Consider the following 57,671-nt stretch of genomic DNA (forward strand, 5'->3'; position numbering starts at 1 on the left):
ACTGCTTTTTATTAGCGGCGATGAAGGAATTAGTCTCGGCGACTTGAGTAGTATTACGGGCTTTATGAAACCGGCAGTTTTGGGAATGCTTGAGAAACTACAAAAACATTACGCAGAGGATGGCACTTGTGCGCTCACGCTTCTCCAAAGTGGGGAAACCTATCGATTAGCCACTAAGGCTGCATTAGCGCCGGTCATGAAAGCATACTTTGAAAAACCATTGACTTCGCCACTAACCCAGGCACTATTAGAAGTACTAGCAATTATTGCTTATCGGCAACCAATTACGCGGATTGAGATCGATGATTTGCGTGGTGTGCAAAGCTCAGGATCGATTCAAAAACTAGTTGCCCGTGGTTTAATCGAGACTCATGGTCGGTTAGATGTTCCGGGTCGGCCCTTTAAATATGTTACGACGGATGCCTTTTTGGATTATTTTGGTTTGCAAACGATCAAAGATTTACCGCCGTTAACCGAGCAAATGTCTTTAGAAGATATGGATAGCGATATTTTTCTGCGTGCTCTTCAATCACGACAGAAAAAAGCAGAAAAGAAAGGAAAGTAAATTTATGGAACGTCTGCAAAAAGTTATGGCCGAGGCGGGAGTGGCATCCCGTCGTGCCTCAGAAAAATTAATTGCAGCTGGTCACGTGGCGGTGAATGGCCAAGTAGTTACTGAACTGGGGACGAAAGTTACCAAGGGCGACCAAGTCACAGTTGATGGCGTACCAATTAAGCGCGAACCACTTAAATACTATTTATTAAATAAACCGCGTGGTGTGGTTTCAACTGCCCATGATGATAAAGGACGACGAACGGTAGTTGATATTTTAAAGGATGACGATGTTGAAGAACGGGTTTATCCAGTTGGACGACTTGATTACGATACGACTGGAATCTTGTTGCTGACGAATGATGGAGCGTTAGCAAATAAATTAATGCATCCTAAATTCGAAGTGGAGAAGACCTATATTGCAAAGGTGAAGGGGGTCCTTAGCAACCATGATTTACAGAAGCTGCGGCAGGGTGTGATCGTAGACGGACGTAAGACACGGGAAGCAAAAAGCAAGCTATTAGAAGTTGCTGATAACCGGCAGTCTTCGCGGGTTCGTTTAACGATTCATGAAGGCCATTATCATCAAGTTAAACGAATGCTGAAAGCCGTTGGTCACCCTGTCATTAAATTGCATCGGGAAAGTTATGGCCCACTGAATTTATATGGTTTAGCTAGTGGCGGTCAATGGCGTGAATTAAAACCGAATGAAGTAAAGCAATTGAAAAATCTGAACTAACCCTATACGTCAGTCAAAAGATTGGTTATAATGTGGTTGGTACAAAATTTAATAGTGGTTTGTCTTCAAGGCAGGGTGCAATTCCCGACCGGCGGTATAGCCCGCAACCCGTGAAAACGGTGGAATCCAGTGTAATTCTGGGTGCCGACAGTAAAGTCTGGTAGATAGAAGATTCGCCTCATCATTTTGATGGGGTAAGTGGGGACAAATAATCTTTGTTCCCATTTTTTATCACAATTACTCGAAGATGACCTCAAATAATGGAGGTTGATTTTTATGTACAAAACATATTCACGTACCAAGCGCTTCACTATGACTGCTTGTTTGGCAGCAGTTGCTTTTTTACTCATGTTTATTGAGTTTCCAATTATCCCAGTGGTTTCGTATCTTAAATTGGATTTTTCGGATGTTCCGGTATTGTTAGGGGCCTTTATTTATGGACCATGGACGGGAATTTTAATCGCATTATTAAAATGCTTACTACACGGTTTAACTCGGGGCTTTTCACCTGTTGAAATGCTGGGGTTGTTTGCTAATTTATGCACGTCGATTGCATTAATTATCCCATTTAATATTATCTGGCACCGGTCTAAGTGGTCCTTGAAAAATCTGTTATTGGCTGGGACTGGATTAGCGACAATTGTGATGACCATTGTAATGACCATTTTTAATTATTATGTTTTGACCCCAGCATATATGAAGATGTTTAACTGGCATCCAACGCTGCCAATTGATAAGATGATGTTAATTGGAGTATTACCATTTAACTTAATTAAAGGGATTGCGGTTGGGATTATCTTTAGCCTTGTCTTAATTCATTTACGGACCTGGCTTCAATCACAAACCCAGTGATGAAATTTACGAAAGAAGAGGCCCAATTTTAGCGGCCTCTTTTTTTGTTGAGGACGGTGAAAGAATGGATCAATATTTGTTGACAATGTTTACGGACCAGCCGCGACGGTTTCGCGTAATTGAAAATATCGTGCGGAATAAAAGGACCCAGGCTAACTTGTTTTGGGGTTTAAACTATCAGCTGCTGAACTGGTCGGGAAGTAATACGCATCTTTCACGCCAGGAATTTGACCAGTGGTTGAGTAGCCAACAACGAGCTGGCTCACTCATGATTGAAGGCAATTATGCATGGTTGACCGATGCTGGAATGCAGCTGAAACAGTCCTATTTGCAGTCAATGTATCAACCACATAATAGTCAATGGTCATGGCTAATTAACCAGCAGAAATTTGCTGACCGCTTTTTACTTGGGGTTCAAGCAGTCTCTGAGCTAGTTCATCGACATCGTCATTATGTGCCGTTAAATATTTCGCCCACTGAAATGGTCATGGTGCGGAGATGGCTAGCCAATCCTCAGATAACAAATAAGCTGGAAATAGAACTCCAAATGATCGGTCAAAAGTTAGCACGGCAGGATATTCGTCTAGCAGAATTTTTTGCTGATCGTCTAATCGGCTACCGGACAACAGGATGGACTAATCAGCAGGCACAGTTGACGTTGAAACTTTCTGCAGATGAAATTCAAATTCTAAATTGGGATGTTTGGCTGGGGGTTGCCAGCTATCTTAAGATGCATTCCCAATGTAATCTTTACCGATTGATGGAAAGTTTAATCTCACAAGTTCCAATTAGTAATAGTGCTTGGCAAACTTTGCAGGATTTTCAAGAAGGAGTAACAATTCAAACAATTGCGCGACGTCGTCATCTGAAAGTTAGTACTGTTCGGGAGCATTTATTAGAGGCGGCGATAATTGTTCCCCAAGCGATTGACTGGAACCGCTTATTACCGTGGCCTGTTGAGCAGCAGTTACGTGATCATTATTTAGGACCGGTAGCAGAATGGCATTTTAAATCCGTTACTACGGATTCGGCAGCAGACTTTTTTTCTTTTCGTCTGTATCAAATTAAGGAGTTACAGCAAAGTCATGGAGCAATCTGAAATAACTTTACATAACATTTTACTATCAAAGTACCATTTCAAAGCGTTCCGTCCTGGACAAGAAGAAGCTTTAGTAAGTACTCTAAAGGGCGTTCCCACATTGGCAATTCTTCCGACTGGTGCAGGAAAGAGTTTGCTTTACCAGTTACCAGCTTACGTTACCAAAGGGCTGATTGTCGTAATTTCGCCGTTAATTTCATTAATGCAGGATCAAGTTGACCGGATTCGCCAACAGGGTGATTTTAAAGTTGCAATGTTAAATTCTCGTTTGGATTATCAAGAACAACGGGCAATTCTACAATCGTTAAATGATTACCGGTTTCTTTTTACTTCGCCAGAAACATTAGTGAAGCCGGCTGTTTTATCTCGTTTGCGTCAGGTAGCGTTAAGCATGATGGTAGTTGATGAGGCACACTGTATTTCACAGTGGGGCCCTAACTTTCGGCCAGAATATCTTCTTTTAAAGAATGTGATCGCGGATGTTCAACCGCCACGACTGCTACTATTGACTGCCACGGCTCCTGCTACCGTTGCAAACGATATTATTGAAAAACTCGGTCTTAATCGAAACGGGGTTAAAATAATTCGTCAGTCTGTTGACCGGCCCAATATTTTTTTAGCGGTCAAGCAACTAACGGATGACCAAGATAAGCAGCGGTATTTGATTAGAATCATTCATCAACTCGGGTCGAGCGGGGTGGTCTATTTTTCTAGCAAGAAAGTTGCTAATCAAGTTAGTCAATTAATTAGTAAACAGTGTGGATTACGTGTTGGTGTTTATCATGCAGGCCTAGATAATTTAGAACGCTTTCAGATTCAACAGCAATTTATGAATAATCAGTTAGATCTTATCTGTGCCACTAGTGCTTTTGGTATGGGAATCAACAAGAATGATTTACGCTATGTAATTCACTATCACTTACCGGGGAGTTTAGAAAGTTATGTTCAAGAATTTGGTCGGGCTGGCCGTGACGGGCAACCAGCGTTAGCCCTGTTACTGTATTGCCCAGGAGACGAGTATCTGCAGCAAGTGTTGGGACAAATTGAACTACCAGGTAACAGTGTTTTACAGCGAATTCATGATGGTAAATTATCTTCAAATTCATTAGGTGATCAAAAAGAGCTGTTTGAATTTTATTTTAATCATCATTATTCCGTTCATGATGTTCAAACGATTATGAGAGAACAAAACCGATTAAGTAAACAACGATTAAAGATAATGATGAATTACATTAATGCTGGCAAATGTTTGCGGCAAATAATTACTGAATATTTTGGTGAGCAAATGGTTAAGAAACCTCAGATGTGTTGTTCTATTGACAAGCCAGATTGGCAAGTCCAGAATTTGGGATTACCCGCTGTTGAATTATTAAAGGAAGAAGCTAGCCAGCAGGATTGGCAACAGGTAATTAAACAGTTATTCCATTAACTAGACTAATATGTAGACAGTTAATATAGAAATGCGCTACAATTTTATGTATGTAATTTAAGGAGGGTTAGTACATGAGTGAAAGACGTGAAGACCAACGGCCAGAAAATGAAAAATTGTGGGATAAAACCTTTGAAGATAATGAAGAAACGGATTCAAAGGGTAATCTTTCCCGTGTTAAACGCCGGAAGAAGGATTCACAAAATTCGCGAATTACGACAATTCTCGTCGTGTTAATTATTATTTTAGCGGCTGCACCAATTTTCTTCTGGGTGCGGCACGAACAGTCTTTTGATCATCCAGTCCGTGAGCAACGGGTCGCCCAATCACATACCAAAAAAGTGGCGAGTAAGAGTAAAGGAAAAACACATTCAAAAGACCATCACGCCAAAACAGCTCGTCGACAATCAAGTTCTATCAGCGATAAAACTGTAGATCGTCAATCAATGACAGCCAGTTCGGTAACTAGTAGTGATTCTTCATCTGCTTCTAGTATGAGCAGCAGTGATAATAAGTACGCTACGGTTCAAGCTGGTCAGGGAATTTACCGGGTAGCAGCTAACAATGGATTAACGGTTAGTGAATTGGCGCGGTTAAATAATATTTCACCTAATACGGCCTTACAGCCAGGACAACGACTGCGGGTTAGGTAATTAAAAGGAGCGAAAAAAGAATGACAAAGGCACTTCAAGTGGCAATTGATGGACCGGCTTCCGCTGGTAAAAGTACCGTAGCCAAGCTCGTTGCAAAACGGTTTGGCTATATCTATTGTGATACTGGAGCAATGTATCGGTCAGTGACGTGGGCCACATTAGATAGGAATATTGCACTAGATAACGTTGCGGCAATTATTAAATTGGCCCAAGAAATCACGATTAGTTTTGAACCAGGTGCTGAAGAACAACGGGTGTTTGTCGATGGTCATGAAGTTACCAAGGCAATACGTTCAAACGAGGTCGCGGAAAATGTTTCCGCGGTCGCAGCGATTCCTGAAGTACGAAGTGAAATGGTGAAAGAACAACGAAAAATTGCCACTCAAGGTGGAATCGTGATGGATGGTCGTGATATTGGAACAACCGTTTTGCCAAATGCACCGGTAAAAATTTTTCTAGTGGCCAGTGCGCATGAAAGAGCACGTCGTCGTTTTGAAGAGAACCAGGCCAAGGGGATTGCAACTAGTACTTTAGAAGAGTTACAAAAAGCAATTGAACTGCGCGACCAAAAAGACTCGACTAGAAAGGTATCACCGCTTACCAAAGCTCAGGATGCCATTGAAATTGACAGTACTCATCTGACTATCGATCAAGTGGTTTCGAAAATTTCAAAAATAATTGAAAAAAAGTGCAACAATTAAAGTTAATGCTGGTAAATTCGGTTGAAATCTAGTAGAATAGTAGCCAGAGTTGATTGTTGCAAGGAGGATTTTTTTAGATGGCTGAAAATGAAAACAATAACGCTATGTTAGAAGCGCTCGACAGCATCAAGACAGTTAACGTTGGAGATGTTGTTAAGGGTAAAGTACTGCAAATCGACGACGATCGTCAAGCAATCGTTGGAATCGAAGACGCTGGTGTAGAAGGGGTGGTTCCAGCAAACCAACTTACTACTAAGCCAGTTGAAGACATCAATGACGTTGTTAAGGTTGGAGATGTTCTTGATTTAGTAGTTATTTCAAAGATCGGATCTGACAAGGAAAACGGCAGTTACTTACTTTCACATCGGCGTTTAGAAGCCATGAAGGTATGGGACGATATTCAAAAGAAGTTCGATGCCGGTGAAACAATTACTGCTAAGGTTACCCAATCTGTTAAGGGTGGTTTAGTAGTAGATGCTGGTGTTCGTGGATTCGTTCCAGCATCAATGATTACTGATCATTATGTTGAAGATTTGAACCAATTCAAGGGTCAAGAACTTGAATTTAAGATTATCGAAATTGAACCAAGTGAAAATCGTTTGATCCTTTCTCACAAGGAAATTGTGAAGAAGGAACACGAAGAAGCTGCCAAGAAGATCTTCTCTGAATTGGCTGCTGGTGATGTTGTTGAAGGTAAGGTAGCACGGATGACAAACTTCGGTGCCTTCATCGACCTTGGTGGTGTAGATGGTCTTGTTCACGTTTCTGAAATTTCATACGATCACGTTGACAAGCCTTCTGATGTTTTGGAAGTTGGTCAAGACGTGAAGGTTAAGGTTCTTAACGTAGATCCTGAACGTGAACGGATTTCATTATCCATTAAGCAAACCTTACCTGGACCATGGGATGATATTGAAGAAAAGGCTGCTGTTGACACTGTCTTAACTGGTACAGTTAAGCGTTTAACTAGCTTCGGTGCTTTTGCTGAAGTCTTCCCAGGTGTTGAAGGTTTAGTTCACATTTCACAAATCTCTCACAAGCACATTGCTACGCCAGCTGACGTTTTGAAGCCTGGTCAAGAGGTTAAGGTTAAGGTCATCAATGTTGACCCAGAACGTCAACGGTTAGGTCTTTCAATCAAAGCATTGGAAGAAAAGCCAGCTGATAGTGATGACAACCACAAGCGTAATAACCGTAACAACCGTCGCTCTCGGCGGAACAACTTCGCTGCAGATGCGCCAGAAGAAGAAAACGGCTTTACCCTTGGTGATTTAATCGGTGATGAACTGAAGAACGCTGGTAAATAAGCTTTTCATTTAGATTAATAAGGCTGAGAAGAGGTAGGTTCTTCGCAGCCTTATTTTTTTCAAATCAATAAAGGAGGGATTATGATGGCAAACCCGATTGTTGCAATTGTGGGCCGACCGAATGTGGGGAAATCAACGCTGTTTAACCGAATTGCAGGTGAACGAATCTCAATTGTTGAGGATACTCCAGGGGTTACCCGTGATCGGATTTATACCCATGCCGAATGGCTCGGAAAAAACTTTAATTTGATTGACACCGGAGGGATTGATATGTCTGATCAACCCCTTACGACTCAGATTCGTGAGCAGGCAGAGATTGCAATTGATGAGGCGGACGTAATTGTCTTAGTAGTTGACGTGCAAAACGGGATTACTGACGCAGATGAAAAAGTTGCCCAATTATTATACCGGTCAAATAAACCAGTAGTGCTAGCCGTTAATAAAGTGGATAACCCTGAACGGCGGAGTGACATTTACGACTTTTACTCATTGGGTCTTGGCGAACCTTATCCAGTTTCTAGTGTTCATGGAATTGGACTTGGTGATTTGCTGGATGCAGTTATCAAAAATTTCCCTGATACTGCGGATAATCAAAAAGATGATAGTATTCGGTTTAGTTTGATTGGTCGGCCAAATGTTGGAAAATCTTCCCTCGTAAATGCAATTTTAGGACAGCAGCGAGTAATTGTTTCAGATATCGCTGGGACTACTCGTGATGCCATTAATACCCAGTTTGTGGCGGATCATCGAAAGTTTACGATGGTGGACACTGCAGGAATCAAAAAGAAGGGGAAACTATACGAAAATACGGAGCGCTATGCATTAATGCGCTCAATGAAAGCTATTGATGACAGTGATGTTGTATTAGTGGTATTAAATGCTGATGAGGGTATTCGTGATTTAGATAAACACATTGCAGGATATGCTCATGAAGCTGGTAAGGGTGTAATTATTGTCGTTAATAAGTGGGATTTAATTAAGAATCGTGATCATCGGACGATGACTGATTTCACCACTTTGATTCGAAATGAATTCCAGTACTTGAGCTACGCCCCAATTATCTTTGTTTCAGCTGTTACAAAGCAACGGTTGATTAAGATTCCTCAACTTATTGAAGAAGTTTACGATCATGCCCGGCGGCGAATTAAATCATCAACCTTAAATGATGTCTTAATGGATGCGATTGCTGCCAATCCAACCCCAAGTACCAATGGAAAACGGTTGCGGGTTTATTATGGGACTCAAGTAGCGGTGGAACCACCAACGTTTGTTATTTTTGTTAATGATCCAGATTTGATGCATTTTTCATATGAACGCTATTTAGAAAACCGGATTCGGGAGGCATTTGATTTTTCTGGAACCCCAATTCACTTGATAAAGCGAGCGCGGAAGTAAAATCTGGAAGGAAATCACCGAATTTATTAAATAATCGCAACATAATCGGATTTTATCGTCAAAACGCCTTGCCAATGCGGTTTCTCTATGCTAATCTTAATTTTGAAATGATACGTTGTTGCGTTATTATTTCGTTAATTTTGGACCACTCAAAATTAACAACGCTTGGTGTGACGTGATGGTCTCACTAATGTGGGAGGTGAAAATACATGGCAAACAAAGCTGAATTAGTAAGCAATGTTGCTAGCGCAACTGGCTTAACCAAGAAAGACGCTACTGCTGCTGTTGATGCAGTATTTAGTTCAATCCAAGCATCTTTAGCTAAGGGTGAAAAGGTTCAATTGATTGGTTTTGGTAACTTCGAAGTACGTCAACGTGCTGCCCGGAAGGGTCGTAACCCACAAACTGGTCAAGAAATCCAAATTCCTGCAAGCAAAGTACCTGCATTCAAACCAGGTAAGGCTTTAAAGGACGCTGTTAAGTAATTAATAATTACTTTAATGACGCAAGAAGAGGCTTGAGTATTACTCAGCCTTTTTTTATTACTTTGTTTTTCATGTAACGCAACAATTATCGGGAGGCAACGAATGAGCTATTCAGAAAGAATGCTAGATCAGTTAAATAGTGGTCAGCTGGAGGAAGCAAAAAAATCTTTTGCGTGGGCACTACGAAAAGATGACGATGATACTTTGTTTAATTTGGCAGAGCAATTATATGGTTTAGGCTTTTTACACCAGGCCCAACGGATCTATCTCAAGCTCCTTGATAAATATCCAGATGAAGATGAAATCAAAGCTTCCTTAGCTGAAATTGCAATCGATGGTGGTCATAATGATGAAGCACTAGCATACTTATCACAGATTGCACCATCGTCACCAGCTTATGTTCAATCATTGCTTGTGGCAGCGGATCTATATCAAACTGAGGAACAATTTGAAGTCACTGAAGAGAAACTCCGCGAAGCTTTTCGCTTGGCTCCTCAAGAACCTGCAGTTTTGTTTGCTTTGAGCGAATATTATTATCTGGTTCGTAAGTTTGATCAGGCAATTCCTTTGTATATTTCACTAATTAAACAAGGGTACCTAGAATTTGCTAAGGTCGACATTGCTGGGCGTTTGGGAATGTCATACGCACAAAGTGGCAAGTTTGATCAAGCCTTGGGTTATTTAAACCAGGTCGATCCCCATTACCAAACTTCAGATATTCGTTTTCAAACTGGGATGACTCAGTTACATTTGGGGAAGGTCAAAGAAGCGATTAGTACTCTGCAAGAATTAATTGATTACGATAATCAGTATGCATCCGCCTATCCGGCGCTGGCGAGTGCCTATTTAAAAGAGAATCAGTATCAAAAGGCCTTAAAGGCAGCTCAAGAAGGGCTTGGAGTTGACCAGTATAATGAACAACTTTATACACTGGCCGCGGAAATTGCTAGTCATCTCGGTGACTATCCATTGATGGGAAAGTATCTATCGACAGCGCATCAATTGGCACCTGATAATTTAACGATTGCTTTACAGTACAGTAATTATTTGCTGCAGCAGCATCGTTATCAGGATAATATTGACTTATTAAAGCCAATTGAAGAAGAACATGAAGTTGACCCCCAAGTGGAATGGAATTTAGCACAATCATATTTAGCACTAGAAAAATTTGATCAAGCTGGACAGGCATTTGAAACCGCATTGCCAGCCTATCAAGATAACCCGACCTTTTTGCGGCAGCTAATTGATTACTACCAACAAAGTGGCCAACGGGATCAATTAATTGATGAATTAGAACGGTATGTTGAATTAGTACCAACGGATACAGAAATGGTTGATTTACTAGATTCATACCGCGATTTCTAAAATTTGATTAGGTTTCATATCTATAATGTGAGATTCAGGACAGATTTTGACGTTCTGAGTCTCATTTTTTGTTCCTAATTATAAAAAGTCACCAGTAAGCAAGAAAATTTGTTAAAATTAGTGCAGTAATTCTAAAATGAAGAGTGATAATATGCAGATTAAAAAGTTACCATCATTATTTGAGCCCGCCCGGCCAGTTTTGCAAAAAATTGAGCAGGCTGGCTTTGAAGCATACTTTGTGGGCGGTAGTGTGCGTGATACTATCCTTGGTGATGCGATTCATGATATTGACATTGCCACATCTGCCTATCCCAGTGAGATTAAAGCAATTTTTAAAAAGACAGTTGATACGGGGATTCAGCATGGAACAGTGATGATTTTGGATCACGGAACTGGTTATGAGACCACCACGTTTCGGACCGAAAGTGGCTATCAGGACTACCGCCGTCCTGATCAGGTAACGTTTGTTCGGTCTTTAAAAGATGACTTGAAACGGCGTGATTTTACAATTAACGCCTTAGCAATGAAGGAGGATGGCACAATTATTGACCTTTTTGACGGTCTCGGCGACCTTCAGAGGCATTTAATTCGGGCCGTTGGTGATCCTGAGGAGCGTTTTCATGAAGATGCCTTGCGAATGATGCGGGCAGTCCGGTTTGCGGCTAAACTGGATTTTGTGATCGACCCAGCAACGCAACGGGGAATTGAAGATCATGGTGAACTGTTAACCAAAATTGCGGTAGAAAGAATTGAAGTAGAATTTTCCAAGCTGTTGCTGGGAACCAATCCCAAACGAGGGTTAGACTATTTTTTGACGACCGATTTGTATCGTTATTGTCCTCGTTTACAGCCCCATTATCAGGAGTTGGTTAAATTGAGTCAGCACCAAGATTGGTCGTCAATTACGAATGAAGCTGAAGCGTGGTTAGCATTACTATATTCACTACAGATTACTGGTCAAACGGCAATCGGTAATTTTATGAAAGATTGGAAATTATCAAACGCGATGATTAGTCATGTCCGTCATGCGATGACAGTTTTGTTGGCAATTCAAGAAGATCAAATCAAGCCGATGATACTTTTTAATGCAGGTCGTAAAGCAATCTTGACGGCTAGTCGGGTTGCTGAATTTGAACAATTACAGCATCCTGACTTATTAGCAATGAATGATCAACTACCAATTCATGATCGACATGATTTAGCAATTGATGGTGGCGCATTGATTCGTCATACTTCAATCCAACCGGGACCGCTATTGGGTAATGTAATCAATCAATTATTAGTTTTAGTTGTTGAAGGAAAAGTCGCTAATGAAGGACCAGCACTTCTCCAGGAAGCCAAAAATTTAATTGAGAAAGGGTAATTAACGAATGCAGACATTACGGGCAGATGATTTAACAAGCACTTACGGTGAAAAAACGTTATTTGACCACGTTTCACTAATGATTAATGAAGGTGACCGAATTGGTCTGATTGGGACTAACGGTAGCGGTAAGACCAGTTTGCTAAATGTGCTCGCCGGATTGACGAGCGCCGATGCTGGTGAAATTACTAAACCCCATAACTATACTATTGGTTATTTACGCCAAAAACCAGCATTAGATCCCGATAAAACGGTGATGGATGCCATTTTTGCTGGGAATCAGCGCATTTTCGATACCATTCGTCAATACGAAGAAGCGCTGAATAATTACAGTCAACACCCGGATAACCCGCAATTGGTAGATCGATTCACTAAAATGCAGGGAAAGATGGATCAAGAGGATCTTTGGGAAGCCGAAAGTCAAGTTAAAACGATTTTGACTCAGTTAAAAATTACCGAATTAAGTCAACCCATTAAGGAGCTATCTGGTGGTCAGCAAAAACGGGTTGGTTTGGCACAAATATTAATCCAACATCCAGACCTTTTGATGCTGGATGAACCTACGAACCAGTTAGATATTCCGTCAATTATTTGGTTGCAAGATTTCCTAGCAACTTATAAGGGAGCAGTTTTAGTTGTCACTCACGATCGTTACTTTTTAGATCAAGTTACCAACCACATTTGGGAATTATCATTTGGCAAACTCTATCATTATGATGGTAATTATCAAGCTTTTGTACAGCAGAAAGCAGAACGGGTAGAATTGGCTGCCGAAGGGGAGCGTAAACGACAGTCCTTATATAAAAAAGAGTTAGCTTGGATGCGTCATGGGGCAAAGGCACGGAGCACTAAACAAAAAGGACGGATTAACCGTTTCAATCAGTTAAAAGATTCGATCGGTAAACTACAAGAGGATCAGGATGTGCAGATTAGTCTTGGTTCCCAGAGACTGGGTAAGGATGTCATTAAAGTTGAGCATGCGAACCTACAATTTGATAAGCGAACGATTCTTAAAGACTTCAATTGGCTTGTCCAACCTGGAGCCCGAATCGGAATCTCTGGAGCAAATGGAGCTGGTAAATCAACGTTGTTAAACTTTATTGCTGGTCAACAATCATTAGACAGTGGTGTAATTAAAATTGGTGAGACCGTTAAATTAGGGTACTACACTCAACAAACAGAGCCAATCGATAAGGATAAGCGAGTAATTAACTATTTATCTGAAGTTGCTGAGTCTGTGCAAAACGCCAATGGTGAACGAATTAGTGTTACCAACCTATTGGAAGAATTTCTCTTTCCACGGTTTATGCATGGTACTTTGATTCGAAAATTATCTGGTGGTGAACAACGTCGCCTGTATCTTTTAAAGATTTTAATGCAGCAGCCCAACGTCTTGCTTCTAGATGAACCTACGAATGACTTGGACATTTCAACTTTAACGGTCTTAGAGAATTATTTAGATGAATTTGCAGGCACGGTGATTACTGTCTCCCACGACCGTTATTTCCTTGATCGGGTCGCTGACCAATTATTAATTTTTAAAGGAAATGGTGTTATTCAAGACTATACGGGACGTTTTACCGACTACCTAGCACAACAAGGAACGGCAACTCAAAAGCCGACACCGAAAAAATCACCTTCCAAAGCGTCCTCTGCAAAACCAGTAACAAATGAACCTAAAAAGAAAACCAAGTTAACCTACGCGGAAAAACTAGAGTGGGATCGGATTGATGGCGAATTAGATGATTTGGATCAACAGCAGCAATCGATCGAAAAACAAATGAATGATAGTGACAATAATTACGAAAAACTAGCCAAGTTGCAAAAAGAACTTAATGCTGTTCAGAAGCAGATAGATGATAAAACGGCTCGTTGGGAATACTTGAGTAACTACGTTGAGTAAGGAGAGATAGCATGGTAATTAACGAGAATGAACAACAATACTTAGATTTAGCGCGTTACGTGCTAGAGAATGGCCATTTAAAGGGGGATCGCACGGGGACTGGAACACATTCAATCTTCGGCTATCAAATGCGTTTTGATTTGCAAAAAGGATTCCCGATTTTGACGACCAAAAAAGTGGCGTTTGGTTTAATTAAGAGTGAATTATTGTGGTTTTTACGTGGGGACACTAATATTCGTTTCCTATTACAACACAATAACCATATCTGGGATGAATGGGCCTTTAAAAAGTGGGTCACTAGTGATGAATATCATGGACCGGATATGACGGATTTTGGGCATCGCTGGTTATCTGATCCAGAATTTAAAGAACAGTACTTAGCAGAAAAAAAGCAGTTTTGTCAACGGATATTGAATGATGATGAGTTTGCTAAGAAATATGGTGATTTAGGGTTAGTTTATGGGAGTCAATGGCGCAGCTGGCGTACTTCACGTGGCGATACGATTGACCAGATTCAGAATGTAATCAATGAAATTAAAAAGAATCCTAATTCTCGACGATTAATTGTGTCCGCTTGGAACCCAGAGGATGTGCCATCAATGGCGTTACCACCTTGCCATACAATGTTTCAATTTTACGTTAACGATGGGAGATTAAGCTGTCAGCTTTACCAACGATCAGCAGATATTTTCTTAGGAGTACCATTTAATATTGCCAGTTATGCTTTACTAACTCATTTGATTGCTCGCGAGTGTCAGTTGGAAGTGGGCGACTTTGTGCATACATTAGGGGATGCGCACATTTATAACAATCATATTAAACAGGTTAAAGAACAACTGATGCGTCAGGTCCATTCCGCACCAAAACTGGTCTTTCCAAACGGGACCAAGAGTTTGGATGAGTACACGGTTGATGATATTAAGTTAGATGGCTATCAGCATGAACCGGCAATTAAGGCACCGGTAGCAGTTTAGCGAGGTTAAATATGAAAATTTCATTTGTCTGGGCAGAAGATGAAGCTGGCTGGATTGGCAAAAATGGTCAGTTACCATGGCACTTGCCCGCTGATCTTAAACACTTTAAAACGGTTACTGATCATCACCCTATTGTGATGGGAGCACGGACTTTTGCGTCGATTGGGCGGCCATTACCAAATCGCCCCAATATTGTTGTTTCTCATCATCCAGTCGCCGCAGATCAAGTGATTACGGTTACAAATATTGAAGACTTAATGAACTTGATTTTTGAACGGTATGCTGATCAGGAAGAAGTTTGTATTATTGGAGGGGCAAGATTATTTACCCAAATGGTTACTCATGTGAATTGCCTTCATCGAACAGTCGTTATGGGCAACCACCATGGTGATGTCAAAATGATTCCAATTGATTATCAGCAGTGGCAACTAACTAAAAAGACACCAGTCTATAACTCCAAGACTGGTGTGCTTAGTTGCTATTTTGAAGAATGGGTGTTAGACAAAAAATAGAACGGCAAAGTAAATGAACGCGGAACCAGCTAACACAAAGAAATGCCATACTAAATGAGCTGTTTTCCGGGGAAAACTATAAATAATGGCTCCGATGGTGTAAGTAAGACCACCAGCCACAAGAAGTGAGAAGCCAACCGTTCCTAAATGGTGCCAAAGTGGCCAGAAAGCAATGACACACAGCCATCCCATGACGACATAAATTAACGTGGACCAATTACTTTTGTGTTTAAGCCAAATGCTTTTATAGATGATTCCTAAAACGGCCATTCCCCACTCGATGCCAAAGAGTGTCCAGCCAAGCCAGCCTTTAATTGCCACAAGACAAAATGGGGTATAGCTAGCAGCAATTAGCACGTAGATAAAGCAGTGGTCAAGTCGTTGAAAAACAGCTTTAGCTTTTGTGTAGATCAGGCTGTGGAACAGGGTTGAGCTTAAATAAAACAATACCATTACGCTTCCCATAATGGTAAAGGTAACGATTCGTAAAGCACCACCACGGTGAACCGCCATAATAATTAAGAGGACCAATCCGGCAATTGATAGAAGAGTGCCGATACCATGTGAAATGGCATTCATGATCTCAATCGTTAAATCACTGTGGATTGTATGTTCTTTTTTCATTAATCATCGGACTCCTTTAAGCAAAAATTACGAAGTTATGCATTGTCATGGAACTTTTGGTATACTAATTAAGTACGTAGCAAGTGTAGTTCATGTGATTATTACTTGAACAAGCAACCAAATAGTATTAATATGGCAACATCTAGTTTTAATAACTAGATATATTATAGCAAATTATTTAGAAAGTGTGGCAAAACCATGTCAAAAATCAAAATTGTTTGTGATTCTTCGGCGGGGCTAACTGAAGAAGAAATTAAAAAGTATGATATTACGATTGTGCCATTAACGGTAATGATTGATGGAACTGTCTATACAGAAGGCGAAACCATTACTAATGATCAGTTTCCGGAACTGATGAAGAATGCCCAAAGTTTGCCAAAGACTTCTCAACCACCAATCGGCAAATTTGTTGAAGCTTTTGATCAATTGGGAGCGGATGGGAGCGAAGTTCTTTGTGTATGCATGATGGAATCCATCAGTGGGACGGTTCATGCTGCAGAACAGGCTGCCAAAATGACTAAAACGGCCGTTACTGTAGTTGATTGTCATACGACGGACCGTTGCATGGCTTTTCAAATTATCGAAGCTGCTAAAGTAATCGGGCGTGGGGGCACGATGGACGAAGCTGTAGCTAAAATGCGCGATGTTTTTGCTAAATCCAAGCTATTTTTAGCAATTGATAAATTAGATAATTTAGTTGCTGGTGGACGGGTGAACCGGTTTTCTGGAACGCTTTCTAAGTTATTAAATATTAAAGTAATGTTAGAAATTAAAAATGGTGAAATCACGATTGACAGTAAAGGTCGTGGAACCAAATACTTACATAAGACGTGGGAACGCATTTTACAACAGATGGTTGAAGGACCCAAAGTTAAAGCAATTGGAATTTCTGATGTGCAAGCAACCAAGGAAGTTAATTGGTTATTAGAACGCTTGAAAGAACATTTCCCTGATATTAACATTGTAGTGCGTGAAACTGTTCCAATTATCGCCACACATACTGGAATTGGGGCTAATAGTCTACATTATTACACTGAATAGATTGGGGAGGGCTACTAGCTTAAAAGGTAGCTAACTAAATCTCGATTGAATGTGTATCAACGAGGCCTGTAGCTCGGTCGTACCGAACTTTGGGCCTTTCTTTATACCTAGTTGATGATTAAGGATGGGAGGTTACAACTTGGGAAAGGCAAAACGAAATGTCATTATTACCAGTTTAGTCATTGTTTGCTTATTGGTTGGGGGCTGGTTTGGTTGGCGATCATATTACCATCAACATCAATCCAGTTCTGGAACTCGAGCGACACGGGTAATTAAAAAGAACGTTCATCTGGTTGCAATTGGTGATTCACTGACGTATGGTCAGGGAGATGAAGATAAAAATGGCGGTTATGTAGGAATCATTAAGTCACGATTACAGAAAAAATTTCATAATCAAGTTACAACTGTCAACTATGGGGTAAGTGGGGATCGTTCTGACCAAATTTTAGACCGTATCAACCAGCAAGCGACCATTCGTCAACATTTGCATCAAGCAGATGTAATTGTGATGACGGTTGGCGGCAATGACCTTATGCAATCGTTGCAAAAAAATCTCACCACCAATTCGACAAAGTCACTTAATCGGGATATTAACAACGCTGGTAACACCTATCAAAAAAAGCTACAGCGGTTGTTTAGTACAGTGCGTAAGCAGAACAAGACTGCGCCAATTTTTGTGATGAGTATTTATAATCCGGTTTACACATATTTTCCGCAGGTGGATAGTATTAATAATTCTATCAGTAAATGGAACCATATTACTAAATCGACCCTTCAAGGATATGGACCGGCCTACTTTGTAGATATTAATCATCTAATGTCATATGGACAGTACAAAACAAAGCGTCAACGACAACAGTTGATAAAGTCTTCTGAGCAAGCTAATAGCGGACAGACATCCCAAAAGCAATTGGTGTCAATTATGAACAAACGTGATCAGAACCTCAATAAATACATTTCAACGGATGATAACTTTCATCCAAACCATTTAGGGTATCGTCAAATGACACAACGACTGTTTAAAACGATGGTTAAACATGACGGTTTTGAATATCAGAAACGATAGGAAGGATAGTTATGAAGAAATTAGGTCAAAAACGCAATTATTGGAAGTGGGCCTTCTGGGGAATTGTAATTATATTAGTGCTTACTGGTGGTTTTATTTACAGTCGTGTGACTGCACCAGTTACTGTTCCCACTGAGGTTAGTGCGCCAGCTAAGACGGCCAATTCCTTTGAAGTAACCTTAAATCGCAAGCAAGTAAATGCGCTTTCTAGTAACTACCTTGATCGGTTACTAAAGGGCAATAACATTAAGTATCGCTTTATTGTTGGTAAGGAATATGCGACAGTAATTGGAACTACTAAATTTCTGGGTTCCAAGGTTCAGTTTGCAATTAATTTTATTCCAGAGCGGCAAACTAATGGGAATGTTTTACTGCGGGCAAAAGGATTATCAGTTGGTCGGTTAAATCTGCCAATTAAGTACGTGATGGGATACATTAAGAAGCAATATAAGCTCCCAAATTGGGTTTATGTAAACCAAAAGAAGCAAACTATTTTGCTGGATCTGAATAAATATAGCAAGAACCACGCTCTTCACTATTCTGCTGAACAAATTGATATTAAAAATGGTCAATTTAGGTTCTTAATCTCAATTCCGAAGAACGGAGGCTTTTAAAATGTATCGTACTAGTTTTTATCATTTCCTGATGACTCTTCGTCAACCGGATTCGCCAACATCTGTGGAACAATTTGCTAACAACGCTTTTTTGGATTCAACCTTCCCAAAGCAGTCCCAAAATTTTGCTGAGATTTCAAAATATTTAGAAGAAAATGCTAATTATTTGCCATCAATGACCATCTTTGATGATGCTTGGCAATTATATTTGAATAAAATGGAGTAGGAGATAATTATGGCAACAATTCAATGGTTTCCAGGTCATATGGCCAAAGCACTGCGTCAAATTCGTGAACAAATGTCGCTTGTAGATATTGTTTTTGAATTAGTTGACGCACGTATCCCATATTCAAGTCAAAATCCCGAAGTTGCACGAGCGGCTGGAGATAAACCCCGGTTATTAATTCTAACCAAGACCGATTTAGCAGACCCGCAAGTCACGCAAGAATGGCTAGATTTCTTTGCACAGCATAATCAACCAGTGCTGGCTTTAGATTCGCGTGGGCGAAACGTTGCTAAAGTGGTAACCCAAAAGGCACAGTCCATTTTGGCAGATAAACTGGCGGCTGAGCAGGCAAAGGGAATGAAAAAGCGCGCAATTCGAGCAATGTGTGTAGGGGTACCAAATGTTGGAAAATCCACCCTCCTAAACCACCTGGTTAAGAAAAATGTTGCTGCCACTGGAAATCGTCCTGGCGTGACGACAGGGCAGCAATGGCTGCGTTCATCCGCTCAGCTGGAGTTGTTGGATACCCCCGGGGTATTGTGGCCTAAGTTTGCAACGGAACGGCAAGGAACCTTATTAGCCTTAACGGGAGCAATCAAGGACAGCCTCTTTGCTAAGGATGATGTCGCATTATTTGCCTTACATTATTTACGAAAATATCGTTTGGCAGAGCTTATGTCGCGCTACCGATTATCTAAAGCGGATGTCGATGAAACAGTGAGTGATCCAGACCTGTTATTAACAATTACGCAAAAAATGGGTTTTCGAGATGACTATGATCGGGCTAGTGAACGGCTAATCTTTGAATTACGAAAAGGAAAGTTGGGTAAAATTTCTTTAGAAACGCCAGCGGATCTGGAAACGGAGCACGAAAATGACTGATCGATTAAGTGTCCAGCAGGTCAAAGAACAGTTAAAAGCTGTTACTAGTTTTAGCGACCCACTTGTTCAAAATTTACGAGAAGATTCACGGAAGGGAGTCCAGACGGCACTTCAGCAATTGAAAAAGCGGATTGCAAAGCGGCAAGCAGCTCAATCAGCCTTTGAAAAACGATTTAAGTACGAGCGGGCATTGTGGCAGGCTGGCAATCGATATGTGGTCGGGATGGATGAAGTCGGTCGTGGTCCCTTGGCCGGTCCCGTGGTGACCTGTGCAGTAATTTTAGATAATCGCTTTGACTTAGTTGAAGTTACAGATTCCAAAATGTTATCACGGCGTGAACGGGAACGCTTATATTTGCGGATTGTTGATGAGGCAGTAGAAGTAAGTATTGCGGTTAATTCACCAGCAGTAATTGATCAATTAAATATCTATCGTGCTACGCAGGATGCAATGATTAGAGCGGTTCACAAATTACACCATCAACCGAGCCATTTAATTGTTGATGCTGTCCCATTATCTTTATCAATTCCGCAGACAACCTTAATTAAAGGTGATCAAAAAAGTATTAGTGTGGCTGCTGCTAGTATTGTTGCTAAGGAATATCGGGACCATTTGATGGCAGACTATGCTCGTTTGTATCCGGGTTATGACTTTGAAAACAATATGGGTTATGGTACAAAGCAGCATCTAGCTGGTTTGGAAAAGCATGGTGTAACCCCGATTCACCGACGAACTTTTGCTCCCGTTCCCCGATTTTTATCAAAAAATTAAATTAAAAAAATACAAATTAAACTCCTTTTCGTCTTTAAGTAGTGAAAGGAGTTTTTTACATGCAACCGAAAGAATTTTTAATTAAACTGAACGTTTGTCGAGGTTTAGGAATTATCTCTAAATATCGCCTCTGGGAAATTGCTGCTGAACGCTACGAATTTGATGATATGATGACCCTCACAAGGATTGCGAATATTAACGGTAAGGTCCGAGACCGCTTTTTAAGTGCCTGGTCATCGCAGGAGACCGAAACAGCTTATCAACGTAATCGTCAAATGCCGTTAATTACAATAGTTGATGCGCTTTATCCAGAATTACTGAAGCGGATTTATTGTCCGCCACTAGTTTTGTACTTTATGGGGAATTGTCATTTGTTAAAATCTTCATGTTTAGCGGTGGTAGGAGCACGGCAAATGACCAGTTATGCTCAACAAAGTCTGCAGCAGTTACTGCCGCCCGTTATTCAACGTCATATTACGGTTGTGAGTGGTTTAGCACGTGGTGTCGATGGCTTAAGCCATGAAATTACCCTTCAGCATGGCGGCCAAACCATTGCGGTGGTGGGGAATGGTTTAAATCGGGTCTATCCACCGGAACACGATCGACTGCAACGACAGATTAAGCGGCATGGATTATTGATCTCTGAATATCCATTAGATACACCATCGCTGCCCCACCACTTTGTCGAGCGGAACCGCATTATTGCAGGATTAGCGGATGCTTGTTTAATAGTGGAAGCACGAAAACGGAGTGGCAGTTTGATCACGGCTAACTTAGCTTTAAAAGAAAATCGGAATGTTTTAGCAGTTCCTGGGCCAATTAATAGTGAACAATCACTTGGCTGCAATGAATTAATTGCGAGTGGAGCACGACCAATTTTAAATGCAAATGATATTCTGGAAGAACTTGGTAACCGGTTCTACAAATTACAAAATAATTGAATTTTTTCTTCATTTAATAATTTTTAATTTGACAGCCAGGCGGTTATGCCTTAATAATGAATGTTGAATTAAAATTATCAAAGATAGGAGCCACTATTTTGGCAACTAAAACAACACAAACTAAAAAAACAACTACTAAACGCCGCAAGCGCGTTGCAAATCGTAATAAAAAGAAATTAGTGATCGTTGAATCACCATCAAAAGCGAAAACAATTGGAAAGTATCTTGGGCGGACTTACAAGGTCGTTGCTAGTCTTGGCCACGTTCGTGATCTGCCTAAGAGTCGGATGGGAGTCGAAATTGATAATAATTACCAACCTGACTACATTTCGATTCGTGGTAAGGGTGACGTAATTAAGGAACTTCGGCGTGATGCGCGGAATGCGAAGGCGGTTTACTTGGCTTCTGACCCCGATCGTGAAGGGGAAGCCATTGCTTGGCACGTCTCCAATTTGTTAAAAATGGATGATACTGCCAAAAATCGGGTCACATTCAATGAAATCACGAAGGACGCTGTTAAAGAAGCCTTTAAAGAACCACGGGCAATTAATATGGATCTGGTCGATGCCCAACAAGCACGGCGGGTTTTAGACCGGTTAGTTGGGTATTCTATCAGCCCGATTTTGTGGAAAAAGGTGAAAAAAGGCTTGAGTGCTGGACGAGTTCAGTCAGTCGCATTGAATTTGATTATTCAACGAGAAAAGGAAATTCGTAACTTCAAGCCTGAGGAATACTGGACAATTGATGCCGAATTTGCTAAGGGGCGTGAACAGTTTAAAGCATCATTTTATGGCGAAAATGGTAAGAAGATGGCTTTAAGCAATAATGATGCCGTTCAAGCTGTCTTGCGCAAGCTAGATCGCCAAAAGATGTTTAACATTGATAATGTGGAACGTAAGGAACGACGACGCCAACCACAACCACCATTTACGACTTCGACGATGCAACAAGATGCTAACCGGCGGTTGAAGTTCCGAACTCGTAAAACAATGATGGCGGCCCAGCAGTTATATGAAGGGATTAACATTGGTGAAGGAGCAGCCGTTGGTCTAATTACTTATATGCGGACGGATTCAACACGAATTGCGGGAATCGCTAAGCACGAAGCCTCACAGTTTATCCATGAAGAATATGGTGCCGAATACGCAGCTACTAAGCCAATCAAAGGGAAGCTCCCTGAAGGCGCTCAGGATGCTCACGAAGCGATTCGTCCAACTTCTGTTTTCCGAACACCAGCTAAGATGAAGAAGTATCTGACTCCTGATCAATATAAACTTTATAACTTAATTTGGTGTCGGTTTGTGGCTAGTCAAATGACTGCAGAAGTTATCGATACGATGACCGTTACGATCTCCCAAAATAATGTTAACTTCCGTGCTAATGGGTCGAAAGTTAAGTTTAAGGGCTTTACCAAGGTCTACAAGCGGGGGACCGAAAAGGATAACTTACTACCAAATCTTGAAGTTGGCGACCAAGTTAAAATGGTCAATGATGATCCAGCTCAGCATTTTACGCAACCACCAGCAAGATTTACCGAAGCGGCCTTAGTCAAAACGCTGGAAGAAAATGGTGTTGGCCGACCATCAACTTATGCACCAACCCTTGATACTATCCAACGTCGTTACTATGTCCGGTTGGTTTCACGTCACTTTGAACCAACGGAACTAGGCGAAATTGTCAATGATCTGATTGAAAAAAACTTCCCAGAAATCGTTAATGTTAAGTTTACAGCGGATGTGGAAGGCGATTTAGACAAGATTGAAGAAGGTAAAAAGGAATGGGTTAAGGTCGTTGATGACTTCTATCGGCCATTTGCAAAAGAAGTTACGACTGCAGAAGAAAAAGTTGAAAAAATCCCGATGAAGGATGAACTGGCGGATATTAATTGTGATATCTGTGGTGCTCCAATGGTCATTCGAATGGGTCACTATGGGAAGTTTATTGCTTGTTCACGTTTCCCAGAGTGTCGAAATACTAAGGCAATTGTCAAGGACACTGGTATTACTTGTCCTAAATGTGGTCAAGGGACCGTGGTCGAACGAAAGTCCAAACGAAACCGCACTTTCTATGGTTGTTCTCGGTACCCAGATTGTGACTTTGTTTCATGGGATAAGCCAGTGGGACGGAATTGTCCAAAGGATGGTCACTTCTTAGTTGAAAAGAAAGTTAAGGGTGGCAAGCAGGTTATTTGTCCGAATGGTGACTACGAAGAAGAAGTACAGAAATAGTTAAGGAACGGTGAGTTGATGGATCAGAGTTTAAAAAATAAATTAGATCAACAGTACCAACTTAACCATTTATCCATGCCATTAGAGAAGCTTCTTCATAGCGGCCAAGAATTTGAAGACTTCTTACTGACTGCGGGCGGCTTCCCAGGGTGGTCAAAAGTCACGGCTAATGATTATGCGGCTTATTTAAGCGTGCTTAATCAACAACGCACTCCCAATCCACAATTGGAACAACAAGTTTTTTCGCTAGATCAACTAGGGCTGCTACTTCAGGACAGTCAAGTGGTGGTTAAAAACCCATTTGATTTAGCAAACGTTTTTGCTATTTATCTAACTGGCGAACGCCAATTAGCTGCAACCACGGTTCTGGGATATGAAAATGACCTCCGGATGTTTCGAAAGTTTTTGACCGCTAAAAAGCATTGGCAGGGATGGCTAAAGATTAATCGTCAAGATATTCAGGCGTATTTAACCCACTTAAATGATCTCCGTCGTCAATGGACGACAATTAATCGTGAATTAGCGAGTCTTAGAACCTTTTATAACTTTCTATTAACGAATGGTTTAGTGGTTACTAATCTATTCGATGAAGTCAGAATGAAACATCATTCTCGTTCGCTACCGCGTTATTTTTATGAACCAGAAATGAACGCACTGTTTAAAGCAGCTGATGGAAACGGTCAACCACTTGACTTTCGGAACCGAGCTATCATTGAACTTCTTTACGCCACGGGAATGCGGGTTAGCGAATGTGCTAATCTCTCACTAGAACAGATTAATTGGGATGTTCAAATGATTCTGGTTCATGGAAAGGGAGACAAAGAGCGTTATGTTCCCTTTGGTCACTATGCTAAAGTGACCTTAGAAAGGTACCTTCATGAATGTCGAGAGCCGTTAATGGACAAGTATCATGAAGAACATCACCGGGTTTTTATCAATCATTATGGTAAACCCATCACCAGCGAGGGGATTGAATACGTTCTGAACCAGGTGGTTAAAAAAAGCTCACTCAATGTCCATATCCATCCACACATGCTACGGCATAGTTTCGCTACAGCGATGTTGAATAATGGTGCTGATATTCGTTCAGTACAAGAATTATTGGGGCACTCTAGTCTTTCAACTACCCAAATTTATACGCACGTTACAAGGGAAAATCTACAGAAAACCTATATGAAACTGTTTCCGCGTGCCAAAATGACAAAGGAAGATCAATCATGATTACAATTCGAGATACCAATTTAACAGTTAAAATCGATCCACTAGGCGCTCAGCTTCACAGCTTAGTTCATGCCGGGCAAGAATATTTATGGCAGGGCGATCCCAATTCATGGAAACGGCAAGCTCCCATTCTGTTTCCGTTTGTGGGTCGCTTAAAGGATGACCAGTATGAGTATCGCAGTATTACTTATCATCAAACTCAACATGGTTTTGCACGAGATGAAATGTTTGAAGTTTTAAACCAGCGTGCGGACCAAGTCACGTTTACTTTAAAGGATAACAATCGTACTCGAGCAGCATACCCATTTGCGTTCAAATTAGCAGTAACTTACCAAGTTACAAATGGCAAACTATCAGTAACCTATCAAGTTACAAACCCGAGCGATGATCAGCAGCTAATTTATGCCATTGGTGCTCATCCGGGATTTAACGTTCCATTAACTGATCAAGAGCGGTTTGAGGAGATGAGAGTAACAGTTAATCCAGCTAAAGTCTATTCTCAAATTAAACTAATAGCACCAGGTCCATTGAACGAATTAGAACATCCACAAACAATCGATTTTCGTTCACCGCTTCAATTACGTCATGACTTGTTTAACCAGGATGCCTTAATTTTGGATGCAAAAGAACAACCAGTGACGGTAACAATCGGTGATGCTGATGGTCAGCATGGTGTACACGTTATTACGGATAATAATAAATTGATTGGTATTTGGTCGCCGTTCCCGGCAAAAGCTAATTTACTTTGCATTGAATCGTGGTGGGGAATTGCGGATGGAATTAACAGTGATGACCAACTAACCCATAAACAGCTGATGGATCGTTTACAACCTGGTCAGCAACGACAATATCATTTTGCAATTCAACCATTCTAATCACATAAAAAAAGACCGCCTTTTGAGGCGGCCTTTTTAGCTACTGATGACGGTGACGCAGATAATTTCCAAGTCCAAAGTGAACCATTGACTCGTTGCCATGCAGAATTCGTTGGATGTTACTACGATGCCGCCAAATAATTAAAACAGTAATGATTCCAGCAATTATTGCTAGAATATGGTCATGAATTACCAAAGCGATGATAAAAATAGTCGTTACTGTGATAATACTTGCACAGCTGACCATGCTAGTTAACAGAATAATGCTTACGAAAAGGACACAGGCAATTAAAAAGAGGATGGGGTTATATGCTAAGAGAATCCCTGCACTGGTTGCTACAGCTTTACCACCATGAAAATGATCAAAAATCGAACATGTGTGGCCAACCGAAGCTACCAATCCAATCAGTAGCGGGTTAACTGGAGAATGGAACAGATATGGTTGGCTGGCTGCCAACGTTCCTTTTAAAATATCCATTAATAACACAACCACTCCGGCTTTTGGACCGAGTACGCGAAATGTATTGGTGGTTCCAATATTGCCGCTGCCTTCTTTGCGGATGTCCTGGTGATAAAAATAGCGGCCAATCCATAATCCCGATGGAATGGAGCCTAATAAATAGGCAATTATGATCATTATAATGGTAGTCATTTCAAAACTCCTTTATGCATTAACTTTGTTATCATAGCATGGTTTACCAATCAGTGGCTACCATAAATTATCGTTTGCACCGATGAATTAATTCGAGTAGACTAGTAATGTTACATTTTTCAAAAGTGAGGAGGCCCAACAGTGGCAAAAAAAGAATATCAATATGATTCATCCTCGATCAAAATTTTAAAGGGGTTAGAAGCCGTTAGAAAACGGCCTGGGATGTATATCGGGTCAACGGATACCTATGGACTTCACCACCTCGTATATGAAATTGTTGATAATTCCGTGGATGAAGCACTATCCGGGTATGGTGATGAGATTAACGTAACCATTGGTGCTGATAATTCAATCACTGTTCAAGATCACGGTCGGGGAATGCCCGTTGGGATGCACGCTAGTGGGAAACCGACGCCGGAAGTAATTATGACGGTCTTACATGCTGGTGGGAAGTTTGGTCAAGCCGATGGTTACAAAACTTCCGGTGGATTGCACGGTGTTGGGGCATCGGTAGTCAACGCCTTATCAACTAACTTAACGCTAACGATTGTTCGTGATCATGTGCGCTATCAAGAAAAATTTAAAGATGGCGGTCAGCCAGTTGGTACTCTGAAGAAACTAGGTAAAACTAAGGATTCCAGCGGGACCACCGTTTCTTTTAAACCTGATCCTGCCATTTTTTCCACGACGGTCTATGATTACAATACTTTAGCACGACGTTTACGGGAGTCAGCCTTTTTGCTAAAGGGGTTGAGGATCACCTTAACTGATCAACGACCAGGACAAGAACAAAGTCAGACGTTCCAGTATGAAAATGGAATTAAGGACTTTGTCGAATATTTGAATGAAGACAAGGATACGTTAGGCAAAATATTGACCTTTACTGGTAAGCAAGATGGTGTGGAAGTCGATGTTGCTGCTCAGTACAATGATGGCTACTCCGAAAATGTCCTCTCCTTTGTAAATAATGTGCGAACACCAGATGGTGGGACCCATGAGGCTGGTTTTCGCAGCGCTTGGACCAAGAGCTTTAATGATTATGCACGAAAGACAAATCTTCTCAAAGACCGTGATAAGAATTTAGAGGGGAGCGACGTTCGTGAAGGATTGACGGCTGTCGTTTCGGTTCGAATCCCAGAACGAATTTTGCAATTTGAAGGACAAACTAAAGATAAACTGGGGACACCAGAAGCACGAAAAATTGTTGATAACATTGTTAGTGAACAATTGAATTATGCACTTCTCGAGAATGGTGACTTTGCTCAAATGCTTATTCGCAAGGCAGTTAAAGCACGTCAAGCGCGTGAAGCTGCGAGAAAGGCCCGGGACTTATCGCGGAACGGCAAAAAGCGGAGTCGCAAAGAACGAAATCTATCTGGTAAATTAACTCCTGCGCAATCTAAGAATGCCCAAAAGAACGAATTATTCCTGGTCGAAGGGGATTCTGCCGGTGGCTCAGCTAAGCAGGGGCGGGACCGAAAATTCCAAGCCATCCTGCCATTACGAGGAAAAGTATTAAATACTGAAAAGGCGAAGTTAGATGACGTTTTAAAGAATGAAGAATTAAATACGATTATTTACACCGTTGGAGCCGGCGTTGGTTCTGAATTTAACGTGGCAGACTCTAATTATGATAAAATCATTATTATGACGGATGCTGATGATGATGGCGCCCACATTCAAATTTTGTTGTTGACATTCTTCTACAAGTATATGCGACCGATGATTGAGGCTGGTAAAGTCTACATTGCATTGCCGCCATTGTACCGATTGCAACAAGGACGGGGGGCCAAGAATAAAATCACCTATGCATGGACTAATGAAGAATTAACTAAATTAACCAAGAAGATGGGTAAAACGGCTTCTCTACAACGGTTTAAGGGGCTTGGTGAAATGAATGCCGAGCAACTTTGGGAAACAACGATGAATCCGGAAACGCGGACGTTAATTCGGGTACAAATCAATGATGCCCAGTTAGCAGAAAAGCGGGTTACAACGTTAATGGGAAATAAGGTCGAACCACGTCGTGAATGGATTGAAAAAAACGTCCAGTTTACAATGACTGATGATAAAGAATCCGATGAATTAGTTGAGCATAAGGGTCAAGCGACTGCAACTCCCGATCCGCACATTAAAACATGGAATAACCAATAGTAAAATGAGAAAGGACTGTGCCAAGTGAGTGATAACAAAATTGAAGAGTTAACGCTGGAACAGTTAATGGGTGAACGGTTTGGCCGTTATTCAAAGTCCATTATTCAAGAGCGGGCGCTTCCTGACATTCGTGATGGATTAAAACCAGTTCAGCGCCGGATCTTGTTCGCGATGAATAAGGATGGCAACACTTATGATAAGGGCTTCCGAAAGTCCGCTAAGTCGGTCGGTAATGTTATGGGTAACTTTCACCCACATGGGGATAGTTCCATTTATGAAGCGTTAGTTCGGCTGAGTCAGGACTGGAAATTACGTGAACCGTTAATTGAAATGCACGGTAATAATGGTTCAATGGACGGAGACCCAGCCGCAGCGATGCGGTATACCGAAGCACGGTTAAGTAAGATTGCCGGTTTAATGCTTCGGGATATTGACAAAGATACTGTTGAAATGACGTTAAACTTCGATGATACCGAAAAAGAACCGACCGTCCTCCCCGCTAGAATTCCCAACCTTTTTGTGAATGGGGCGACCGGGATTTCTGCTGGTTACGCAACCGAAATTCCACCACATAATCTGCGGGAATTGATTCAAGCGTTGATTTACCTACTCAAACATCCGGATGCATCTTTAGATGATTTAATGACTTACGTACCAGGACCAGATTTCCCAACCGGAGGAATTATTCAAGGCGTTGGTGGTATTCGTAAAGCATACGAAACCGGTCGAGGGCGGGTTATTTTACGTGCTAAGACCACCATTGAAGAATTACGTGGCGGGCGCCAACAAATCATTGTGACAGAAATTCCTTATGAAGTGAATAAAGCTCAGCTGGTTAAGCGGATCAATGATTTACGTTTAAATAAAAAAGTTGAAGGAATTTCAGAGGCCCGTGATGAAACTGACCGGAGCGGCTTGCGGATTGCCATCGAACTGAAACGGAATGCGGATGCCAATGGAATCTTGAACTACTTACTGAAAAATACGGATCTGCAAATCAACTATAACTTCAACATGGTGGCGATTGATAACCAACGGCCAATGCGGGTTGGTTTAAAACACTATCTGAAATCTTATCTTGCCTTCCAGCAAGAAATCATCACGCGCCGAACGCAATTTGATCTCCATAAGGCTCAAACTCGACTGCACATTGTAGAAGGGTTGATTAAAGCGCTTTCCATTCTGGATCAAGTTATTAAGACGATTCGAGCAAGTAAGAATCGAAAAGATGCAACCCAAAATTTAGTTAATGAATATCAATTCACCCAACCACAAGCAGAAGCAATTGTGGCTTTGCAACTATACCGTTTAACGAATACAGATGTGACTGATCTTCGTGACGAACAGCAACGGTTGAATGATTCAATTGCAGAATATAACAAGATCTTAAATGACCAAAACGAGTTAAATCGAGTGCTGGTTAAGGAATTTAAGGCCATTGATAAGCAATTTGGCTCTGATCGGAAAACTCAAATTGAAAAACACATCCAAAAACTGACGGTCGATACTAAGGTGACGGTACCGGATGAAGAAGTTGTTGTCTTAGTTTCTCACGCTGGCTATATCAAACGCACCAGTTTACGGAGCTTTAAGGCTTCAGTGTTAGAAGAGAATGGGCTCCGTGAAGACGACTACCCACTGTTGATTCAACGGGCTTCGACGCTTAACCATTTGTTTATGTTTACAAACCAGGGGCACGTTATTTATCGGCCGGTGCATGAACTGACGGATGCTAAATGGAAAGAAACTGGTGAGCATATATCACAGTCGATTGGGTTAGCGGACGATGAGGAAATTATCAAAGCACTGATTTTTGAAAATCTGGAATTACCAGGAACAATGATCTTCTCCACTAGTGATGGTCAAGTCAAGCAGACTACTATTCAGGATCTGAAACCTGGGTCTAGATATAAGAGCCGGGCCAGTGTTGTTATGAAGCTTAAGGATGCTAGTGCACGAATGATTAATGCTGAATACTATGAACCACAGGCCAAAAATGTTAGTCTGACGGCAATTAGTAAACACGGCTATGGATTACGGTTTGACGTTGCTGAAGTGCCAACTCAAGGTACGCGGACTGCTGGAGTGCGGGCAATTAATTTGAAAGATGATGATGAACTGGTTAATCTAGTCCAGACGACTGATGACGACCGCCTTGCAATTATGACCCAGCGGGGAGCCTTTAAAGAAATGCGTGCCAACGAACTAGAAGTTGGTAGTCGAGCACGACGCGGTGTGCTGGTATTGCATAAATTGAAGAAACATCCGCACGAAATTGTTGATTTCTTAGCATATCCTGCTGATTATCATGGTGCGTTGGAAGTTATTACCAATCGTCCTGAATTCCAAGATATCTTAGTTGATGATCATCATTTGGGAACGGCTAAGTCTAATGGAACCTTTGTGATTGATACTGATACACAGGGAACACCAGTGACTCTCCGCCGTAAAATTACAGTAATGGCAAATCCAGCTAAGGAAGGCTCTGACAATAATAATACTCAAACTAATCCCCAAAGCCATGGGGCACAGCAAGAAAGCCTGGATATTAAGTAATTGATCGTTTTTGAAATTCTGTCAAAAAAAGTTATGGAGAATTGCCAAAGTCGTGATATGATTAAAGATGTGAGATGGATTAACATCACTATTTTGAGGAGGAATCCAATATTATGAGTAAAGAATTAGTCTTTGGACACCAAAATCCGGATACAGATGCCATTACAGCGGCAATGGCATTTTCATACTTACAAAATCAATTAGGTTACGAAACAGAAGCCGTTGCACTTGGTGAACCAAACGATGAAACTAAGTACGCCCTCAAGCATTTTGATATGGAAGCACCACGGTTGGTTAAGACCGTTGCTAACGAAGTTGACCAAGTTATGTTAGTTGACCATAACGAACCACAACAAAGTGTTTCAGATATTGATAAAGTTCAAGTAACCCACTTGGTTGACCACCACCGGATTGCCAACTTCAACACTGCACAACCATTATGGGCAACAGTTCGTCCATACGGCTGTGTAAGTACCGTTATTTATGAACTTTTTGAAAGCAAGCACATTGCTATTCCTGCTGACTTAGCCGGAATGATGCTTTCAGCAATTATTTCAGATACTTTGCTTTTGAAGTCCCCAACCACGACTGATCATGATCGGGAAGCAGTTAAGGCCTTAGCTAAGATTGCTGATGTGGACTACGAAGACTATGGCATTAAGATGTTGAAGGCCGGCACTAATCTGGATGCTAAGTCAGATAACGATATTGTTGATGGCGATGCTAAGTCATTTGAATTAAATGGTTCGACAGTGCGGATTGGTCAAGTTAACACAGTAGACTTGGATGATGTCTTTGCTCGTCAAGCCGACTTAGAAAAAGAAATGCAATCATTGATGGACCAAAATGGTTATGATACCTTCATTTTGATTGCTACCAACATTTTAAATAGTGATTCTGACTTGTTAGTTGTTGGTGACAACACTGATAAGGTAGAAAAGGCCTTTGGTAAGAAGCTAAATGATGCTCACCGAATGAATCTTCCTGGCGTTGTTTCCCGGAAGAAGCAAGTGGTTCCTCCATTGACGGACGCTTTTGAAGGCTAATTACATGTTAAACTTTAAAACCTCAGCTTTAGTCTGAGGTTTTTTTATAGAGTGACGCTTACTTATTGTAAGTTGAAACAAAATGAGATATAATTAAATCAACAATAACGAGGAGGGGATTACGATGTATTTAACGTTTACTGATGACGCAAAACAACGGCTTAGCCGCTACTTGGGAACTTCTAAAAAGATGCTTTTAGATTACGATGATGGTGTCGGCCCATTTTCAGCACTTGGCAATTGTTCTCTTGATGATAACTTTAAATTAATTTTTGTTAATCAGAATCAGTCATTTAAGGACTTTGATGCAAGCTTCGATTCGAACCTCGGAAAGATTTACTATAAGGGTTACACTAAACCGCAATTGGCTGATCAAATGACGGTTAGCTTTAACGCCCACGTTTTTACGATGCCGTTAAAGTCTCCTCAGGGAATTTTAACTGATGATTTAGAAATCTTGGACGTTAGTGATAAACAACCTCAACAGATCCAAATGACGAAGGCCCATGATTGCTAGTTGGGAGTGAATTCAATGAATAATGATGATTTAAAGCAGCGATTAACCCCTTTACAATATGAAGTCACCCAGCATGCGGCCACTGAACCACCATTCAGTGGGAAGTATGATCATTTTGACCAGCCTGGTATTTATGTTGATATTGTAAGTGGGGAACCCCTCTTTTCTTCTCTGGATAAGTATGATTCAGGATGTGGTTGGCCGGCCTTTAGCAAACCACTAAATAAGTTAAAAATGAAACGTGACCAATCTTTTGGCATGGAACGGACTGAAGTTAGAAGTCCACAAGCTAATTCTCATTTAGGACACGTCTTTTCCGATGGTCCAGTGGATCGTGGCGGTTTGCGCTATTGTATCAATTCTGCCGCGCTCAAGTTTATTCCGGTAACTGAGCTGGCAGCAAAAGGTTATGGCGAATATGCACAGCTCTTTAAAGATTAACTTGTTGCAAGTTTAATAAGTGTAGTAGAATAAGAACCCGTAATAACGTTTTAATAAGGGAGGGCTTGAGTCTTGGTTACACAAGCAGCCATTTTATTATTAATTGGCGTTTTTGCGGGTTCTTTAGGTGCTTTGCTTGGAATTGGTGGTGGAATGATTATTATCCCAATTTTGAGCATTCTAATGGGCTTGCCAATGCGCTATGCAATTGGCGCCAGTGTGATTGCAGTAATTGCAACAAGTTCTGGGGCCACAATTGCGTACTTGAAAGATGATTTGTTGAATTTACGGGTGGCAATGTTTTTAGAAATTGCTACCACTATTGGGGCAATTACCGGTGCCATTTTGACTGGAGTAATTGACGGTAAATGGCTCGAAGTAATTTTCGGTATTTTCTTGGTCTATTCCACCTATAATATGATTCAAAAGCTGCGCGGGAAAGTTAGAGTAGATGCAACAAACGTCAGTGACGACAAGTGGGCACGAAAATTAAAGCTACAAGGTTCCTATTATGATCAGTTATCTATGCAAGAGAAATACTACCAAGTAACACGGGTTCCGGGTGGTTTTGCAATGATGTACGCTGCCGGATTAGCCAGTGGTTTACTCGGAATTGGTAGTGGCGTTTTTAAAGTGATTGCGATGGATACTATCATGAAAATGCCCCTTAAGCCATCAAGTGCGACCAGTAATCTGATGATGGGGGTAACGGCGGCAGCGAGCGCAACCGTTTACTTCTTTAACGGTTCTATTCATCCGCATATTGCCGCACCGCTCGCAATCGGAATCTTGATTGGAGCGGCAATTGGGACGCGTTTGATGCAGCGAATTCAACCACGTTTGTTGCGTATGATTTTTGTGCCAATTCTTTTAATTATGGGTATTCAAATGATCCTCAAAGGCTGTGGGGTGATTAACTAATGGCAAGTAAAGAAAGTTCAGCAACGCGTTCCGAAATGGCTAAGGTTGAAAATGTGATTGGCATTATCATGCAGATTGGTGTTTTAGTTTCCGCATTAGTAATTGTGATTGGCTTATTGATGTTCTTCATTACAGGACAATCTGGCTATGCTGGAACAACCTTCCCCCATTCGTTTAGTACGATCGGGCAGGGGATTATTGCTTTAAAGCCGTACGCAATTATTATGTTGGGGCTATTTATGTTAATATTAACCCCTGCACTCCGGGTTTTAGTATCGATCTATGCCTTTGCAGTGATGAAGGATCACCTGTACGTATGGATTACCACTATCGTAATGATTATTTTAATTATTGCCATGGTAATTGGGATGTATGGAATTTAGTTTAAACATAAATGAAGGATTGTCGGGGAGATTCCCGGCTTTTTTATTGAAGTCGTGGGGAAGTTGCTGTATACTAAGAATTGTGTTAATAGACGAATGAGGGTGGTTATCATTAAAGAAGCAGCATTAGTAATCGAAGATTTTTCGGCGCTTGGTCAGATTTCAATGGTTGCTGCGTTAACCATTTTGCAGTCAATGGATTACACAACCGCTTCTCTTCCCACGACGATATTATCCACCCAAACAGAGTGTTTTGGTGATCTCCAACGCCTGTCAACTAACCAATGGATTAAAAACTCAGTTGACCATTGGCAGTTAATTCCAGATCTTGATTTTAAAGGGGCATTGATTGGTTATATTGGTCACCAAAGCTTAATTCCGCTAATTCAAGAGATTTTACTAGCCAAGCTCGGCAATCGACCAGTGATTATTGATCCAGTGATGGGGGATGAGGGGAAGTTGTACCCTGGATTGAATAATAATTATCTGAAAGCAATGCAGCAACTTTGTCAACACGCTACTGTGCTGACCCCAAATTGGACTGAGCTTTGTTTATTAGCAAACCAACCAGTTAGTCTTAAACCAACTGAAAAAAATGTCCAGCGTCTGCTTAGTATTTTGCAATCTAATAAAATCGATGCTCAAGTTGTGATTACCGGAATAACAAAGGGATCTGAAATCGGCTGCCTCTTTCGGTCACGCGAAGAAGGATTAGAATTTATTGGTAATCGTCGCTTGCATGGACATTTTTATGGGACTGGTGATACTTTTGCAGCGCTATTGCTAGGTTTGTTATTAACGGATTGCTCATTAACGACGGCCGTCAGAACTGCTACGCAGCTGCTAGCTGTTGCAGTCAATGAGACTGCTCAAGAAGAGCCGTTTACTAATCGAAAATATGGACTGCGGTTGGGACAATTGGTGAAACAATTAGCCATAACTGATGATAAATAAGGAGTAGGTATAATTAGGATGAACAACTCAAGTCGTCAACTGAAGAGATTAATTTTAGCTGGATTATTGTTAGCCATCACAATCGTATTTGGCCGACTTTTTATTATCCCAATTCCATGGACACACGGAAACGTTAATTTATGTGATGCCGGCATCTTTATTGCTGCAATGTTATTAGGACCAGCCTATGGTACGATTGTTGGCGGTCTTGGCGGAATGATGTTAGATTTAATTTCTGGTTTTACCCAGTATTCGATTTTTTCTTTGATTGCCCATGGTTTGGAAGGGCTGGTTACAGGAATTATTTATAAACACGTTGGCAATCGAAAAATTGGTCAGTGGTGTGCACTCCTTAGTGGAGCCATTGTGATGGTGATTATATATTTGGTTGCTGACTCAGTCCTCTATAATTTTGTTGCGGGATTACTGGGCATTGGCACGAACCTATTACAAGGCATCGTTGGTGCCGTGGTTGCAATGCTCGTAGTCCCAAGTATTAAAAAACGACTTTAATATCAAATAATTCAATGCATTTCATGACCATGTTTGGCCGAAATGCATTTTTTAGCATAACAAATTTTAATTTTATTGTAATCGCTTACTAAAATGATAAAATAAAATATAAGTAGACGCAATTATCAAGAAAAAAAGGAGGATCCTTCTTATGAGAAAGGATATTATTACAGACCATGCTAAAATTTCTTGGATTCTTGAACATTGTCAAATTCTTCGATTAGGTTTAACCAATGACCATGGGAGCTACGTTGTCCCAGTTCACTTCGGCTATGTTGAAGATACAAAAGGTAATTACACCATTTATATTCATGGAACCAGTGATGGTGAAAAAGCGGCTGCTCTAGATCAAGGCCATTTGATTGGTTTTGAAACCGATCATGGTCATGAAAACCTAATTTACACACCACCGCGCAAAAGCGCCTTTGGGCCATCATTTCATCATTTATTAGTGTGATTGGAGAAATGCCGTACCAGAACGAATCACAAGCTCTTCAGTAAAATTAACGGCAATTCGGACGATTCTCCATCACTATATTAATCAAATCCCGGTAACGCTGGACCAAAACGCAGTACAGAATGTTGCTATGTGGGCGCTAAGAGTTAAAAATATCACTGGACGAGTTCATAATCCAACACCAGCTTGGTCGGAAGCGTTAGGACTGCCGATCAAAGAACGGCATGGTCTCCATTATCAAGATGGCGCAATGGTCCTCAATGATCTTACTGAAAAGCAAGGTCAGGGTGATGTTGATACGACCGCGACTGCGTCAATCCATCAGCAGTCGTCAAACAAAGGGTAAGTTATTATGAATAGAGCAGTGACATCGACTAAGGGAGTTTCCTTAGTTTTTTCTTTCTTGTTATTACTTTGTTTAATATATATTATGTAAAGCAAAAAACATAATTTTGACAGGGACTACCACCAGCACTTATATTTATAGTTAATGATTAATTTAATTTGGAGGCATTTTAGAATGGCAATTAATGACGTTAATGATCCCCATCTACAACTCGTGACAACGGATCCCCAAGACTTGGATCGGTTGCAAGCAATTTGTCGCGCTACCTTTACTGAAACTTTTGGGGATGATAATGATCCAACAGATCTGAAACAATTCTTAGCAGACGCTTACTCAATTCAGCAACTTACTCATGAATTGGAATCAGTAACTAGCCGCACTTACTTCTATAATGTTAATGGTCAAACTGCTGGTTATCTGAAAGTTAACTGGGCTGATGCACAAACTGAAAATAATTATCCAGCAGCGATGGAAATTCAGCGAATTTATGTTTTAAAACGTTTCCAGAAGCTCCATATTGGTGGTCGTTTAATGAAAAAAGCCCTTAGTGTTGCTAAGGACTTAGGAAAAGATGAAGTTTGGCTGGGTGTTTGGGAACATAATGATAATGCCCAAGGTTTTTATCATCATTATGGATTTGAACGAGTTGGTCAACACACCTTCACGGTTGGCGAGGATCAGCAAACGGATTACCTATTGCTCAAAAAACTTTAATACGGAAATGCTTGGTGATTGCTAACAAAGTAGATTTGATCAAGATCGTGACCTAATTGGCGACATTGCTTCAAAGTAATGTTATTGCTGAATAAGATCAGGATTTTTTTGTTTTATAATCCGCAAATAGTGTACATGCATATCCAGCATAGGAGCCATTTGCGTGGATGGCATTTTGATGGATATAGATTCCTCCATAATATGGATTATCAGTTGGTTGGAAGCGAATGTGCTGATATTGATGGCCAATTCCGTGATGATTAAGGAATGTTTTTTGCATCAATTGCCAATAACCTTGGGGAGTCGCAAGGAGGACTTGACCAGCACCATATTCAGCGGACATCTCGCGTTGTAAATAACGCCAGTTGTTCTTTTCGCTTGGGTCCAAACGGGGTGGTGTTGAGCAGCGGTCAGCGATGGGACTACCCTAGATGAGGAGGCTTGCGTGAAGAACTTTAAGTTAGGTAGGTTGTAGTAGTTAAAAATATGTTTTTGAACATATCGTTGATATGATTGATGACTAGCTTTAGCAACCACCATCGCTAGGAGTCCGTAATTAACGTTAGCGTAATGCCATTGTCCCGGTTGACTACGAACCTGATAATTGTGCATGGTGAATTGCCAATTTGCTTTTTCACTTGTTATAGGTTGCGGAGCAATTCGGTTAACATCTGCCAAACCACTCGTGTGCATCATTAATTGCCGAATCGTGATTTGTTCACTATTGGCGACTTCTGGTAAATACCGGTTTAATTTTGTGTCAAGGCTTAATTGATGGCGATTAAGGCGATTAATTAGTTGCTGAGCTGAATCGCACCGGTTTGCTGTTTAGAAATTGACTTGGCTAAGCTGGTGGTGGGTGTAAGGATGATCACTACTGATAAAATTAAAGTAACCTTAATTATGAACCCCTGCCAGTGTTTAATCATTCCTTTGTCAACTCCCCTCTTTTTACTTGAATATTTAATATCATAACGAAAACCCAGTCCCGATGCAATTTTGGTGACTGGGTTTGATAATTGATTAATCATGCTGATTTAACCATGATTGTAATAAATGTTCGTAATCACTTGTTCGTTCAACAAATGACATGTGCCGGGTTCCGTTAAATAAGTGCCAACTAGCGTGAGGTAAATTATCAGCCATTGTTTTCGCCACTAGCGGTGTACAAAGATCATTAGTTCCACTAGTGATTAACGTTGGCGTGGTAACCCTTTGCAATTTTTGAGTATAATCGTAGTCTTTAAGATTACCGTTTGGAGTATATTCGTTTGGGCCCCAAGCGACTTCATAAGACACCGTACCAACCTGCTTAGGCCGTCGTAAGCATTCTGGACTGTTTAGATTAGCTTCATCATCCGCAGAATGTAATTGCATATAATGACGATTGGCTTGTAAATAATCAGCAGCTTGGTAATTACCAGTGCGTTCTGCCTTGGCAATCGCTGCCTGTTCTTCTGGCGGCAAAAACTTAATTAACCGGTGCTGTTCTGCACCCCATAACTTAGATGATGATAACGTGCTTGCTAGTATCACACTGTGAATTCCATTTGGTTGATAGTCGCATAGGTAAATAATGGCTAACATGCCACCCCACGATTGACCTAATAAATGGATTTGCTGTAAACCCAGTTGTTGTCGAAGACTGACTAGTTGCTGCACCCACGTTTCAGGACGGTAAACCTCTGGAGTATTATCTGGAATTGAAGACTGTCCGCAGCCAAGCTGATCGTACATAATTAGCTGACGATGGTCTTGGTTGGCGAATTCATCTAAGACTTCAAAATAGTTATGGGTCGAGCCAGGGCCACCATGTAGAAGAACTAATGGTGGCTTCTTAGAAGGCTCCCCAACAATGCGGTAATAAGTCCGGTAGTCGCCAAAAGGTAAATAACCCGTTTTAATTTGCAAAATTCCATTTCCTTCCATTAATAATAAATGGTCTTCAACCACCACGCGCGATTGAAGACCATTTAATTACGTAGAAATTATTCATTTCCATAGTTCAAATGTAGCTTTAAAGCACCATTTTCAACCATGCCGCCAAGGCACTTCATTGCCAAATCATAAGCGCGCTTTGCCGTTTCGTTATTAGCTTCCTGTAATTGCTTTTGAAGCTCCTTACCAGACAACTTAGCAACTTTTTGGTCTGTCTTAATCATAACGTTGCGACCAGCGGCCATCGTATTTTGCCGTAAGTTTTCAAGGCTCATTTGATAACGCTTTGGATGATCATCCGCAATTGTTGCAATTAATTGAGTCATCCAGTACATATTATGAATATCAAAGTGTTCTTTGGTGTTCTTGTATGTTGCAGGAGTATCTAACACGTTAGTATAGAATGGAACAACTGAGTTAAAGGCATTCGGACCAAACGATAACCAGCAAATCCCTGCTTCTTCCTTTGGTACATCATTCCGGAGTTGAATAATATGACTTTCAGCATTCCGCTGGAAACCAATTGGCCGAAAGGCCGTCCGCGTTGCAGAGGTTCCTTCACTATCATATGGATCATATGGTGTGTGTTGATAGCGTGAGCTTAAGAGCATACTTAACATCTTCAACCGTAATCAGGCGTTCTGGCTTACGAATAAATGGCAGATCTGGGTTATCCGGCGTTTCAGCAATGCTTGGATTAAAGAGCTTTTGAACATACCATTGCCGTGGAATATTGTAGCGATAATCAGAGTCTTTATGGCTACCGAAAATGTGCCGGAGGTTATATTTACCATCGGGATCGACATTTAAGTGATAATCATCAATCATCTTTTGTAAGTCGGCAGATGCCATTGTATCAGCAGAAGCAAAGTCGAAGTCTGTAATGCTAAACCAGTTTGGTGCAACTACATAACTGTCGTCAGGAATTCGTTGGGCAGCCCAGTGGTGACCACCGATGGTTTCCATGTACCAAACTTCGTCGTGATCTGCAAACGCAATTCCGTTGGATTCGTAAGTCCCATATTTTTCGAGATAGTCACCCAGTAATTTAACTCCTTCACGTGCAGAATGAATGTATGGCAGGACAATGGTAACAATATCTTCTTCACCAATCCCCTTTTCTACTAATGGATCAATTCCTAAGATACGAGAATTAGTGGTACTAGTTTCAGTGGCGGACATTGCTGTATTGGCGTCATTGATCCCTGCTTCACCCCAGATACCCATTTTCCGTTGCTGAGCCGTAATTCCGGGAATGGAAGTATAGCGCATGGGGTTGCTTGGTAAATCAATCTTAATCTTGAAGTAACCGACTTATAATTCTTTGGTTGCTTATCCGGTGTTACAACGACAAAATGCTTTTGGTTAAACGTATAGCCACAGTCTTCATTCCGTGAAATCAGTGTTGAACCATCTGCGGTCGCGTTTTTACCAGCTAGAATTGTTGTACAAGGCATATCTATGATCCCCTTTTTTGTTTAAAATACCTATTCAACATCTAACCCTATTTTAATGCAAACCATTTAATTTCTCAAACTAACCTGTCAAAAACGTCTTATTATTAAATACTATTGATCAAGTAACCGTTTGGACTCCAAGCTACCTTTTTAAAGAACCATCATGATTGAATAATGGTAACCGTGCTAAATAATAAGTAATATCGGATCGATTGGCGGCAGCCCCTTCTGCTAAGATAGCAACCTTGGCCATTACCTTGGCACTAACTTGGTTCAATAGTGATTCCGCAGCCTGCATAGAACTACCAGTGCTAATGACATCATCAACGATAATTACTTGTTTATTCTGCAATAATTTTTCATCATTTCCATTTAGGACTAGTTCTTGGGGGCGTTGAGTTGTAATGGAATTAACAACCGTCTTGATTGGATGAGCCATGTATCCTTTAACTGACTTTCTTAGGACGATTGAACGCGGATGTTGTGTTAACAGACCTAGATCATGGGCCAAGGGGATCCCTTTGCTTTCCATCGTGACAATATAATCAAATTTTGTCGGTAATTTGGGTTGGAGTAATTTAGCAGCCGCATACGATAATTCGTCATCACCAAGTAATACAAATGAGGCAATTGTTGTTTTAGAATCGATTGGGATAATGGGCAACTGTCGTGTTAAATCAGCGACCTGTAATTGATATTCCATAATTATTTCTCCTTAGATGAAAGCTAATAAGACTTTTAAAATGCCGCCAGATAACAGACCAGTAAATGGATCAACTAATCCAGTGATGACCATTGTTAATGCAGCAACGATTGGCTGACCACCATGAAGCGCAGTTGTGACATTTTCCGGAAATGTCACAAAGACCCCGAGGACAAATAGAAATCCAGCGATGGATGAACTCGGCACGTACTTACCTAATTTAGGGAGCCAGCCAAGAACCAAAATCAGCGCCATAATTAACATCATCAAACAACCAGCAATTACTGGCTCGGGCGCACTAGCGGTTGCAGAAATAATTGTTTCAACTGGTGCGCCTCCTAGCAAAGAAGTTCCCAGGTCCGCCAATGCTTGCGAAGTCGTTAGTAAATTCAAATTAACGGGATTTGGTTTGATTCCAGTCATCTGACCTGTGATCAGTCCGTACGACAAGTTCGCACCAATATTCAAACACGCTAAACTGAGTGCCCCACGAATGATGCGCTGATTAACCATCGGCTTGGTAAAAACAAACCGGCGTAGTTTAACATTTGTCGGTAATGTGGCGCGATAATGCTCAATAAAGACCGCATACAAACTAGATAGAATTACTGACAAACAGATTGTCCAAACTAAATTATTAGTGATTAGGTAATTAATAACGGCCACAAGAATTGATAACCATCCAGTTAGCTGGAATGCTTGTTCTTGATTGGAACCTTTGACCATTTGCAAAGCAATTTTTGCCAGCATAATACCGACGCCTGCCATCATTCCGTAAATAATCTGATTACCAAAAAGCCGAACAATTCTGGTAAGCGTTCCGGTAACCCCGATAATTAACATGATTAGAGACCCACCAAAGATAATTGATGTAAACTCCCGTGGGTTTTCGCCAATGTCACCAGTCACCGCTAGGGATTCTGCCTGAAAAGAAACCGGGGCAACTGAATTGAACATAAAATTAATTCCGGTAACTAAGATAAATGAAAAGGTTGTAGGAAAAACCGCAAACCCAAGCCCCATGGCCATAATCCCTTGGGGAATTCCGTTCAAAACCACACCGATTGCGGCCATTAAATCAGCTAACCAATGCATAACTTCCTCCTAAACACGAACAAAACTCTGACTGTGAAACCAATAGTTAACTATTCATTCATATTATTAGTGAGAAAATTCGGAAAGTCAATAACAACAAAACGATCCTTGAATTGAATGTTCGTGATTAAGTAAGCTGAGGATAAAGAAAAACTCCGCGAACTATTCACGTTCACGGAGTTAGTCACTGAGTTATTTAATTGCGTTTAACCCTTGCTTTTTCCGCCCATGATTGAACCATGGGCTAACGGTAAAGGCCAAAATATCATTGATAACGTAGATTGAACTATTCACCGCCATAGCTAAAGTGGCATCACCTTGGGCGAAAGTAATCCCCCAGAGGATTAATTGAAAAATCCCGGAAGCCAACCACCAGAAGTATTGGTTATTATAACGCATAAAGCACATGATCCCGGCAGTTAAACTGATTGAGAAACTAATGGCATCGATCCAAGGACGTGGATCATCGGTAAACTGACCAATCAGGTAACCGGAAATTAGGTAAACCAGTAATGTTCCAATAATTGCAATCGTCCATTCTTTACCACCAAACTTGCGCAGGTGGTTCTTGGTATCGTCATTCCAAGAATTAATCGCTAAAATAACTGGTAAATCTAATGTTGCAATGTAGGCAATTTGTTCAAAAATAGATAGGTAATTTTTAGCGGCTAACCCTGCGTAAATAAAGCAGGCAGCACTAATTAGTCCTAACCAACCGTTAATTGCCTTGGTTGCATTGATTGCTAAAACACAAAGGGTCCCTAGCAAAGTACCGATAAAAGTAATTAACGTTACCGTAGTAACCTTTGCTTCAATTAGTAATGCTAATTGAAAGCCAAACGCGAAGAACCAGAGGCAGTAGTTTTGCACTGGCCACCCCTTCAACTGTCTAAACAACCATACAAAATAGTTCTCATGAGAATTTCCCATTGATAACCAAACTCCTTTATTTTTTAGGTTCATGATGATATCCATCATGCCTTATCCGCCTTTCGGCATCTCTGACAATAAATGTCACTGATTGAAGAGTATAGCATGAATGGTTTTAAATTTGAATTTGCAAAATGATCATTTATCAACAAGCAATCGCGCAAGTCTGGGCTCATTTACCGGTTAAAAATTTTTTCTTTGCCTTACCAATAATTAGTAATCCGATGATCTGATAAGTGAATATTTACTTTACATAAAAATAATATCGGTAAACTAATAACAAAAACAACCTTTGTTACTTATCCCTGAATAATGGTAAAATGGGAACATCTATTTATAAAAACGGAGGGCTTTCTGATGTTGTATAATGCAGCCTTAGTCTTAGAAGGTGGGGCAATGCGCGGTCAGTATTCGACTGGACTTACCGACGCTTTTCTGGCCCACCATATTGAATTTAAAAGTGTCATTGGGGTGTCTGCTGGCGCCCTTTGCGGTGCTCAATACGTTTCTAAACAGTATGGACGGATGGTTCACGTTAATACGCATTATCGCAAAGACAAGGAATACATTTCGCTTTTGCACATGCTGAAGCATCAGGATATTTTAAATTTAGACTTTTTGTTTGAAGATCATGGTTGGGATTGGAATAACTTTGACGAACGGGCATATGAACGCTCCTCAACTAATTTTACAATTGTGGCGACCCAGTTATCATCCGGGCGAATGGTATCGTTTACTAACCCCACCGGTTCGGAACTGGTCAATGACTTGAAGGCTTCTTGCTCGATGCCCTTTTTAATGGAACCGCAAATTACATCGAAGGGTCAATGCTTGGACGGCGGTGTTGCTGATTCAATTCCTTATGACATTGCTGAACAGCAAGGATTTGATAAGATTGTTATCGTGCGGACGCGTCCCCGGGCCTATCAAAAGAAGCCCACTTCCAAGTTGCTGCAGCAAATGTACCGACGAGTTTTTAAAGAGCACCTTGCATTTGCAGAAACTGGTATTAAACGACCAGAAGTCTATAATCAACAGGTTGAAGTGGTTAATCAAAAAGCGGCTAATGGAGACTGGTTCTGTTTTTCACCTGAAAATATGGTCAAGGTCGGACGTCTGGAAAAGAACACGAATAAGCTAGCTGAACTCTATCATCAAGGACAGCAGCAAGCCGAGCACTTATTACCGGAATTAACGGCATACTTAACAAAGTGAGGAGAATTTTGTGGAGAAAGTAGTATTTGTTAGTGCTAAACGGACCCCAATTGGTAAATTAGGTGGTGCCCTGGCAAGCCAATCTGCAGTCGCTTTAGGAACGATCGTTGTTAAAAGCGTCTTAGCCGACGCCCACATTTCAAAAAGTGCAGTGGACGAAGTTTTCATGGGGAATGTTCTCTCTGCTGGTCAAGGTCAGAATCCGGCTCGTCAGGTCACCCTTCGTGCTGGACTATCAAATACAGTCCCGGCAACGACCATTAATGATGTCTGTGGTTCAGGAATGCAAGCCCTGCGGTTAGGCGCTCAACAAATCATGCTTGGTACAGCGCATGTGGTCATTGCAGGCGGAATGGAAAGTATGTCTAATGCTCCCTACCTCATCCCCAAAGGCCGGTTTGGTTATCGTTATGGGAATGCAGAATTAGTAGATAGTTTGTACCAGGATGGGTTAAGTGATGCCTTTTATCAATACCCCATGGGGGTGACCGCGGAGAACCTTCTGCAAAAATATCCCGAAAGTCGCCAAGCAATCGATCAATTTGCATTACATAGTCAGAATAAAGCAGCAATGGCCCGCGATAAGGGTCGCTTTAATGCTGAAATTGTGCCAGTGACGGTCAGTGATCACCACGGGAAGATGTATATGATCGATCAAGACGAGGCCATTCGTGATACATCATTAGCAAAGTTAGCAAAACTCAAACCGGTATTTAAAAAGGATGGTCAGGTTACTGCCGGTAACTCATCGGGGATTAACGATGGTGCTGCGGCCGTGGTCATGACCTCCGAAAAGTATGCACAAGATCATGATTTACCCATCTTAGGGCACTGGTCTGGAGCTAGTCTGGTCGGCGTTGATCCAGCAATTATGGGAATTGGACCCTACTATGCCATCCAAAAACTATTACAACAAACTAACCTCGATCAGGGTGCCATCGACTTATTTGAAATTAATGAAGCGTTTGCTAACCAAGCATTAACTGTTATTCATCAATTAGGAATTGATCCGCAAAATGTAAACGTAAATGGTGGTGCGATTGCACTTGGCCATCCACTGGGGGCCTCAGGAACACGAATCGTAGTGACCCTTCTCCACGAAATGCAACGGCAAGCAGTTCATTCTGGAATTGCGAGTCTTTGTATCGGTGGTGGTATGGGTGCGGCAACGTTAATTACTCGTAAATAGTTAAATAAACAATACATAAAAGGATTTCAGTACTTGGCACGACCAAACTCTGAAATCCTTTTTTTGATTATTTAGTTGTTCCTGGACGTTGCTTCTTGGCAACTTTTTTACCCATTGTCATATTATCATTATATCCCCAAACCCAAACGGCAATGAAGGATACCACAATTGATACTGCACTAGCGATTAAGAAAGTATAGAAACTATTGAGTTTGTGTTGGATGTGCCGGATTGAAGAAACTTGAAAAACCGATTAAGCCACCCGTAAATCCATACATAGTACCATGCATCAGTCCGGTTACCAACCCGCCAAAGGCAGATCCGATACATCCTGAAGCAAACACCTTACGATAGCGCAGATTAATCCCGTAAATTGCAGGCTCTGTGACACCGCAGAATGCGGAAATCGTAGCTGCAAACCCCAACTCTTTCATATCTGCTTTGCGGGACTTAATGGCAACTGCTAGAACCGCTGCTCCTTGAGATACCATCGAGGCACAGATAATTGCGTTTAGCGAACTTTGTCCGGTTGAAGCGATTTGCTGGGCTACTAATGGGACCACACCCCAATGCAAGCCAAAAATAACAAGTAGTTGGTAGAAGGCTCCAATCACTAACCCGCCAATCCATCCAGAAGCAGAAACTAACCAATTAATGAAGACAGCAATTCCGTTCGCCACTCCTTGAATTACCGGACCCGTAATTAATAGCGTAATCGCCGAAACAATTAAAATCGTAAATAGTGGCGTAAAAATCATTTGAAGGTAACTCGGCAGAACCTTTTTCAACCATTGTTCGCACTTTTGAGCTAACCACGCCGCTAGAATCATGGGAAAAATTGAATAGGAATAATTTAGAAACTGGAAATGCCAGCCGCCCAAGCTAAACATCAGCTTACCAGCTTTCCCCCACGTTACAATTTGCGGATAAGTTAAAAAGCCACCAATAACTGCAGCAATCATCGGATCAGATCCTAAGCGTTTCGCAGCTGCAAAACCAACCAGAATTGGCAAGAAGAAGAATGACGCATCCGCCATGGCACTAATGGTAATGTAAGTTGGACTCTTAATGCTCAATAAAGAACCAAGTTGCGGTAGGGTCAATAAGGCTAATAAACCCTTGATAATCCCTGATGCGGCAATCACTCCAATTACTGGACTCATGGAACCGGTGATAAACCCAATTAGATTGCCAAAGGCTCTTGTAACTGGATTGCCTCCACTCGTTTGGTGTTGACTTTCCGGCGCAGGAGCATTCTCCAGTTTTGGTAATTGTTTCACTACCGCATCGTAAACATTGGTAACTTCATTGCCAATCACCACCTGATATTGACCGGCAGCGTGTTTTACATCTAATATTCCTCGCTGATTTTTTAAAATATCATCATGCGCCTTGGCTTCATCTTTGAGATAAAAGCGTAAACGGGTAATACAGTGAATCAAACTATGAATATTTTCTTGGCCACCAACGTTCTTAATAATAAACGCTGCTAAGTCGTCATATGATAGTTTTTTATCCGAATCTGGTCCAGCGACAGCTTTCAAATATGCTTGAGCAGCTAGTGTTCCAGCCTCACATGGTCCTTCTGTCACGTCGAGACCGGCTAAAGTGCTGTTGGAATTGGTTACTAAAGTCATGATTGTTGTGTCCAATCCTTCAGCTTTAACAAAATCAATATCCATTGTCGCAATTTGGTCGCCAGCCTTTACAACCTGTCCGTTTTCTACGGTCACAGTAAATAGTTTGCCTTTTAGACCGACTGTATCCACTCCCATATGGATCAAAACTTCTAATCCCGTTTCTGTAATAATACCAATAGCATGTTTAGTCTCAGCAATCATTGAAACAGTTCCGCTAACTGGGGCAACAACAAATTTATCGTTCGGTACAACTCCGAACCCCTCACCCATGGTCCCTTGATTAAAAATTGGGTCGCTAGTTTTGCTTAAAGCAATGACTTCGCCACTAGCTGGAGAATATAATGCAACTTCGTTCTTTGCCATAATTAAAATCCCTTTCTTGAATTTTATGAAGCGATTTCATTAATTTCGTGATTCATGATAAACTTGTATGTATAAGTTGTCAACATAAATTTTAAAACCGATTACAATCTCTATATATCAACATAATTAATTGCATTTGACATGTATGTACACCAGCCATATAATGGGGCTAATTTCAAGAAAGGAAACCTCTGATAAATGGTCAAAACAAAATCCGATTTAATTGCACAAGATTTGGCATCTAAGATTAAGCATGGACAATTTAAATGCGGTGAGTATTTACCCAGTGAAAATCAACTAACTGATCTCTATGGGGCTTCTCGTGAGACAATTAGGAAAGCACTTCAACAGTTAATGACCTTTGGACTAATTCAAAAAATTAAGGGCAAGGGATCGGTTGTGTTAGATTTGCAAAAATTTGCGTTCCCGATTTCAGGAATTTCCAGTTTTGCTGAGTTGAATAAATCTTTAAAAATGCATGCCGAAACACGATTACTGCAGGACAAAATGGTTAATAGCCTGCCACCTTTATTTAAAAAATATTTTCCTGAGCAATTATCGAATACGGGAATATATGTTGAACGGTTGCGGTTAATTAACGATGAACCAGTGGTATTGGATTGTGATTTCTTATTAAACCCACCAGTTGAACAATTACCGGCAGTAGAAGCCAAGCATTCTATTTACAGTTACATTGAAAATCAATTGGGCTTAGAAGTTTCTTATGCTACTAAAACGATAACCGTTGAAAAAATTACTGATGATTTCCAAAAAAAATTACAGTTACCTAATCAGCAGGCGGTATTAGTAGCTAGCCAGAACTATTTAGCGGATACTACCCTATTCCAACTGACGTTATCTTTCCATAATCCCCGTCGGTTTAAGTTTATTGATTTTGCGCGGCGACAAAAAATTAAAATCTAGGAGTGAAGATCTTATGACAGAACTAGGTAAAAAAGTGATTTATCAAATTTATCCCAAGTCATTTTATGATTCTAACAATGACGGAATTGGTGATCTGCCCGGAATTATTGATAAAATTGACTACTTAAAAAACTGCATATCGATATGATTTGGTTTAACCCGTTTTTCGTTTCACCCCAAAATGATAATGGATACGATATTGCTGATTATTATCGAATTGATCCCCGCTTCGGAACAATGGCGGATTTTGAAAAAATGACGAAGCTTCTGCACGACAACGACATTGGGGTAATGCTAGACATGGTTTTGAACCATTGTTCAACTGACCACCCTTGGTTTCAAAAGGCATTAGCCGGAGATGAAAAGTATCGTCAATTCTTTTACCTACGTAAAGCAAAAGCTGATGGCTCGGTACCCAATAATTGGCAGAGTAAATTTGGTGGGTCAGCCTGGGCTAAATTTGGCGATACTGATTACTACTACTTACATCTTTATGATCCCACACAAGCAGATTTAGATTGGCATAATCCAGCAATACGAAATGAATTATTTAAAGTTGTTAATTTTTGGCGTGCAAAAGGAGTTCACGGATTTCGTTTTGATGTGATTAACGTCACTGGAAAAGCAGAGCAACTAGTTGATTCCACTGGTGATATTAATCAAGAAAAAAGTCTGTATACTGATACACCAGTAGTTTATCAGTATCTCAAAGAACTTAATCAAAAAACTTTTGGTCAAGATCGCGAATCAATCACCGTTGGTGAAATGTCGTCAGCAACCATTCCCAATTCAGTTGAATATTCCAAGCCAAGTGAACATGAATTATCAATGGTATTTACTTTCCATCACTTAAAAGTTGATTATCGTGATGGGCAAAAATGGTCCAAGGTTCCCTTCAATTTCATGAAGTTAAAGCAGCTCTTTACTGACTGGCAAGAGAAAATGGATCAGGGAAATGGTTGGAATGCCCTATTCTGGAATAATCATGATCAGCCATGGGCACTTAACCGTTTTGGAGACCCCGAGCACTACCGAATTAAGTCGGCTCAAATGTTAGCAACCGCAATTCATTGTATGCGAGGGACCCCTTATATATACATGGGAGAAGAATTAGGGATGATCGATCCCCACTATTCTTCGATTGATGACTATGTCGATATTGAAGCTAAAAATGCTTATTCAGCGTTATTAAAAAATGGTCTAAATACTGATCAAGCTTTTGCAATTGTTAAAACCAAGGCTCGGGATAATTCTCGGGTGCCGATGCATTGGGACGACAGTCAATTTGCTGGTTTTAGTACCGTTAAGCCCTGGTTAATGCCGACGGACCAAGATAAAATTAATGTCCAGAAAGAATTATCTTCTGGTGACATCTTTAATTATTATCAAAGACTAATTCACTTGCGAAAAACGGAACCACTAATTTATGCCGGACATATCCGGATGTTTTTAAAAGAAGATTCGCAAATCTTAGCGTATGAACGTTTTTTAGCTGGCCAGTCATCTAAGTTATTAGTATTTACTAATTTCTATGGAAAACCATGTGAAACGCAACTCCCAGAACAATATCAAAATCAACGAGCTCACGTTATCCTAAGTAATTATGACGAGCAGGATCAGGTCTTAACGGAGCGGATTAAACTGCAACCATATGAAGCTTTAGTACTTAAAATTAGTTAAAAAAACGTTTGACAGAAGTCATGAATGATTTCTATCAAACGTTTTTAATGTTTAACTAATCATCAACTGCCAAATCAGTTAACAATTTTACTAAGAAATAACTCCCCTCTGCATAATCGCTTAATCGCAAATGTTCATTGGGAGCGTGCGGTCCACTTTTCGCGTAATGAACACCCACCATTACAACTGGTAGTTTCAGCAATTCACCAAATGGTCGGACTGGTCCCCCTCCAGCAGTGTTTGGTACGTATTTAGTGGTCGGTCCATAAACCACTCGTGCTGTCTGCAAAGCAGTTTGAACAAATTCGTTATCCATTGGCGTCCGCCAAGCATCTTCGGCAACGTTTAGTTGAACCTCAAAGTCGTCATAACCATTTTCACTTAATTGCCGCCGTAGTTTAGTCATAATATCTTCAGGATCTTGATTTGGTGCCAAGCGACAATCCAACTTTGCAGTGGCTTCCTTTGGCACGATGGTTTTGACCCCGGTTCCTTCATACCCGGCGGATAGACCATTAATCGTTAAAGTGGTGCCATTTACAACCTCTGCGCGTGGGTGACTGGTAACTAATGGCTGTTTTAATCCATACGTTTGTTTTACCTCAGCTTCTGCAAAGTCCATCTTCTGCACCGCTTCTTCTTCAGCCGATGACAATGGTGTGATATCGTCATAGAAACCATGAACCGTAATTCGCCCAGTTTTCGGGTTTCTCAATGATGTCAGTCCTTCGACTAATCGCCATGCCGCATTGGGAACATAACTGGCCAGTGAAGAATGAACGTCCGCATCCGCTGTTTTGACGTGAACATCAAAACTGACGATTCCCCGAACACCAGCGACGACTTCAAAATGATCCGCCGAATTTTTACCGCCGCCTTCCCAAATGCAAGCGTTGGCTTGCAGCTGGTCTTGATGGGCATCCACGTATTTTTCGACATGCTGACTACCAGTTTCTTCTTCACCCTCGACAAAAAACTTCAAATTCACTGGTAAGCCACCATGTTCATTAAAGTATTTTACAACGCCTAAGCGGGCCATTAATCCGCCTTTATCATCACAAACACCGCGTGCGACAAGATGATCCCCTTTTACAGTCGGCTTAAATGGATCGGATTGCCACTCCGTTAACGGTTCGGGAGGTTGAACATCATAGTGATTATAAAACAGCACAGTTCGATTTGATTGGCCCTTAAATTCGGCAAAAACCACTGGATTCCCACCTTGGTCGTCCCATTTTTCAACATTACTTGCACCGAGCTCACGAAAAGTTCGTACTAAGTAATCACTAGTTTCTTGAATTCCTGTATTTTGAGCGGAAATGCTCGGGTGCTCTAAATATTCTTTAAAGTCCGCCCAATGTTCAAGGGCGTATTGCTCAACTGCTTGTCGTTCTTCAGTCATTTCAATCACCTTCTAAAATTTCCGTTGGCCATGTTGGTACACTTGCTTATCTTCTTGTTGAACGGCTGTCACATCTGCAAGCGGATTTTGGTCGAGCACTAAGAAATCAGCAAATTTACCTGGTTCTAGACTTCCACATTCGTCAGCCACCCCTAGTAAGGTGGCTGACCCAAGGCCGGCTGCACGTAATGCTTGGTAGTTAGTTGCGCCGGCCTTAACCATTAAACTAAGCTCTACTGGCGCATCTTTGAATTTATTAAATGGTGTTCCTGAATCAGTGCCAAAGGCTAATTTTACCCCCGACTTGATTGCATCACCGACATGTAAAAAGAAGTCATCTAAAAATGCTTCTGCCTTGTCCAACATGTATTGCGGTAGCTTGCCCTGACCATATTTAGGAATTGTATATCCCGCAATCAACGTGGGAGTTAGGAAGGTGCCTTGCTGTTTCATCAACTCGACATCTTCATGCCGCACGTAGCATCCGTGTTCAACAGAATCTACACCAGCCACGACCGCATTGTGAATGCCAGTCGCACCTTCAGCATGGGCAGCAACCGTCATATGCTTGGAATGGGCCTCTTTGACCGCCATTTGGAGTTCTTCTAGGCTTAGTTCTGTATCATCAACTTGGTCAGTGGAAGACATTACCCCACCGGTCGCCATCACTTTAATGTTTTTTGCTCCTTCTTTAAACGCACAGCGGACAGCATGCCGCATCTGGTCTGGTGAGTCAACCAAGTAGCCCCACGTGGTTTCACCATGTTCTCCTTCAGTAAAGTCACCATGACCACCCGTCATTGACATTGGACGTCCTGATGGCATAATTTGGGGGCCAACAAACGGATGCACGTCCCGGTACTTTTGCAATTTGACATCGACATCAAACGCTGCTCCACAGTCACGGACATAAGTGAGACCGGCTTTTAACCCCGCTCGTAAGTTTTCCAATGCTTGCAGGGTCCCCTCAGTTTCCGTTAGATAATACAGTTTATTCGTTAGTGGATTCATGAACATGTGCGTATGGGCGTCCACCAATCCTGGCATAACGTAGCGCCCTTCTAAGTCCACTGTGTTATCTGCAGAACCAGAGTAGTTGCCTTGACCCACATGGGTTAGTTTACCAGTTTCGTTATTGACCACCATCCAGGCATCGGATTGCACTTGATCGCTTGTTCCTTGAAATAAATTACAATTGAGATAAACAGTAGTTGTCATTTTAATCGCCTTCTTCTTGATTTTTAAGATACTGATTAAACCATTTTAAAACTTCCTTTAAACGCTGAATTCGTTGATCTGGCCGCCCCGTACGTGATAAATCGTGATTTGCACCATGAAAAACTACTAATTTAGTTGGTTGTTGACGCAATTTCAATGCTTGATACATTTGATAACCTTCAATAATTGGGCACCGATAATCATGATCTGAATGCAAAAATAATGTTGGTGTTTGCACTTGACTGGCGTACCTTAGCGGTGAATGCACCCAGAACTTTTTCATTCCATTTTGATCACTGAGGTTTACTGACAACTGATCTGGAACAAATTCGGGGCCAATATCCGAAACCATCATCGATGACCAGGTGGCAATACTCCGTTCGCTGACCGCGGCTTTAAAACGGCGGGTATGACCGATAACCCAATTAGTCATAAAGCCTCCGTAACTTCCACCAGTAATCCCTAGTCTTGTTCGGTCAATTGCAGCTGTTTGCTGTAATACCGCATCAGTAAAGGACATTAAATCAGCGTAGTCGACTTGCCCATACTTGCCACGGAGGTCAGCATATTTATCCCCTTGACCAGCCGAACCATGTAAATTGGTAAAAAAGACAAAGTAGTCATTAGTAGTTAAGGTCTGCATTTCATGAAAAAAGCTTTTTCCATAAGCAGCCCGTGGACCCCCATGAACTTCTAGTATTGCGGGATACTGGCGTCCTTTCACAAAATTGGCCGGAAACATTAGCCAACCAGTTGCTGCTTTCCCAGTAGAGTCCCGGTAATGAACTTCGTGAAGTTTAGCGACCTGGCGCTGATCTAGGAATTGGTTAAAGCTACTTAGTTGGGTAACTGTTCCATTGTGATATTGATACAGTTGTTGCGGTTGTTCGGCCGTGGTGGCAGTAAAGAGAACTTGATCATTTTTAATAACAAATGAATTTACAGCGCCGGACCACGAAAAAAGCCGTGTTGTTTGGTGACCATCGAATTGGTAAAACTCATTATAATCCATAACTGTCGTATAAAAGTACAGTTTGTCATCCTGAACTAAGGATGCATTGCCACTAACGACAGTCATATCATTCACTACAATATTCCCTAAATTACCATCCCAAGGTGCTACTAGCTCTAGTTGATGATCATGATAAAGATAAAAATCGGGATTTTCTCCCATCCCAAACTTTTGACCATTACTTGCAACCGAAAATAATCTCTGATTCAAAATTGCAACATCATCAAAGCGATATTGACCGGGACTAATTAGGTCGACTAAATCGTGATGAGAAAAATCATATTCGTAAAGCCCATCCTTAAATGCGCGACTATTTTGGTAGGATACGCCTGCGATAAGTAGTCGCCCACCCTGGTACCAAAAGTTCGCAACATCAAAGGTTGGTGGAACGAGATCCGTCAGCAACTGGGTAGTTAAATTAAATATCCAGAGGTGATGACGAACTCCATTAACTTGACCTTCATCATTCGACCAGTATGGCACCTCCGTAACCTCATGCCACGGTTCTGTAGTAGGTTCATTTAATTGATAAGCACCAGATAAAAGTAATTCATGAGCGTTTAGTTCCTGCTCAACCTTCAATTCATAACCGTCTACCGTAAACTGCTGCTCTTCGCTTAAATTTGTCAGATTAAATTGATGAAGGCGTGTTCTTTTCGTTCTATGATCCGCAGTGGAGTAATAAAGTTGCTTGGGATCATGATTACTCAAGGCCAAACCAGGATGTTGACTAACCGAAAGTAGTCGTTGTGACTGTTTACCATGCTGATCATAAACACTCCATTGATAATGGTCTAGATGGTTTGCATCCGGTTGGGCAGTTACAAAAACAGTGTGTTGCCCATTTGTTTTTAACTCACCGGCGTTGACCAGGTTTACTAAATCATTGACCGTTACACCATCCATAATTTTCACCAGCTTTCGTTAACTAATTATTTTTGTATAAAAACACCTTGCCCTATTCCGCTAAAGCAGCGTAATGACCAGCAGACACTTCGCGTAACGGTAATTTAGCGGAATCACCATCATAAGTAAATGGTTGTCGCACCCGTTCGTAAGTTGGATCTGGGACCGGGACTGCTGATAGCAAACTCTTAGTATATGGATGAAATGGATGGTTGACGATTTCATCTGCCGTTCCTAATTCAACTAGTTTACCGTGATACATCACGCCAATTCGGTCAGAAATATACTTAACCATCGAAATATCATGGGCGATAAATAAATATGTTAAATGTTTTGTGTCTTTAAGGTGTTCCATTAATTTAACAATTTGAGCCTGAAAGGAAACATCCAGAGCAGATAGCGGCTCATCCGCGACCACAAATTCTGGATCCGTAGCTAAAGCGCGAGCAATTCCGATCCGTTGCCGTTGTCCACCAGAAAATTCATAAGGATAACGGTTCATTACGTCAGGCGTAAGACCCACTAGTTCCATTGTTTCTGCCACTCGTTGGTCAAGTTCTTGCCGACTACTGGTCTGCTGATGAACTTTTAAGCCTTCTGCGATGATATCGCGTACCGCCATTCGCGGGTCCAATGATGAATATGGATCTTGAAAAATCATTGCAGTTTCGTGATGGAATTTTTTTAAATCGCGTCCTTTTTTTAATGCCGTAATATCTTGACCGTGATAGAAAATTTGACCAGTGGTTGGTTGATAAAGGTTGAGGACACAGCGTCCCGTGGTGGTCTTACCCGATCCCGATTCGCCAACTAAGCCAAATACTTCTCCACGACGAATGCTAAAAGTCACGTCATCGACCGCGTGAACTTCATCAGGATGGCCTTGGTGAAAATATTTTTTCAAATGCTTAACTTCAACTAGATTATTATTCATTGGCGGACCCCTCCTTGGTTAAACGGTCAGCATAATGTTGCCGACGTTGCTCAAGTTTTTCTGTCAGGTGTACTTGTGGAGCCCGTTCGTCAAGGAGCCAAGTAGCGGCATAGTGAGTGTCACTGACCTTAAAGAACGGGGGCATTTGTTGATAATCAATCGTTAGCGCATGTTGGTTGCGGTTTGCAAACGGATCGCCCGCTGGTGGATTAATAAGATTCGGCGGATTACCCGGAATTGATTCTAGGTCACCCTCATTCATATCCATTGTTGGTGTTGATTTAAGCAATCCAACTGTGTACGGATGTTGCGGATGATAAAAGATATCTTCGACCGTGCCAAATTCAAGGATTCGCCCGGCGTACATAACGGCCACCCGATCTGCAATTCCGACAACAACCCCTAAGTCATGGGTAATGAAAATGACCGCTGTTTTGAGTTCATCACGAAGCTGTTTAATCAACGCCAAAATTTGCGATTGAATGGTTACGTCAAGGGCCGTGGTTGGTTCATCGGCAATCAACACTTTCGGGTGACAGATAAGCGCCATTGCAATTACAATTCGTTGCCGCATTCCGCCAGAAAATTGGTATGGAAAATTATTGAAACGCTGCTGAGCATTCACAATGCCCACTTTTTCCATAATGGTGAGTGCCCGTTGTCTGGCGGTTGCCCGATCTAGTTTTTGATGTTTTAATAACGGTTCCATAATCTGCTTGCCCACCCGCATAGTTGGATCAAGAGCCGTCATTGGATCTTGAAAGATCTCAGCTAATTCATTGCCCCGCAGTTCTTGAAGTTCCTTTTCTGGCATCTTGAGAAGGTCGTTCCCTTCATACTCAACGGATCCACCCACAACTTTGGCGTTGTTAGGGAGAAGTTGCATTACTGCCTTGGTAGTCACTGACTTGCCAGAACCAGATTCACCGACTAATGCCAGGATTTCGCCTGGATGAAGTTTTAGTGTGACATCGCGAATTGCGTGGACTTCACCCTCCATTGTGTGGAAGTCAATGGAAAGATGTTTGATTTTTAATACGTCTGTCGCCATTTTATCTCACCCCTTTGTATTTGGATCAAAAGCATCCCGGAGACCATCACCAAGAAGATTGAAAGCAATCATCATCAGTGAGAGGACAATCACTGGCTCCCAGAGTTGGTATTGGTAAAATTGAAATCCTTTTTCACCAGCGTTTAATAGAGTCCCCAATGATGCATTTGGTGCTTTAACCCCAATGCCAATAAAGGATAGTAAAGCTTCTAGAAAAATTGCTGCGGGAATAGTGAACATTGTCCTGGTAATCACTACACCCATCGTATTAGGTAGAATGTGTTTTAAGGCAATTTTGACGGGACTTTCCCCCATCACTTGGGCTGCAAGGACAAAGTCAGCACTTTTGATTTGCATTGCAGAAGCACGGACCAATCGTGCCATGAGAACCCAAGATCCTAATGCAATCGCAAATACAATCGAAGTTAATCCTGGTTTAAAAATAATCAACAGAAGAATGATTAATACCAGTTCCGGAATCGAACTAATGATTTCGATAACCCGTTGCATGATGTTGTCAACGCGACCCCCGCACCAACC

The 57,671-nt window shown here is 41.3% G+C and carries 55 protein-coding genes, 3 pseudogenes and 1 riboswitch (2 of these 59 cut by a window edge); of the genes and pseudogenes, 41 read left to right on the plus strand and 17 right to left on the minus strand.

The window, feature by feature from the left end; genetic code table 11:
• The 15 genes from scpB to AC1EKL_RS00380 form a co-directional block, all read left to right on the plus strand.
• Positions 1 to 565: the 3' portion of an SMC-Scp complex subunit ScpB gene (scpB, locus tag AC1EKL_RS00310; RefSeq protein ID WP_480188976.1), read on the plus strand. Its footprint begins 41 nt before the window's first position; only the last 565 of its 606 coding nucleotides appear in the window; the start codon falls outside the window, past its left edge; its stop codon occupies positions 563 to 565.
• A gap of 4 nt (positions 566 to 569) precedes the next feature.
• Positions 570 to 1,292: a pseudouridine synthase gene (locus AC1EKL_RS00315; RefSeq protein ID WP_480188977.1), complete on the plus strand. Its 723-nt coding sequence runs from the start codon at positions 570 to 572 to the stop codon at positions 1,290 to 1,292.
• 57 nt (positions 1,293 to 1,349) lie between these two features.
• Positions 1,350 to 1,469: riboswitch (FMN riboswitch) on the plus strand.
• A 99-nt stretch (positions 1,470 to 1,568) separates the two neighbouring features.
• Positions 1,569 to 2,144, plus strand: a complete 576-nt coding sequence (locus tag AC1EKL_RS00320) for an ECF transporter S component (RefSeq protein ID WP_480188978.1) — start codon at positions 1,569 to 1,571, stop codon at positions 2,142 to 2,144.
• 64 nt (positions 2,145 to 2,208) lie between these two features.
• Positions 2,209 to 3,243, plus strand: coding sequence for a helix-turn-helix domain-containing protein (locus AC1EKL_RS00325; RefSeq protein ID WP_480188979.1), 1,035 nt, complete (start codon positions 2,209 to 2,211; stop codon positions 3,241 to 3,243).
• Positions 3,230 to 4,672, plus strand: a complete 1,443-nt coding sequence (locus tag AC1EKL_RS00330) for a RecQ family ATP-dependent DNA helicase (protein WP_480188980.1) — start codon at positions 3,230 to 3,232, stop codon at positions 4,670 to 4,672. Before AC1EKL_RS00325 ends, AC1EKL_RS00330 begins: the two co-directional genes overlap by 14 nt.
• Positions 4,673 to 4,746: 74 nt before the next feature.
• Positions 4,747 to 5,325 (plus strand): SAG1386/EF1546 family surface-associated protein, encoded by a 579-nt coding sequence (locus AC1EKL_RS00335; protein WP_480188981.1) that lies wholly within the window; start codon positions 4,747 to 4,749, stop codon positions 5,323 to 5,325.
• Between the two features lie 20 nt (positions 5,326 to 5,345).
• Positions 5,346 to 6,026, plus strand: a complete 681-nt coding sequence (gene cmk / locus AC1EKL_RS00340; RefSeq protein WP_480188982.1) for a (d)CMP kinase — start codon at positions 5,346 to 5,348, stop codon at positions 6,024 to 6,026.
• 77 nt (positions 6,027 to 6,103) lie between these two features.
• Positions 6,104 to 7,333: a 30S ribosomal protein S1 gene (gene rpsA, locus AC1EKL_RS00345; protein ID WP_480190160.1), complete on the plus strand. Its 1,230-nt coding sequence runs from the start codon at positions 6,104 to 6,106 to the stop codon at positions 7,331 to 7,333.
• Between the two features lie 84 nt (positions 7,334 to 7,417).
• On the plus strand, positions 7,418 to 8,728 hold the full coding sequence (gene der / locus AC1EKL_RS00350) for a ribosome biogenesis GTPase Der (RefSeq protein WP_480189100.1): 1,311 nt from the start codon (positions 7,418 to 7,420) through the stop codon (positions 8,726 to 8,728).
• A gap of 209 nt (positions 8,729 to 8,937) precedes the next feature.
• Complete coding sequence (locus tag AC1EKL_RS00355; RefSeq protein WP_006915942.1) at positions 8,938 to 9,213, plus strand: HU family DNA-binding protein; 276 nt, start codon at positions 8,938 to 8,940, stop codon at positions 9,211 to 9,213.
• Between the two features lie 102 nt (positions 9,214 to 9,315).
• Positions 9,316 to 10,578, plus strand: coding sequence for a tetratricopeptide repeat protein (locus tag AC1EKL_RS00360; protein WP_480188984.1), 1,263 nt, complete (start codon positions 9,316 to 9,318; stop codon positions 10,576 to 10,578).
• Between the two features lie 151 nt (positions 10,579 to 10,729).
• Entirely contained in the window at positions 10,730 to 11,941 is a 1,212-nt protein-coding gene (locus tag AC1EKL_RS00365; RefSeq protein WP_480188985.1) for a CCA tRNA nucleotidyltransferase, read from the plus strand.
• A gap of 7 nt (positions 11,942 to 11,948) precedes the next feature.
• The gene (locus AC1EKL_RS00370; protein WP_480188986.1) at positions 11,949 to 13,844 is read left to right on the plus strand and encodes an ABC-F family ATP-binding cassette domain-containing protein; all 1,896 of its coding nucleotides are present in this window, start codon (positions 11,949 to 11,951) and stop codon (positions 13,842 to 13,844) included.
• 11 nt (positions 13,845 to 13,855) lie between these two features.
• Positions 13,856 to 14,818, plus strand: a complete 963-nt coding sequence (locus tag AC1EKL_RS00375; protein WP_480189779.1) for a thymidylate synthase — start codon at positions 13,856 to 13,858, stop codon at positions 14,816 to 14,818.
• 11 nt (positions 14,819 to 14,829) lie between these two features.
• Entirely contained in the window at positions 14,830 to 15,330 is a 501-nt protein-coding gene (locus AC1EKL_RS00380) for a dihydrofolate reductase (RefSeq protein ID WP_480188988.1), read from the plus strand.
• On the opposite strand, the gene trhA is transcribed toward AC1EKL_RS00380, so the two are convergent.
• On the minus strand, positions 15,316 to 15,954 hold the full coding sequence (trhA, locus tag AC1EKL_RS00385) for a PAQR family membrane homeostasis protein TrhA (RefSeq protein ID WP_480188989.1): 639 nt from the start codon (positions 15,952 to 15,954) through the stop codon (positions 15,316 to 15,318). The two genes, AC1EKL_RS00380 and trhA, sit on opposite strands and share 15 nt — an antisense overlap.
• A gap of 198 nt (positions 15,955 to 16,152) precedes the next feature.
• On the opposite strand from trhA, the gene AC1EKL_RS00390 reads away from it, so the two are divergent.
• The 10 genes from AC1EKL_RS00390 (at position 16,153) to AC1EKL_RS00435 (ending at position 25,820) form a co-directional block, all read left to right on the plus strand.
• Positions 16,153 to 16,995 carry a DegV family protein gene (locus tag AC1EKL_RS00390; protein WP_480188990.1) on the plus strand — a complete coding sequence of 281 codons (843 nt, stop codon included), beginning with the start codon at positions 16,153 to 16,155 and terminating at the stop codon, positions 16,993 to 16,995.
• Positions 16,996 to 17,119: 124 nt separating this feature from the next.
• Complete coding sequence (locus tag AC1EKL_RS00395) at positions 17,120 to 18,061, plus strand: SGNH/GDSL hydrolase family protein (RefSeq protein WP_480188991.1); 942 nt, start codon at positions 17,120 to 17,122, stop codon at positions 18,059 to 18,061.
• A gap of 11 nt (positions 18,062 to 18,072) precedes the next feature.
• Entirely contained in the window at positions 18,073 to 18,675 is a 603-nt protein-coding gene (locus AC1EKL_RS00400; protein ID WP_480188992.1) for a YpmS family protein, read from the plus strand.
• 1 nt (position 18,676) lies between these two features.
• Entirely contained in the window at positions 18,677 to 18,901 is a 225-nt protein-coding gene (locus tag AC1EKL_RS00405; RefSeq protein WP_480188993.1) for a YozE family protein, read from the plus strand.
• Between the two features lie 9 nt (positions 18,902 to 18,910).
• Positions 18,911 to 19,783: a ribosome biogenesis GTPase YlqF gene (gene ylqF, locus AC1EKL_RS00410; protein WP_480188994.1), complete on the plus strand. Its 873-nt coding sequence runs from the start codon at positions 18,911 to 18,913 to the stop codon at positions 19,781 to 19,783.
• A complete protein-coding gene (locus AC1EKL_RS00415; protein ID WP_480188995.1) occupies positions 19,776 to 20,555 on the plus strand; it encodes a ribonuclease HII in 780 nt (259 codons plus the stop codon). The genes ylqF and AC1EKL_RS00415 overlap by 8 nt, the downstream gene beginning before the upstream one ends.
• 59 nt (positions 20,556 to 20,614) lie before the next feature.
• A complete protein-coding gene (gene dprA, locus AC1EKL_RS00420; protein WP_480188996.1) occupies positions 20,615 to 21,496 on the plus strand; it encodes a DNA-processing protein DprA in 882 nt (293 codons plus the stop codon).
• Between the two features lie 98 nt (positions 21,497 to 21,594).
• Positions 21,595 to 23,724, plus strand: a complete 2,130-nt coding sequence (gene topA, locus AC1EKL_RS00425; RefSeq protein ID WP_480188997.1) for a type I DNA topoisomerase — start codon at positions 21,595 to 21,597, stop codon at positions 23,722 to 23,724.
• A gap of 282 nt (positions 23,725 to 24,006) precedes the next feature.
• Positions 24,007 to 24,945, plus strand: a complete 939-nt coding sequence (gene xerC / locus AC1EKL_RS00430; RefSeq protein WP_480189101.1) for a tyrosine recombinase XerC — start codon at positions 24,007 to 24,009, stop codon at positions 24,943 to 24,945.
• Complete coding sequence (locus AC1EKL_RS00435) at positions 24,942 to 25,820, plus strand: aldose 1-epimerase family protein (RefSeq protein ID WP_480188998.1); 879 nt, start codon at positions 24,942 to 24,944, stop codon at positions 25,818 to 25,820. Before xerC ends, AC1EKL_RS00435 begins: the two co-directional genes overlap by 4 nt.
• Positions 25,821 to 25,860: 40 nt before the next feature.
• Here AC1EKL_RS00435 and plsY read toward each other — a convergent pair whose 3' ends face one another.
• Positions 25,861 to 26,472, minus strand: a complete 612-nt coding sequence (gene plsY, locus AC1EKL_RS00440) for a glycerol-3-phosphate 1-O-acyltransferase PlsY (protein ID WP_480188999.1) — start codon at positions 26,470 to 26,472, stop codon at positions 25,861 to 25,863.
• 141 nt (positions 26,473 to 26,613) lie between these two features.
• Between plsY and parE the strand changes: the two genes are divergently transcribed.
• From parE to AC1EKL_RS00500, 12 genes are all read left to right on the plus strand, one after another.
• A complete protein-coding gene (parE, locus tag AC1EKL_RS00445; protein ID WP_480189000.1) occupies positions 26,614 to 28,626 on the plus strand; it encodes a DNA topoisomerase IV subunit B in 2,013 nt (670 codons plus the stop codon).
• 24 nt (positions 28,627 to 28,650) lie between these two features.
• The gene (gene parC, locus AC1EKL_RS00450) at positions 28,651 to 31,182 is read left to right on the plus strand and encodes a DNA topoisomerase IV subunit A (RefSeq protein WP_480189001.1); all 2,532 of its coding nucleotides are present in this window, start codon (positions 28,651 to 28,653) and stop codon (positions 31,180 to 31,182) included.
• 113 nt (positions 31,183 to 31,295) lie between these two features.
• Entirely contained in the window at positions 31,296 to 32,228 is a 933-nt protein-coding gene (locus AC1EKL_RS00455; protein WP_480189002.1) for a manganese-dependent inorganic pyrophosphatase, read from the plus strand.
• A gap of 124 nt (positions 32,229 to 32,352) precedes the next feature.
• On the plus strand, positions 32,353 to 32,745 hold the full coding sequence (locus AC1EKL_RS00460) for an iron-sulfur cluster biosynthesis family protein (protein ID WP_006915970.1): 393 nt from the start codon (positions 32,353 to 32,355) through the stop codon (positions 32,743 to 32,745).
• 15 nt (positions 32,746 to 32,760) lie between these two features.
• Positions 32,761 to 33,186 (plus strand): peptide-methionine (R)-S-oxide reductase MsrB, encoded by a 426-nt coding sequence (gene msrB, locus AC1EKL_RS00465; RefSeq protein WP_480189003.1) that lies wholly within the window; start codon positions 32,761 to 32,763, stop codon positions 33,184 to 33,186.
• Between the two features lie 72 nt (positions 33,187 to 33,258).
• Entirely contained in the window at positions 33,259 to 34,107 is an 849-nt protein-coding gene (locus AC1EKL_RS00470) for a sulfite exporter TauE/SafE family protein (protein ID WP_464465247.1), read from the plus strand.
• Entirely contained in the window at positions 34,107 to 34,490 is a 384-nt protein-coding gene (locus AC1EKL_RS00475) for a DUF1634 domain-containing protein (RefSeq protein ID WP_006915973.1), read from the plus strand. Before AC1EKL_RS00470 ends, AC1EKL_RS00475 begins: the two co-directional genes overlap by 1 nt.
• 102 nt (positions 34,491 to 34,592) lie before the next feature.
• Positions 34,593 to 35,444 carry a PfkB family carbohydrate kinase gene (locus AC1EKL_RS00480; protein ID WP_480189004.1) on the plus strand — a complete coding sequence of 284 codons (852 nt, stop codon included), beginning with the start codon at positions 34,593 to 34,595 and terminating at the stop codon, positions 35,442 to 35,444.
• Between the two features lie 18 nt (positions 35,445 to 35,462).
• Positions 35,463 to 35,957, plus strand: coding sequence for an ECF transporter S component (locus AC1EKL_RS00485; protein ID WP_480189005.1), 495 nt, complete (start codon positions 35,463 to 35,465; stop codon positions 35,955 to 35,957).
• Between the two features lie 151 nt (positions 35,958 to 36,108).
• Positions 36,109 to 36,414 carry a pyridoxamine 5'-phosphate oxidase family protein gene (locus AC1EKL_RS00490; RefSeq protein WP_480189006.1) on the plus strand — a complete coding sequence of 102 codons (306 nt, stop codon included), beginning with the start codon at positions 36,109 to 36,111 and terminating at the stop codon, positions 36,412 to 36,414.
• Between the two features lie 130 nt (positions 36,415 to 36,544).
• Positions 36,545 to 36,760 (plus strand): hypothetical protein, encoded by a 216-nt coding sequence (locus tag AC1EKL_RS00495; protein ID WP_480189007.1) that lies wholly within the window; start codon positions 36,545 to 36,547, stop codon positions 36,758 to 36,760.
• 174 nt (positions 36,761 to 36,934) lie between these two features.
• Positions 36,935 to 37,474 (plus strand): GNAT family N-acetyltransferase, encoded by a 540-nt coding sequence (locus AC1EKL_RS00500; protein ID WP_480189780.1) that lies wholly within the window; start codon positions 36,935 to 36,937, stop codon positions 37,472 to 37,474.
• A gap of 97 nt (positions 37,475 to 37,571) precedes the next feature.
• Here the strand turns inward: AC1EKL_RS00500 and AC1EKL_RS00505 are convergent, their stop codons facing one another.
• The 8 genes and pseudogenes from AC1EKL_RS00505 to pnuC form a co-directional block, all read right to left on the minus strand.
• A complete protein-coding gene (locus AC1EKL_RS00505; RefSeq protein WP_480189010.1) occupies positions 37,572 to 37,757 on the minus strand; it encodes a hypothetical protein in 186 nt (61 codons plus the stop codon).
• Positions 37,754 to 38,269, minus strand: a complete 516-nt coding sequence (locus tag AC1EKL_RS00510; protein ID WP_480189102.1) for a serine hydrolase domain-containing protein — start codon at positions 38,267 to 38,269, stop codon at positions 37,754 to 37,756. The genes AC1EKL_RS00505 and AC1EKL_RS00510 overlap by 4 nt, the downstream gene beginning before the upstream one ends.
• Positions 38,269 to 38,403, minus strand: a complete 135-nt coding sequence (locus AC1EKL_RS00515; protein ID WP_480189011.1) for a hypothetical protein — start codon at positions 38,401 to 38,403, stop codon at positions 38,269 to 38,271. The genes AC1EKL_RS00510 and AC1EKL_RS00515 overlap by 1 nt, the downstream gene beginning before the upstream one ends.
• A 94-nt stretch (positions 38,404 to 38,497) precedes the next feature.
• On the minus strand, positions 38,498 to 39,385 hold the full coding sequence (pepI, locus tag AC1EKL_RS00520) for a proline iminopeptidase (protein ID WP_480189012.1): 888 nt from the start codon (positions 39,383 to 39,385) through the stop codon (positions 38,498 to 38,500).
• A gap of 77 nt (positions 39,386 to 39,462) precedes the next feature.
• Positions 39,463 to 40,869 (minus strand): annotated as a pseudogene (locus tag AC1EKL_RS00525) (C69 family dipeptidase).
• A 142-nt stretch (positions 40,870 to 41,011) separates the two neighbouring features.
• Positions 41,012 to 41,572 (minus strand): phosphoribosyltransferase family protein, encoded by a 561-nt coding sequence (locus tag AC1EKL_RS00530; protein WP_480190161.1) that lies wholly within the window; start codon positions 41,570 to 41,572, stop codon positions 41,012 to 41,014.
• Positions 41,573 to 41,584: 12 nt separating this feature from the next.
• Complete coding sequence (locus AC1EKL_RS00535; protein ID WP_480189014.1) at positions 41,585 to 42,667, minus strand: NCS2 family permease; 1,083 nt, start codon at positions 42,665 to 42,667, stop codon at positions 41,585 to 41,587.
• Between the two features lie 192 nt (positions 42,668 to 42,859).
• Positions 42,860 to 43,597 carry a nicotinamide riboside transporter PnuC gene (gene pnuC, locus AC1EKL_RS00540; RefSeq protein WP_006915983.1) on the minus strand — a complete coding sequence of 246 codons (738 nt, stop codon included), beginning with the start codon at positions 43,595 to 43,597 and terminating at the stop codon, positions 42,860 to 42,862.
• A 357-nt stretch (positions 43,598 to 43,954) separates the two neighbouring features.
• On the opposite strand from pnuC, the gene AC1EKL_RS00545 reads away from it, so the two are divergent.
• Both AC1EKL_RS00545 and AC1EKL_RS00550 read left to right on the plus strand, forming a co-directional pair.
• Positions 43,955 to 44,812, plus strand: a complete 858-nt coding sequence (locus AC1EKL_RS00545; protein ID WP_480189015.1) for a patatin-like phospholipase family protein — start codon at positions 43,955 to 43,957, stop codon at positions 44,810 to 44,812.
• Between the two features lie 10 nt (positions 44,813 to 44,822).
• Positions 44,823 to 46,001: an acetyl-CoA C-acetyltransferase gene (locus tag AC1EKL_RS00550; RefSeq protein WP_480189016.1), complete on the plus strand. Its 1,179-nt coding sequence runs from the start codon at positions 44,823 to 44,825 to the stop codon at positions 45,999 to 46,001.
• 67 nt (positions 46,002 to 46,068) lie between these two features.
• Here AC1EKL_RS00550 and AC1EKL_RS00555 read toward each other — a convergent pair.
• Positions 46,069 to 48,004 (minus strand): annotated as a pseudogene (locus AC1EKL_RS00555) (PTS sugar transporter subunit IIABC).
• A 198-nt stretch (positions 48,005 to 48,202) separates the two neighbouring features.
• Here AC1EKL_RS00555 and treR point away from each other — a divergent pair.
• Both treR and treC read left to right on the plus strand, forming a co-directional pair.
• Positions 48,203 to 48,928: a trehalose operon repressor gene (gene treR, locus AC1EKL_RS00560; RefSeq protein ID WP_480189017.1), complete on the plus strand. Its 726-nt coding sequence runs from the start codon at positions 48,203 to 48,205 to the stop codon at positions 48,926 to 48,928.
• A 13-nt stretch (positions 48,929 to 48,941) separates the two neighbouring features.
• A pseudogene (gene treC, locus AC1EKL_RS00565) lies at positions 48,942 to 50,608 on the plus strand (alpha,alpha-phosphotrehalase).
• A gap of 55 nt (positions 50,609 to 50,663) precedes the next feature.
• Here the strand turns inward: treC and AC1EKL_RS00570 are convergent.
• The 6 genes in view from AC1EKL_RS00570 to AC1EKL_RS00595 are tightly spaced (at most 52 nt apart) and all read right to left on the minus strand, a layout consistent with a single transcriptional unit that may run on beyond the window.
• Complete coding sequence (locus AC1EKL_RS00570) at positions 50,664 to 52,010, minus strand: M20/M25/M40 family metallo-hydrolase (protein WP_480189018.1); 1,347 nt, start codon at positions 52,008 to 52,010, stop codon at positions 50,664 to 50,666.
• Positions 52,011 to 52,022: 12 nt separating this feature from the next.
• Positions 52,023 to 53,228 (minus strand): metal-dependent hydrolase family protein, encoded by a 1,206-nt coding sequence (locus tag AC1EKL_RS00575; RefSeq protein ID WP_480189019.1) that lies wholly within the window; start codon positions 53,226 to 53,228, stop codon positions 52,023 to 52,025.
• Position 53,229: 1 nt separating this feature from the next.
• Positions 53,230 to 55,146, minus strand: coding sequence for an alpha/beta hydrolase family protein (locus tag AC1EKL_RS00580; RefSeq protein WP_480189782.1), 1,917 nt, complete (start codon positions 55,144 to 55,146; stop codon positions 53,230 to 53,232).
• 52 nt (positions 55,147 to 55,198) lie between these two features.
• A complete protein-coding gene (locus AC1EKL_RS00585; RefSeq protein WP_480189021.1) occupies positions 55,199 to 56,080 on the minus strand; it encodes an ABC transporter ATP-binding protein in 882 nt (293 codons plus the stop codon).
• Positions 56,073 to 57,131 carry an ABC transporter ATP-binding protein gene (locus tag AC1EKL_RS00590; RefSeq protein ID WP_480189022.1) on the minus strand — a complete coding sequence of 353 codons (1,059 nt, stop codon included), beginning with the start codon at positions 57,129 to 57,131 and terminating at the stop codon, positions 56,073 to 56,075. The genes AC1EKL_RS00585 and AC1EKL_RS00590 overlap by 8 nt, the downstream gene beginning before the upstream one ends.
• 6 nt (positions 57,132 to 57,137) lie before the next feature.
• On the minus strand, positions 57,138 to 57,671 hold the 3' portion of the coding sequence (locus tag AC1EKL_RS00595; RefSeq protein WP_480190162.1) for an ABC transporter permease. Its footprint extends 399 nt past the window's final position; 534 of the gene's 933 nt are visible here — the last part of the coding sequence; its start codon lies beyond the right edge, outside the window; it ends in the stop codon at positions 57,138 to 57,140.

Source organism: Limosilactobacillus sp. C0001E2, assembly GCF_056590915.1.

Coding starts and splice junctions, on each gene's coding strand:
- AC1EKL_RS00315 (WP_480188977.1), top strand. CDS start 570: ATGGAACGTCTGCAAAAAGTTATGGCCGAGGCGGGAGTGGCATCCCGT.
- AC1EKL_RS00320 (WP_480188978.1), top strand. CDS start 1,569: ATGTACAAAACATATTCACGTACCAAGCGCTTCACTATGACTGCTTGT.
- AC1EKL_RS00325 (WP_480188979.1), top strand. CDS start 2,209: ATGGATCAATATTTGTTGACAATGTTTACGGACCAGCCGCGACGGTTT.
- AC1EKL_RS00330 (WP_480188980.1), top strand. CDS start 3,230: ATGGAGCAATCTGAAATAACTTTACATAACATTTTACTATCAAAGTAC.
- AC1EKL_RS00335 (WP_480188981.1), top strand. CDS start 4,747: ATGAGTGAAAGACGTGAAGACCAACGGCCAGAAAATGAAAAATTGTGG.
- cmk (WP_480188982.1), top strand. CDS start 5,346: ATGACAAAGGCACTTCAAGTGGCAATTGATGGACCGGCTTCCGCTGGT.
- rpsA (WP_480190160.1), top strand. CDS start 6,104: ATGGCTGAAAATGAAAACAATAACGCTATGTTAGAAGCGCTCGACAGC.
- der (WP_480189100.1), top strand. CDS start 7,418: ATGGCAAACCCGATTGTTGCAATTGTGGGCCGACCGAATGTGGGGAAA.
- AC1EKL_RS00355 (WP_006915942.1), top strand. CDS start 8,938: ATGGCAAACAAAGCTGAATTAGTAAGCAATGTTGCTAGCGCAACTGGC.
- AC1EKL_RS00360 (WP_480188984.1), top strand. CDS start 9,316: ATGAGCTATTCAGAAAGAATGCTAGATCAGTTAAATAGTGGTCAGCTG.
- AC1EKL_RS00365 (WP_480188985.1), top strand. CDS start 10,730: ATGCAGATTAAAAAGTTACCATCATTATTTGAGCCCGCCCGGCCAGTT.
- AC1EKL_RS00370 (WP_480188986.1), top strand. CDS start 11,949: ATGCAGACATTACGGGCAGATGATTTAACAAGCACTTACGGTGAAAAA.
- AC1EKL_RS00375 (WP_480189779.1), top strand. CDS start 13,856: ATGGTAATTAACGAGAATGAACAACAATACTTAGATTTAGCGCGTTAC.
- AC1EKL_RS00380 (WP_480188988.1), top strand. CDS start 14,830: ATGAAAATTTCATTTGTCTGGGCAGAAGATGAAGCTGGCTGGATTGGC.
- trhA (WP_480188989.1), bottom strand. CDS start 15,954: ATGAAAAAAGAACATACAATCCACAGTGATTTAACGATTGAGATCATG.
- AC1EKL_RS00390 (WP_480188990.1), top strand. CDS start 16,153: ATGTCAAAAATCAAAATTGTTTGTGATTCTTCGGCGGGGCTAACTGAA.
- AC1EKL_RS00395 (WP_480188991.1), top strand. CDS start 17,120: ATGGGAGGTTACAACTTGGGAAAGGCAAAACGAAATGTCATTATTACC.
- AC1EKL_RS00400 (WP_480188992.1), top strand. CDS start 18,073: ATGAAGAAATTAGGTCAAAAACGCAATTATTGGAAGTGGGCCTTCTGG.
- AC1EKL_RS00405 (WP_480188993.1), top strand. CDS start 18,677: ATGTATCGTACTAGTTTTTATCATTTCCTGATGACTCTTCGTCAACCG.
- ylqF (WP_480188994.1), top strand. CDS start 18,911: ATGGCAACAATTCAATGGTTTCCAGGTCATATGGCCAAAGCACTGCGT.
- AC1EKL_RS00415 (WP_480188995.1), top strand. CDS start 19,776: ATGACTGATCGATTAAGTGTCCAGCAGGTCAAAGAACAGTTAAAAGCT.
- dprA (WP_480188996.1), top strand. CDS start 20,615: ATGCAACCGAAAGAATTTTTAATTAAACTGAACGTTTGTCGAGGTTTA.
- AC1EKL_RS00435 (WP_480188998.1), top strand. CDS start 24,942: ATGATTACAATTCGAGATACCAATTTAACAGTTAAAATCGATCCACTA.
- plsY (WP_480188999.1), bottom strand. CDS start 26,472: ATGACTACCATTATAATGATCATAATTGCCTATTTATTAGGCTCCATT.
- AC1EKL_RS00455 (WP_480189002.1), top strand. CDS start 31,296: ATGAGTAAAGAATTAGTCTTTGGACACCAAAATCCGGATACAGATGCC.
- AC1EKL_RS00460 (WP_006915970.1), top strand. CDS start 32,353: ATGTATTTAACGTTTACTGATGACGCAAAACAACGGCTTAGCCGCTAC.
- msrB (WP_480189003.1), top strand. CDS start 32,761: ATGAATAATGATGATTTAAAGCAGCGATTAACCCCTTTACAATATGAA.
- AC1EKL_RS00475 (WP_006915973.1), top strand. CDS start 34,107: ATGGCAAGTAAAGAAAGTTCAGCAACGCGTTCCGAAATGGCTAAGGTT.
- AC1EKL_RS00485 (WP_480189005.1), top strand. CDS start 35,463: ATGAACAACTCAAGTCGTCAACTGAAGAGATTAATTTTAGCTGGATTA.
- AC1EKL_RS00490 (WP_480189006.1), top strand. CDS start 36,109: ATGAGAAAGGATATTATTACAGACCATGCTAAAATTTCTTGGATTCTT.
- AC1EKL_RS00495 (WP_480189007.1), top strand. CDS start 36,545: ATGTGGGCGCTAAGAGTTAAAAATATCACTGGACGAGTTCATAATCCA.
- AC1EKL_RS00500 (WP_480189780.1), top strand. CDS start 36,935: ATGGCAATTAATGACGTTAATGATCCCCATCTACAACTCGTGACAACG.
- AC1EKL_RS00515 (WP_480189011.1), bottom strand. CDS start 38,403: ATGATTAAACACTGGCAGGGGTTCATAATTAAGGTTACTTTAATTTTA.
- AC1EKL_RS00530 (WP_480190161.1), bottom strand. CDS start 41,572: ATGGAATATCAATTACAGGTCGCTGATTTAACACGACAGTTGCCCATT.
- AC1EKL_RS00535 (WP_480189014.1), bottom strand. CDS start 42,667: ATGCATTGGTTAGCTGATTTAATGGCCGCAATCGGTGTGGTTTTGAAC.
- pnuC (WP_006915983.1), bottom strand. CDS start 43,597: ATGGGAAATTCTCATGAGAACTATTTTGTATGGTTGTTTAGACAGTTG.
- AC1EKL_RS00545 (WP_480189015.1), top strand. CDS start 43,955: ATGTTGTATAATGCAGCCTTAGTCTTAGAAGGTGGGGCAATGCGCGGT.
- treR (WP_480189017.1), top strand. CDS start 48,203: ATGGTCAAAACAAAATCCGATTTAATTGCACAAGATTTGGCATCTAAG.
- AC1EKL_RS00570 (WP_480189018.1), bottom strand. CDS start 52,010: ATGACTGAAGAACGACAAGCAGTTGAGCAATACGCCCTTGAACATTGG.
- AC1EKL_RS00575 (WP_480189019.1), bottom strand. CDS start 53,228: ATGACAACTACTGTTTATCTCAATTGTAATTTATTTCAAGGAACAAGC.
- AC1EKL_RS00580 (WP_480189782.1), bottom strand. CDS start 55,146: ATGGATGGTGTAACGGTCAATGATTTAGTAAACCTGGTCAACGCCGGT.
- AC1EKL_RS00585 (WP_480189021.1), bottom strand. CDS start 56,080: ATGAATAATAATCTAGTTGAAGTTAAGCATTTGAAAAAATATTTTCAC.
- AC1EKL_RS00590 (WP_480189022.1), bottom strand. CDS start 57,131: ATGGCGACAGACGTATTAAAAATCAAACATCTTTCCATTGACTTCCAC.